Below are 41,093 nucleotides of genomic sequence, written 5' to 3' on the forward strand. Positions count from 1 at the left end.
TTACAGTTTTTGCCTTCGGCGACGGAGGTCTTTTGTCATACACAAAATCAAATGATAAATTGTAAAATTAAACATTTTTACTTAATAGTGTAGATTGATTTTTACTTCTATTTTTTCATAGTTTACTTTACACTATCGCTGTAACTTCTTTCATCTTCTACTACAATATACAAAGAAGTAATATTATATAGGTCCCATTTTATTCAAGTTAAGAGAATATTTTTTATTACTTGCTAATTCAATCATATATAGTAAAAATCCCATTTTTTAATGCATAATTATCCTTTTGTGTATTTTTATTTAAATATGCCACTATATTGACACAATTGCATATTATAATAAACATATAAAGTTAATAAAACCTTTTTTTCATAATTATTTCCCTTAAATATAAATAGTAAAGAGTAACATTCATATTCCCCTATGAATGTTACTCTTTATTCATTATAAATATCTTTATAACTGAAATCACTCATTCCTTTATCTTTCTAGATTCACTCTATTATTAGTTCTTTATTATTAATAATTTAGCCTCCTAGTTTAAAATAATTGAAAATAAAAAAGCCCATGAAAAATATTATTTCTTAGCAATAACTATTGTGCTATTTCCAACTCTAAAGTTCATTTTCACAGTTTTGAAACCAGCTTTAGATAACATCATAATTTGATTGTCAATTGTGCAAGGTGTATCATAATGATAAAATTCCCCATCAGGGACACCTTGCTCTTTTCGTATTCTCTTATTTTCCCTATAATAAAAATTTTCCTCTTCCTGGCTCTCAACCATATAGTCACATTCAATATAGCATCCATGAGTTTTTAATGAGTTAAAAATCTTTGAGTATAGTTTAATCTTATCTTCATGAGAAAAATGATGCATGGTTTGAAATGATATTGCTGCATCGTATTTACAAGTGCCGAAATCATAATCAAAATAATTTGCATTTATTAATGACAAATTCTTATCAGGATGCTTGTGTTTTAATTTATCCAACATTGCTTGAGTTAGATCAATGCCAGTAACATGGATAAATGGCATACTTTTAAATATTTCATCAAGTTCCAAGCCAGTGCCACATCCTAAATCTAATATTTCATCAGCATCTTTTGGCAGCAATTCTGCCATTTTAACATATCCCTCTTTGCATCCTTCTACTTTGTTAAGCATGTGTTCATCATATCCATCTACACGAGTAGTAAAAAAATCACTCATTTGTTCTATTCCCATTTTTCTCTCTCCTTTAAATGATATTATGCCTTAAATTTTTAACCTTAAGATTAATATAGTATAAATATAGCACATTAACATTTAATTCCAAACCTTAACTTCTATTCTGAATTAATTTTTCTCCTTTAATCATTTGCATTGGAATACTTGAGTTTATTAAAATAAAGCTTTCAATTTTATAACTACCCTATTATATATTTCAAAAAACACGACATCTTTAGTTATAAGCAGTATTGCTAGATACAACAAACCACAAATTATTATATCTAACCCACAAGAAACAACCATGCTAGATATAAAATGATTGATTACAAACGTTATTGGAATAAATAATAACGAATAATAAAAATACTTTATATTTTCAAAAGAAAATATATGTATATCTAATTTTATTTGTCTTTTAACAACTCTATACTCTAGCAATATGACTATTATATTTGAAATCATAGTTGCAATAATTGAATTTGTTGCTGTGAACATATTAACACCCACAAGTAGTGCATTTAATGCTACATTGCACACTCCACCTATGAAGAATATCTTAATATCTTCTTTTTCTTTTTTGTTCAGATATATTATTTGATTAGAAATAATTCCTTGAACACCAATGGTTAACATATATATTGAAAATCCCATCATCAAAGGAAACCATGGAACATAAGTCGAACCGACTCTTCCAAATATCCACATAGCTTGCTTTGATACGCAGAATAATCCTATAGAAGCAGGAAATAAAAATAGAAAATATATTTTAACCACTCTATTTAGTAATGAAAGATAATTTTCTTTTGAGTTATTCCCAAGATTATTTGAAAGTCTTGGCATTGTAACTTGAATTATTGTAAGCATTAAAGCATTTATTATATATATTGTTTTTTGCGCTATGGCATAAGCTGAAAGATCCTCATTAGAACCGAATTTGCCTATTACCAGCCTATCAAACATAGTATATAAAAGTCCTGTGTTAGAAAGTATTACAACTGCAAACATGGGCTTTATATATTGCTTAAGACTAAGATTCGAAAAATCAAACTTTATTCTTTTCTTTATGTAATAATAACTTAATAAGTTATTTACAAGATTCGCTGCTCCACTTAAATATAAATAAAATAGAAAATTATCTTCTCCTTTTACAGCCCATATTATTATTATTGAAGTTACTATCCTAACTATCATAGTTTTAATAGCAATAAAATCATAATTTTCTAAAGCTTCATTAATCCACTCTACATAAAAGAGGTTAAACACTATATTAAATCCTATAATCACACATGTATAAAAAGCTGGATTATTTCTATAAAATCTCAATAAAAAAATCATATATACAACTGATACTATAATTGTCGTGAATGTAGTTATAACAAATAAGCTGGTGAAGGTCTGCCTAAGCTTCTTCTCATCATCTCTAACCTTACTTATTTCTCTTAATCCATATTGATAAACCCCAAAACTTGCAAAAGCTAAAAATATTGTGTTAAATGTTTCGCCTTTTGCAATGTAAGAATAAGTTGATATAAATGCATTAGTTACAACTGGTGTTACTATTATTGGTAAGATAATGTTAAACAAGTTAAGTATTGCCTTGAAAACAGCATTTTTTGAAATAGATTTAGACATTATCTGCCTCCTATAACCTTAATAAATAATATTTGTAATCTTTTGTTATTATACGCCGATTATAGCATATATTATAATTGCTACATTACTTAAATTAACCTATTTCATTAATTTTATCTGTTATTAATGTTTTTGATATATACATTGTACTTATTAAGTTCTTAAAACGGTTATAATTAGATGTACCCTCATCAAATTTCTGCTGTGCTTTTTCACATTTGCTGATAATTGAAGATACGGGACGCAGTGCCTCTATCAATTCTTCTTTTGTATATTGTCCCATAACATTTTCATCTGTTATTAATGACTTGGAAATATATAATGCTTTTATCCTATTCTTAAGGAGTGTGTGCGAAGATGTACCTTCCGTAAATTTTAGCTGCGATTTTTCACATTTAGTAATAGTTGAAGATACAACTCGCAGTGCTTCTGCCAATTCTTCTCTTGTATATTTGTCCATAGCATTTCACCTCAAATTCATATAATTTATCTTCCGGTTAATTATATCATATCTTACAAATATTATATTATTCGATTTTCAAAGAACATATTTTTTATCCACTAGGTATACATTTCATTGCACTGTATCATACTAATAGTCTTTTAGTCAGTATATTTTTATGACATTTCCTTGATTAATATTTATTGAATTAATATTTAAGCAACTGGTACGAAATTTGTGAACTGTTTGATTTATGTTATAAATAGAATAACAACAAAAATTAGTTAGGTACCTTGAAATATTTCTTGACTTGCTCACAAAATCAGTTTATATTATAAATATAGTTAGGTACCTTATTATATTCAAAGGAGGATTCAAATGAACAATAACATTATTGATGAAAAGAATGAAAAAAATGAAATGGATGAAGAAATAATTATCTCATCTGATGAATTATTAATTGCACTAAACAAATTTATAAATATGTACCAAAGAAGTTCGTATAAAACACGAGCTCATTATACACCTTATCGTGGTCAGGTTCGACTTTTAAATATTATAGCTCAAAACGATGGATTTAACCAAAAAGAACTCACTAAAATATTGGATGTAAGATCAGCAACATTGTCAGAGCTACTAGATAAATTGGAACGTTCCAATCTTATTAAAAGAACAAAAGATGAAGTGGATAAACGTAAAATGCGTGTATTTTTAACTCCTGATGGTTTAGAGTTTTTAAAAAAATATGAGAATCAGAATGATTCTACAGAACAAGTATTTGAAAACCTATCAAAAGAAGAAAAATACTCATTTTATAATACAATCAAAAAACTTTGTACTCATTTTGAAGCACAGGCGATTCTTGAAGATTATGATTTAAGTGAACCATTACCGCCTCATATGAGAGAACACATTCCACCTCATGAAAGAGATGGGCATCATCCAAAGCCTCCATTGCACCACCATAAATAATTTAATCAGAGAAGGTGACCCTATTATGAGAACTATGTCAAATGTTTTGAATGGATTTAAAATATTTTTTTTAAATAAGAACTGTGAATTTTTGATTGAAATACTATCAAAAATAAGAGCAACCTTGGAAAATGATTCTTTTTTATCCATTTCCCTATTTGCTGCCATTGCAACTTCATTTATTAACACTCCAAGTTGGGGATACTTGGATTTCAAGGTGATTATTTGCCTGTTTGAATTAATGATTGTTGTGAAGGCTTTTGAGGAATATTCCTTAATTAATCATATATCATTATTGATTTTAAATAAGTGTAAAAATGAAAGAATTTTACTTCAGGTTTTGTGTTTGTTTGCTTTCATCTCATCCATGTTTTTAACTAATGATGTAGCGCTGATTGCAATTACTCCAATCTTAATTAACATTTCAAGAAAATGCAACTATAATATTATTTTACCTACTATTCTTATAACTATTTCCTCAAACCTTGGAAGCTGCGCAACACCAATTGGTAATCCTCAAAACCTATATATTTTTTCTCATTATCAATTAAATGTTGAAAACTTTTTTTCTTATTCATTGCCAATTTGTATTGTAAGTTTATTTTTACTGCTTTGCATCACTTTCTTTACTAATCCTAAAAAAATTACATTTATTATGAATGATACCTCAATACTTGAAAAAAAGAAAATAATCATATATTCAGCATTATTTATTTTACTGCTACTTAATGTTCTTGGTGCTATATCTTATTTCATAACATTACCTATTTTAATATTAGTGACACTTGCTTTAAATAAAAGCCTATTCAGAAAACTTGACTACGGATTACTAATTACTTTTGTTTGTTTTTTCATTTCAGTAGGCAATATATCTAACATTGCTATAATACGTAATTTTCTAACATTTTTAACCAATACATCAACAGATATTTATTTGTCTGCATTGCTATTAAGCCAAATAATAAGTAATGTACCAGGCAGTATTTTACTTGCTCCTTTTGCATCCAATTGGAAGGCATTATTTTATGGAGTAACTATTGGCGGACTTGGAACTCCTATTGCTTCACTGGCAAGTATTATTTCTTACAAGATTTTTATCCTTGAATATCCTTCTAAAAAGAAAGAATATCTATTGAAGTTTATTTTATTAAACTTTTTTTGTCTATCAATTATAGGATTGATTTTTTATATCTATATTCAATTAAATTAGTTTGAGCATAACTACAATATGCTTTAAAATAAACTGTAATATCTAGTCTATTGCGACCATGTTTTGATGCAGGTACAACAGACACACATGTTAAAATAGGCCATATGATAGATATAAATTACTCTATGTGGCCTTTTACTCACCACTATTTTGTGGTCAGTACTTCATTGTTATATAATATTTCAATCCTATTTCATATACTTCTCCACCAATACGTAGCACCTTTCTTTTGTTGAATTTGCCAAAGATCCCTGAAATAAAACTTTCTCCATAGTGCCACCAGCCATCTCTTCGGCATCTTTTTTAGCTTTAGCATCTCTATCTTTTATCCACTGAAGCTCCTCATTTTGCAACTTTTTCATATCACTTGCAGGTAACTGTGATTTTAGAACGCCATATATTTCATTTAGTGCATCATCCCATTGTTTATGTTCTTTACACGCTTCTTGGTACATATCATTAGTTGTTGCATTAGCATCATTAGACCCTTTGAATCCTAGTTCAATATTATCTAGTTTAGCTTTATATTCCTGTTTTTTACTCTCTTGATTAGTATTATTACTTTTATCATTAGAATTCACTTTATTGTTATCACTAGACTTCTCATTATCATTTGAAGTGGTTTTCTCCTTAGAATTCACTTCATTATTTGCTGCAGTTGTTGTCTCCATTTGTTGTTTATTTACGCTTTCTTTAGTAGTATTGTCACAACCAACTAACCCAAATACTATAGCTAAAAGAAAGATTATTATAGATTTTTTCAATTTTAATTCCTCCAAATATAAGTAATTACTAAAACTTTTTCTTTGCTAAATTGTTAATAAGATATCCATTTCCAAAACCAATATCTAGTACTCTATCTTCCTTAGAACAATTTAAATTCTCCATGACAATTATCGTAATATAAATATGCCTCACTACATTTTTTTATATTTATACATAATCGTCGAACCATCATTTTCATTAAATTCTGGCGGGTATGTTCTATATTCATAACCAAGCTTATGATAAAATTTATGGGAACTTTTAGAAGATGGAATTTCAATTAAATTGCTTTCAAAACACCATTCATCTAACTCAAGATAATGCACAAGTTCTCTGCCAACGCCTTTTCCTATATAATCTGGATTAACGAATATAGCCGTAAAATAACTTTGTTTTTCTTGACTATAATCCCTGCTTACTCCTCCGCAAGCAATAATCTTGTCATCATACAAAACTTCATAATAATGCCTTGTTTCAATAATGTTTTTAAGCCAATTAGTTGTAAAGGAATCTAAATATCTTTTAAATTCACTCTCGTTATAATCGATGTAATTAACTTCGTTCATACACCTATGTATGATTTCTAACATAATGTCAATATTTCTTATATCAGCTCTTTTATATGATAATCTGCTTAATTCCATACTTAATCTCCTCAAAAAAACTCACCACAATAATTTGTTATTAAAACCGATAATAGCATCTAAAATCAATATCATATTATTTAATTACTATATTAATAATCTATTATTTTGAATCTATGTCACAATAATTAATTGAAATTTACTATTCACTCTAAAACATCCTTATAGATTTTATCTACTATTTCATTTAAGCTTAATTCTTTCTGCAGACATACTTCAGGAATAATATCTAATAAATCTTTTCCATTCCACCATTCTTTCATTTCTTTTTCTCCAAACTCATTTTGCTCAATTACTATTTTAAAGCTCATCTTTAAACTGAATTTATATTCAAAAATTTATATTTGTTGTAACTTCTTCCACTTTCGTATTTTTGTTCTGAATGTTTTGAATGGCGCAACAGTATTAATGTGAATCCACTTCCATATTGGCCAGTTAGAAGGAGTTGATGAAGACCACTTTCTTCCTCCTTGCTCAAATAACTCGTCATCTGTATAACTATGGATTAATTCAACAATTTGCTGCTCAGCTCTTGTAAACATAGTGCATAACTCTTTGAGAGTATAACCTTTATATTTTTCGTAAAAACTTTCATATAAGCCACCAAGATTATTCCACTTATAGTCTGGAGTTGGGGTGATAACAACATGTCCTTGCTGTTCTTGCTTTTCCCAATCAAGAATAAGATCCATCCACCCTAACTGATAAGCAATCATTTGAGCGGGGGTTCTGTCAACTCCACCAATTAATCTATCTTTATCTTTTTCATCAATTTCATTAAATTCTTCAACAAATTGTTTTGCACGATTTGAAATTTCTGAAATCAATTCTTCTCTATCTTGATATTCCGCCACTTTTACACCCTTCTTTCAAATTACTATTTATGCTATTCAATCTTATAGGCTGACATCTTCACACATTAAATTCATCTTCTTTTTCTATATATTCACCTGTAATCTCTATCGTATTACCATCTGGATCTTCAACTTGGAAATAATAATATGGCATTACATTATTAACAAATTTAATCTTAGTCACTAAATTGCTAATATTTAGATTTATTATTCTTTCGCGCTCTTTTTCTAAATCTTCAACCCAAAAATTTAATACAAACTTATTAGTGTTTTTTGAATCTGCTATAGCAACAAGATTATCAAATTTTTCAACATATTCTCCCTTATGTATTGTTAATTCCGGATTTTGATTATCAAAATATCCGTTCATTATGGATATATTATGCCCCTCAAATTCAAACTGGGCAAAACGCTCCATATTCATTGAAGTAACTTTCATCTCTAATAATTTTTCATAAAACTCTATAGACTTAATAAAATCTTTAACTATTAAATAAATTGAACCTAAATGCATTTTTCTCCTCCATAACAAGTTAATTATTTTTCTGAACCTTATACGTCCCCTTCGTAAATTTAAAATCTATTCCTAGTCACTTTCCTACTGCAAATCAATTATAGCATATATTGTAAATGCATCACTATCCATTTCTACAGACCTATAATCTAATTTATTTTTTAAATCTATCCAAAAAAAATCACAAATTCAATCTCTTGAATAATGTGATTTTCATCTTTATTCTTTATTTTATTAAACCTAAGATTTTGCTTTTTTAATAAGACTCTAATCCAAATTAATAAAAGTCAATCCTATTATACAACACACAATCCCTATTATCTGATACATTCCAATGTGTTCCTTGTAAAATAAAATACCTACAATAATTAATAATATAGATATTGAAATACTTGCTACTAATGAACCTCTGCTTATATCCCAACCTGCTCGGTACATATAAATATATCCTACTTCCACTCCTACAATTGCTAATCCAAGAACGTAACTGGTCCAATTAACTTTATGTATATCCATTAAAATTCTGCTCGGCTTAGATGTTAAACAATACATTGCTATAGCAATAACCGTGCTTGCTAAATAAGTAATTGCTAGTGATAAGAATGAGTTTGCATCTTTTGGTATATTCTTAGTTGTAATATGATAAACAATGTTCGATACAATAACTATAATAATTGGTACAATATAATTTAATGACATAAATTATTTCCTCCATTATAGTGTTTAATAGCTATTAAATTATTTTCTTTTTGCATATAAATCCTCCTTAAAAAAGAAAGCGCTTAAACATCACGCTTTCAAAGGCCTGCGGCGTGAAATTTAAACGCTTATTATTTTCTTTATCCGGCGACAAAGAAATTAACATTCTATATCTGTTTTTATGTTATTATAACACTTTCATAAATAATTTTAAAGTCTCCCTAGCAAATTCATAAGAATATCAATATTCATTAAACTGTATTCAAATACTCATCTTGAGTCAATATCTCTACATTTTTTTAGCAAGATATAAGTCCACTGTATCATTAATAATTACTTCATTTCCTAACTCTTCGATTACTGTTCTAATAGAATTAAACAGTTGTGATTTCAATGATTTTTCTAAAGCTAAATGGTCTGAATAAGTATTTAGCAATTCTATATATTGAACTCCAGTCATTTTCCTGGAATTATGATATAGCTTAAACTCTATATTCTTAAAACCATATTCCTCTATCTTATCTACTATCCTTGAATATTTAGATTTATTATCTTCACTATTAATTACCTTATCGATCCACTCTGGTAAAAGCTTCTTATAAATAGATTGAATCTTTTGATGTACTGGACTATCCTTATCATTTGCAGATGGCCTATTCCAGAATAAAGCAATGGTGCCTTCATTCTTTATTATCCTATATGCCTTTTTATATCCAATTTCATCTGGTATCCAATGGAACGCAGTAGCAGAATATAACATATCAAATTTATTAGCATCACAATCGTAATCTTCAAAGGCAGACTTAACAACCTCCAGATTACTATAATCCTTAAATTTTTCTCTGGTATATGAAGAAAGATTTTCGCCTAATTCAACTGCAGTCACCTTACATTTCATTTTTAAGAAAGGCTCTGTAGCTTGACCTGTTCCGCACCCAACTTCTATGATTGATTTATCACTAGTGATTTCTGAATATTTCATTATATCTTTAAATATTTCTGTTCCGTAATTTGGACGCCTCTTTTCATAATTTAAAACTGCGTCATCAAATAAGTATTTCATATCCACGTTATCATCCCATCTCCCTTGCCATCAATGAATATTTCAAGTACATAAAAATTCTTATTGCCTTGTCCAGTTTTCATAGGTATTCAATATATGCTGAAATAGGTGATGTACCAGCAATATTAAATATATTTGAGCGATAAGTCATTTAATTCAGCTATAACTTTTTCATTATTCAGCCTTGCTGCTATAGGTGAAAATACATCTAACGTTTCTTTTGCCTTTTCCTTCCAACGCGTTTTATCTATAAACTCAATTGTTCTCATATTATGAATCCTATCAGCTATCATAACCATTACTACATCTTCATCACTCATGGATTCATTTATATTACTTCTCTTTAAATACACTATAATTTCTACAATTCTTTTTGAAAATTCACTTATGACTTTATTAATATGAGTACTTGACTTTTCTAAAATAATATCATGCAGTAAACCTGCTATGACAGCCTCTTCGCTCGCTCCCATTTCTGATAGAATAATAGCTACATTAGCCGAATGAGTTACATAGTCATCACCCGAGTATCTTTTTTCCCCCTCATGCTCTACACATGCAAATTCATATGCTTTCTCTATTCTTTCTTGGTTATATTCAAGCATATTTTCTTTTATTGTCGTCCTTAATACCTCAAATAACTCTTCTTTAGTTGCATGAATATTTGTGCTTCTCATAAATACATGTCTCATATTATAATTACCTCCTAAACAATCAATTTGGAAACGAAACGCTCTTAAAAGTGCGGGAGAAAATCCAAATTTATTTTTAAATGCCTTAGTAAAACCGCTATGGGATTGATAGCCATATTCAAGCGCTACATCAATTATTTTCTTTCCATTGATAATTTCATCTGAAGCCTTAATTAATCTGCGCTCTTTAACATATTCCATAATTGATAATCCCATTTGCTTTTTAAATATTCTTGAGAAATAATACAGTGAATATCCAGCTTTATTTGCAATATCTTCGGCAGTTATAGACTCACTAATATTATTTTCAATATATTTAAGGCAGTTAAATACGATGGTCTTGTATTCCAAATCTTTCACCTTCTTTATTCCGCTTGGTAATTATAATATATATTTTTTTCAATTCAATTTCTTTTCCATTCTTGCTATTAAAAGCAATACGAATTGAATATTTCTCTTTCACATTACACATAATATTTATGTAATAATTTTTTAATGTGTTTGATTTTAATCCTCTTGTAAGTTCCTCCTGCAGGAACTTATTTTTTTAGTATCAAGAATCACCTAAATAATGGTAACTATTCAAATTAATTATAGCATAAATTGTAAATGCAAAGTTTTAATTTCCAATAAAGAGTTATTACTCACCACAATTTTGTGGTCAGTGATTTATTTCCAGGGAAATCTGCATAGTATATAACATTTTATAATTACAAAAAAAAATCGCAAATTCAATCCCTTGAATAATGCGACATAATTATGTAATATAAAATACTTTACAACCACCAGTTTAATAAAAGTCTAATAAAACCATAAAGAGTATAAGGAACTATTATTAGAAATACTGTAAGAAGATATTAAATTGATTATTTATGTGTTTTAATACATCTTCCCACATATTCCCAGTTATTGCTTTATAACATACATCTTTAAAACTATTGTAGTTAAGACTTAAATATTTCCCTTACTTTTTGTGTCCATTTATATAATAATACTTACTATCTTGCTTCTGAGAATTTATATAGCAATAGTCTATGTGACGTACTTTTTCTATTTTAAAGTTACAAAACAAACTTAAAATATCATCAAGATCAGCATAAAAATGGGCTACTCCTTTTTCTGGGCCATCTTCTTCATTTATATTGGATGAAACTATTTCATTCTTTTAATTGTTTCATCCAATGAAATACATTCTGCATATCTTCTATTCCACATAAATTCATTATGATATTTATAACTATTTTCTGCTGACATAAATTTATTATCAACTGTTGTATTTGCATATGCTGGCACTATAATATTAAATCCATGTTCAAATCCACATTTTATGGTAGCATCAATACAATAATCTGTTTGAAGTCCTACAATGATTACATCTTTTTCACCTTTGTTTGTTAAGTATTCCAACAAGCCTGTCCCTTTAAAAGAACTATTAACATTCTTATCAAATATTTTTTCTTCATTAATTGGTTGAAATTCTTCATATATTTCAAAACCATCAGTTCCTTTTGTTAATTCACTTCCTGCTCCATCATCATGACGTACATATATTACTTCAATGTTATTTTCCCTAGCCTTATTTATTAATTCTTTAACATTAGATACAAACGTATCAAATTTATATAATTTTTCATTTGTTATTAACTTTTGTGTATCAACTACTAATAAAACCATTTTAATCATCCTTTCAAATTACTATTTATAATACTTAATATTAAATTAAAATTCACCTCATATCCACTGTGTAAACACAGTTTTGTCATTTTGATTATCACCTCTTCGTTCAGTTGCATAATTAAACTTACTAAAACAACCAATACAATTTGTCTTTTGATATTTTAAATCCGAGTTTCTTTTGCAAAGCTATTGATTTTTTATTTTCTATTTCAACTTGTGTAAATGGCACTAAACCATCTTCAAGTGTTTTGTTTATCATATAACTTTCAAGTATTGTTCCATACCCTAAACGTCTATATTCAGGAAAAATTTCTAATAGTCCTATGCTTCCTTCCAAATGATTTCCTATAAATCCTATCAGTACATGATTCTTATATCCTCCAAATAAACTTCCATTCTTTAAAAGCATTTCAATTTCATTATTAGATAATTTATTATAATGTTTTAATATAACTTCTATTTGATTCGGTTCTAACTGCCTTATTTCTAATTCTTCTTTTGTATGAATTTTAGTTTTATCCATATACGCAGCTTGAACACATTCAAGTTTTTCAGTTAACCCAAATCTATTTGATATATAATCAATCATATATTTTTGATGCGCAACAATTAGGCTACATTTCAATATGCTATTTATTAGCTCTTGTCCTTTTTCAAAATTATCTACAGATATCATATACGCATTACTTTGTTCTTCTTTCATTAATACTCCATCTATTTCAGCATACAATATTTCTGCAGTATCTCTACGTATTGGCTCAATCATTCCCATATGTAACAATGGATCTTTTATTAAATATTCAAGTGCTCTAGACTTCATCTTTTTCACCCTTTAACCTTTTTGCTATTTCTTCCATGTGAGTATTGTCAGTACCACAACAGCCTCCTAAAATTTTAGGAATAAAATAATTATATAAATCCATCATATCATTAGCAAGACTAACACTATCAGAAATTTTCAAGTCAATTGCATTATCTAATTCCTCTGGTGATAAAGGTGAAGAGTTTGCTTGTATTCCATGAAATCTTTCTTTAACTAATCTTGTTTTATTGAAAGAATATGATAGAGACTTTTTTAAAATGATTGGATGAACACAGTTTACCATATAGCAAATTGGTTTTTGTATAGTAGCATTATCTATACTCAAAATTGCATCATTAATAGTAGTTCCATCTATTAGTTTCCCATCATCCCTAATCATAAAACTAATTATATATGGCAATTCTGCTGTTTCCATAGCCTTTGCCATACCAATAGCCTCAGATAGCTCAGGCATGATACCTGCAAACAAAAAATCTACTCCTGCTTCTTTAAATAACTTTACCTGCCATAAATGAAACTCCTGCGCTTCATCTACTGATACAATATCAGTTCCCTTGTACGCATCCCCCTTGCATCCCATTAAGCCACCTACAAACATATTTACCTTTGCATTACTTTTTATTTTTTGCAGAAACCTAACATTATCTTCTATTATTCTTTCAGTAAATTCAGATTGTAGGACACGATCCTTATTAGCTCTTCTTGTAGGAGTTGTTGCGATAAATGGTAACTTATATTTTTCAGCAATTTTTAGATATTCTTGAAAAATGCTATGCAAGGCTTGTCTTGAATCAGCATTATAAATTAAACCAGCCATCGCAACATTATCATCAAACATAATATTAAATTCTCTTTTTAATCTCTCTCCTAATGCACCTTCCATTATAATAGTTGAAGACTTATTAAAGCAAGTTTCAAAGTTCATATATACTCCTTTTTATATCTGAGTTGCAAATTAGAAATTGCGAATATCATAACTTTTATAAATACATAGACATTCCTCAGGTTGCGTAAAACATGATTTATAGTTAGGTTAAAATTGAATCCACTTAGGCTTCTTTAATATCCCATCCTTTAGACTCATGAGATTGCTGACGGTTTCCATAATGGTGCATCCTTAAATGTGGTTTCTTTTATATTGGGAAGTACATCATAGATAGAACAACCCATTTGTTTTTCAAAATATTCTTTCATTTCAAAAGTCTCATTCCAGCGTTCAACAGTAAATGGGAATGTCCCATATCTCCTTGTTGTATTAACAAAACGCTTTTCTAGCATACAAAAACCTTGAGCATCAGCCAGTGAATCGCAAACAATCAACAATTTATCATAATCATCATAAGTTATGTTTTTTAAATAGTGTCTAACAAATTTGCTTTCTTCATCACTCATATCATTTCTACCTATTTCTTTATCAAAATCAGGAACTGGAAATGAATGAGTTAAACAAATTCGCCCCACTTCGTCCCAACCTCTTTCCATAGCAAAATTATATCCATCACTACTATGTCTCCTTGCACTTACCCCATATTTTCTACCTATATCATGAAGAATTCCTAACACATATGCTTTTTGGGGATTAAGATTACTACATCTTTCTGCAATCATTTGAGCCGCTAGTCCTACATTTATAGAATGTTCTGTCCATGGTCCCGGATTTAATTGTCCCGCTATCTTTAATTCCTCTTCTGCTATTTCTTTATTTGGAAACATTTCATTTTCCTCCAACACATAAAAATATTAATAAATCACTATGTTTTAATAACTCATTATATATACTATTCCTGCATTTTCTTCTGCTGATTTCTTAAATAATTTTGCTATATCATCAATCAGTTTTATATCATAATCATTGAATTCATCTACAAAAATCCCAAAGTTATTTTTTTCATAATAACATTTACTACTTGCTCAACATTTAAACTATTCGTATTGATTTTTTCACCATTAATGTCCCTTTCAAATGCTCGTAAACATCTATCACTCTGCTGCTTGGCCCATGAATTTTCACATTCACCTCTGCTGATTAATCTATGCTTTATATTTTCTTTGTCAGCATTAAGAATAAAATGATAAACCTCAACGTCATTTTCAATTAATTGCCCTATTATTTGATTATAGTAATTTATATCAGTAATAGTCATAGGAATAATTAAAACTCCATTATAATTATCATGCATATATTGTACTTTTCCCACTTCCGAAAGCTCCATTTATCCATATTATCATTTTCTACCTCACAAAATTTAAACTGCTCTACAAATTACAATTTATAATGCTCAACCTTAAACTGGAATTTGTTATTTATGTATATAACCGTTGAATTGCTTCTTTAAACTTTGTTTTTCATACAAATCATTTTCTTTTCTGGAGCACCAATATCATTTGCGATTACATCACATTTGGTCATTAACAGGAAATAGATTTTTTTCTTTTCTTCACTCAAACATTCATAGTTCGCTTGTCCTTTAGCAATTACTACATCAGCCTTTTCATATACTTCTTTGAACTCAAGACTTGTCCGATTTAAAACAGTCCCAAGAGAACCATCCCCATTATCTATAACCTCTGCATATTCATCTATTCCTACTGCATATGCGTCTTCAGCTATAGAATCATTTACAACTGGTTTACCTCGTACTCCAAAGAATATTTTGACATTAGGATTCAGTTCTTTTATTTTTTTTAAAAGAATCTTGTCCATGCAGATTTCTCCACAATTATCGCCTAAGTATAATAATATCTTAGAATTTAATATATCTTCCGTTAGCGCCTTAGAATCATCTATTGTTAATTCTAACTGTTCCATTTTTTCGAAATAATCAAAAATATCCTCTAATAATGTATTGTGAATAGGATTGAAATCTATGATATTACCAACAATGGCATATCTTACTGCTAATTGAAACGAATTTTCAGCTTGCTCAATCTTCCTCTCAAATTCGGGTAACAGTTTCAAAAACAATTTATTATAGTAATTTCTAGTTTCTTTATATGGGTCTGGATTATTAGTATGCTTTTTTATCATGCTAAAAATTTCTCCAATAATTTCTGGTATAGTTATCTCAAAATCCATTTTACTGAGGTAAGTAAAAGCTTCCCTTAATAACTCTTCCTTATTGTCAACACCTGTAATATTGGCCACTTGAATAACTTGATTTACAACACATGGCAAGCATTTATCATGTATTTTCATAATTACACCTCTTTACGTTTAAATGATTTGTAGTGAATATTACTCCCATTTCCTTTAATTTCTTTTTTATCTTTTTGAACTTACCATAATTCCCAATACCAATAAGCGATTCATTAAATAAAATCTTATATTGCTTAGTTATTCCATCAAGGGCTGACGATCCTACACAATAATTGCCATCTACACCTACCAGCTCAAGTTCACTTGCATTTATCTCTTGTAAGTATTCCAATAATCGTTTATTAGAAAAACAACTTGCTTTTCTTTTTTCAAACACGTTATTAGATATGACAGAAAGCCCATCAACTAGCCTTTTGGGCTTTCTTCTAATTTCCCAAAAGAATCTATTTACAATATAAATCACTGATTCATTAGGATATTCCGAAATCCTTTCATTTATAGAATCTATCAGTTCTTTAGCATTATATGGATACATTCTTGTATTCCTAGAATCCCCTACATAGTCTTCCTGCATATCTATAACTAATAAACATTTCATTAAAGCACCTCATCAAATTACTATTTATTATCCTTAATCTTAAAATTAGAATTTATCTGTCAGAATAATCATCTTCATATGGGTTTAATATTGCATATACATAGGTGTCCCAATATATAGGTTGTCCATTCGTATCTTTATGAAAAGAAACGTTTTTTCTAAAATGCGCTTCACGCTTCATTCCAATCCTTTCCATCAATCTCCATGAATGTGTGTTTTGAGGAGCGCATTCTGCATAAATTCGATGAACACCTTGATTAAACATATATTCTATAACTGCTTTGCTAGCTTCACTTCCATAGCCATTATGCTGATAGTTCTCATTCAATACATATCCAAGTTCTCTTGTATTAAAACTCCTCTTTCCTAGATAAATATTCCCAATAACCTTACGTTCTTTTTTTAACTCTATTGCATAAAATTCATCGCTTTGTGCTCTAAATTCAACCTCTTCTTTTGCTTTCTGACAAGTGAAATCTGGATATGCCTCAAATTCAGCATTAACTCGCTGCAGCATATATTCACATAAATCATTTTCGTCCCTCAACTCAAAATCACGGATAATCAAATTATTTGTCTCAATTTTCATTTCCATATTCTCCTTTAGCAGTGGAACCTGCTTTTTATATTAATATTTACAACGCTCGACTTTAAATTAAAATTTGTTATTCTCCTAATGCTTTTTTTAAATCTTTAATATATATTTCCTGTTGCTTTTTCAAATAAAATTTAACAAATAAATTCATAATAGGATTCTTTACTTGAACTTCTTCTGCAAACTCTATTCTTGTCCCAGTTTCATTTTGAGAAAATACACCTTTCCAATGTCCACTCATATTTTTATTTTTCATATCAAATTCATACTGCTTATAAGGCTTTTTTAATGTTATAGTAAAATCTGTTTTGAATCCATTCTTAGCATATTCAGAAAAATTATTATCAGAAGATACAATTATTTGTGATAAATCACTTCTCCATGAACAGTTATTATTGACAGTTACTACATCCCATACCTTTTCTACACTACTTTCAAATGTTGCTATAACAGTTGATCTTTTCATTTTTGAATTTCCTTTCAATTTTACTCTTTACCTTTATGCCAATTATAAAAGTCTTTTAGATTTGCTTTACGTTCCTGTGGCAACTCTGTTTTCTTAATACCTTGAATCGCACCTTCTAGTGCTAGCAATCTATGAATACATGCTGAAGCATCAATCTCTTGTATTTTGAGCCACGCCTGTTCTGCACCAATATCTTTTAATTCATCGTAAGTAAATATACCTACATTATTTAACTGTCTTTCAACTTCTTTTCCGATGTTAGGTAGTTTTGATAATTCTCCCATAATGAAACTTCCTTTCAAATTACTGCTTATAATTTTCCCCTTAAATTTAACAACACAAACAAACTACATTAAATTCTCATATAACTTAATAATCTATGATTTCATACGCTTCATACTCTTTATCAAAATGATATCCAAGTTTTTCGGCTAAAACCACAGAGACCTTGTTTTGTGCATCCCAACTTGGATATAAATCTTTGTTCAAGCACTCTAAAATTAGTTTGGCACCACATGCTAATGCCAAACCTTTTCTTCGATAATCCTTCCTAGTATCAATTTCTATTTCTATTCCTTCATTGTACACAGTATATGAAGATGCTCCAGCAACAACAATTCCATCTTTCATTACTACAGCTCCGATGCCTCGTTTACTATAATCCTCGTAATCATTAAACTGTGAGCATAAATCTTTCGACCATGAATTACTCATAACCTGATTAAAAATATGCTTATCTATCATCTGAATACTAAATGGTTTCTTTATATCTTCTACAATTTTTCTTAGCTTCTCAATATCGAATACATCACGTTCTTTCTTAATTGCATAACGATACACTTTTGTTGCTCTTTCTTTATATGTTTGCTCAATCAGCTTACTCCACTCATTATTTTGTGGAATCATAATTATAAAATTTGATTTATAATCATCAGGCTTATTCAATACGAGTTCTTTTTTAGCCTCACCTGCAAAAAAACAAAAGTCTCCTATTACTATTTGAGCTGATTTAGGATTACTAATACTATCTGCATATGCTCTTCCCATACAGCCTTGCATGCATGACCAAATTAATGTTTCCTGCCAACCTTCAAATAATTTTTCTAAACATTCTGTATCACGAATTTCATAAACACTCATATTGATTCTCTCCATTTCATCTTATATAAATGATTTATATTTCATTATCTCAAAAAATTACTATTTATAATCTTATCAAGTTTAATATAGCTTTATCTTAGTGTAACTTTTTCCTCAATCACCGTCTCTCTCGAATGCACTTTAAAAAAACCTCCAGAGATTACAGCATATACAATTGAAATAACAATATAGAACCAAATATCTGCAATTATAAAATTGTATAAAAAGTTAAAGCAGAAGTGTATCCAAATCGCATAGAATAAATTGTTACTTTTCTTTAATACTACATTCATAATTATTACTAATGAAGTCATTACTACTAAATTAGAAATGATATAAATAATTAAACTCATCCCTGTAAAATCACTATCTACAAACCAAAGTACCGCATGCCAGAATGCCCAAATAGCTCCTAAAATAAATGAACCTTTTACAAATCCAAAACGTTCCTCTAATTCTAAGCGGAGATATCCTCTCCAGCCAGACTCTTCTCCCGTTGGTCCGGATAAAATTGACAGTAAAAATGATAATGGCAGGGAATACATGCCAAGACTAAAGAAAGAATTAAAACTTTTTTGTTCAATAATTGATAAAATGAATACAGATAACAAAGTCCCGCCAATAACTGAACATGCACTTAAAATCAACAAATTTATCTTTATCTTGCCACCAAATGCTTCTCGATAGAATTCTTTTACCTTCATGTCCGTTCTCAATTTTTTAAACATTAGTAATAGTGCAAATGTTGGTGACCATGCACACAAATTTGCCAACCATCGCATTGTTAGCCCAGATGCATGAAATACCATTGAAGCGGTTCCGCAGATTCCAAGCACCATTATCCAAAATAGCAGGTATGCAAAAATTACATACTTCCACATTATATCTAACCCCTCATTTGTTTTTTTCATCGATTTTCCCCCTATATATTTAAAATCATTAATAAATTACTATTTACAATACTAAAACTTAATATGGAACTTACAGTATAATTACGTATTAAATTACTTTGATATAGTAATTTTTTCTGGAGTTTCACCTATAGGGCAAACACGAGCGCATTCTTCACACTTAGGTGTATAACTTCCTTGTATTCCAAACTCCTCATCTATTTTATTTTGATATTGGCTACATTCAACACCTAACAATGTATCATCCTTAATTACCTTTGCTGGACATGAAGTTTTACAAATTCCACAATGATAGCAAACCTCCTTACATTCTGGCAACTTATCTGATATTTCTCCATCTGAAACTATTACTCTTAAATGCGTCCAAGCTCCCCATTCTTTATGAAGGAACAGAAAGTTATCTCCCATTTTTCCGAGTCCAGTTTTATTAGCTAAGTCTTTAAATCTTATTCCACTTCTCCCTGGATAAGGTATAATGACACTATTATGCCCATTATCTTTTATTACTGATGTGATCTTTTCACATTGTGCTTTTAAGTGTAAATCTGCTGCGCAAGTAACGTTATTTCGTTCGGCTTCAAATGGAAACCATGCCCACTCTATGGAATGTTTAATATGGTGCGCTAATACAATAACTGATATGCATTCTGGCAGTAAATCCCGTAATGCTTGTCTTTCACTTTCAGAACACATGGAAATAGAAAAAGAATCTATTTCACAGCAACTTGGAAGTTTTTCTTTAAGATAACTTAGTTTTATCACTTGCCCCAATCCCCTCTGCCTAAATTACTATTATAGATCAATTATAGCATATTTTGTAAACACACATTGCAAAATTTCTAAAGGATTCTCTAATATAATGCGTACCTATAACATCATTAAATTTACAACTTATTATATTTTCTTAACCCTAAATATAATAGTATGGTTATCAATATTTTAAATAAAAAAATATCACAAATCTATTCTTTGTTATGAATAGTGTGATATTCTAATCTAATATTAAATTTTTAGATATAATAATAACATCTATAAGCAACTCTAGAAATTGGAATTTGTCTACATGCATTTTATATTTATTAAAGAAATTAACTATTTTTCCACTTTTCATATATTGGTGTTTTTACGGAATATAAGACATGTCAAAACTCCAACAATACCAAGAATAAAAAATAAAAATGCCGCACCTGATCCTTTTCCAGTTCCGAATACTGTTGCTAAGAACCCTCCTAGTGGTTGCAATAACATAAATGGTCCAAATACTTTGTCAACTAATATTCCACCAGAAAAATACCCAATTGGAATTGTAAAAAATTGCAACGTATTCCTTACAGAATAAACTCTCCCCTGTATATCTATTGGGATATAATTCCTTAATAGTACATCCATATTGGTACTCATAATAGGAATGGCAATCCAGCCCAAAACTGCTCCAACACACCATACTGGAACTGTTTTCCCAAGGCCAGAAAAAAGTTTTCAGTACTCATTGAAAGCAATAAAGCATTACAAATCACGCGGACACGACTTTTAGGAACTGGTAATATAGATGCACAATACTGCCTACAAGCATAGCAGTTCCTGTGACAGTATGCCAAGTGCAACCTGGACATCTCCAGCTCTTGATAAAATCATAGCTGGAAAAGTTGCATTGAATACAGACGCAGTAAAATTGATTGCAGCTAAAAACAAGATCAAATCTAAAATTCCACGGTTATGCTTTAAAAAGTGCAATCCACTTTTTACTGACCATAACATGGATTCTTTCTTTATATTTTTATTTTCCATTTTTGGTATTTTCACAAAACATAACAACGAAATAAAAGCAACTCCAAATGTTAATAAATCAAATGTAATAATCACCTGCATATTAGTTATGGTCAACAATGCTGTTGCAATAACTGGTGTCATTATATTTATTAAAGAATTGGAAAACGAACGCATTCCACTTACCTTCTGGTAATGCTTTTTTGATGTAATAATACTAATTGTTACATCTGCAGCTGGTTGCTGAATTGTATTCATTAATCCATTCAATGCATTTAGGCAGTAAATATTCCATATTTCCAACTTATTTGTTTCCAATAAGATTAATACTGTAAATGAAGAGGATGGAATTGCTTATATACTAAATGAATACATAGAGTAAATATGATATTTTGAGCAGCCCTGCACCATAAAAGTGAAGTTATGTTTTCAGAAATGAATTTCATGGCTTCCTTATTTTATATAAATTAATTGTAGAAATATAGTAAGTAAACTCAAATAAAATATTATTTAATATGCATAAGATTAACTATCGAAGTAAGTATAATTAACAAATAAGTACAAAGCTGTGGTTATATTCTGAACTAAAATAGTATAGCTATGGGCACTTCAAATAATCAGCAGCCTATTATGTTAAATATATTAAATAATAGTATGAAAGGAAAAGTGTAATGCATTTAATTATATATTCATTATACACGGTGATCTTTGTGAATATTTTTAGCAAATTGAATAAATTGACTAACTTAACTGAAAATGAAAAGACATTAGTTACCTATATGCAGGATAATCCTAAGGTTTTTGTAAAAATGAGTGCTCTTGAAATTAGTGAAGCTTGTTTTATTTCAACTTCAACTATTTATAGGCTGTGCCAGAAATTAGATTTATCAGGATTATCAGAATTAAAGGTACAGGTATCTACGTCTATTAATGAGTATTTAAAAGAAAATAATTCAATAGATTATAATTATCCCTTTAATCAAAATGAAACGCAAAACCAAATTGTCTCCAATATGAAGGAATTATATGAACAAACACTGGTTTCTTCATATAATTTAATAAATCTTGAACAATTAAGATTGGTTTCTAATATTTTAAAGGAATCACAACATATTGATTTTTATACCTATGCTGGAAATATTTATTTAATATTTATTTAAAGAAACCTAAAAGACCCACAATAATCTAAATGATATGCTCACTTTATAGTAGACAGTTAAAATAATAAAACTGTTTCTATGACTAGTCATATCAAGATAGATTTTCGTGGGGTTCACCATATCAGTAATAAATAAAATCTTTATACATCATACCCAAATTCAATATTTACAAAATACATTCTATACCCTAAAGACTTGTATAAATTTATAGCTGGCTTATTGTCTCCATCAGTACATAGAGTTGCCATGGTTTTACCATTCTTCTTAAGGTAATTTAAAGCTTCTGTGATAAAAGCTTTTGCCACGCCTTTTCTTCTCCACTCAGGTAAGACAAATATATTTTCAGTAGCACTTCTTTCTTCTGTTATTAAATAAATCATGACACCGCCTAAAAATTCATCCTCCTCTGAGAAAGCACCAAAGGTAGCCCATTCTGGTGAATACCTCATCCAGCTTACTGTATCAAAGTTCCATGCAGCTCCTTCATTACATTTTGCATCAGTTTCAACATAGCGCTTTACATCGAACTCAGTTTCCATCTTCCAATTCACAATTCTAAACTCAGAACTGGAATCACATGGCTTAATTTCCTCCGTTAAGTCACGTTTCATCACTAATGAATTTCTATATGCAATGAAGCCTTTTGAAATAAAAAGGTCCATTTCCTTATTATTATCAGCAGAAATATATTTTATCACTCGTATCTTTTTTCCTGGATAATCTTTTTTTATTTCCTTTGCTCTAGCCAATATAACATCCATTAGCGAAGTGCGTAAATTCTTATAAGCTTCATATAATGGATTTATCCTTATATTCACACATAATCTATAAATATAATCCTGATTTTGAGAATTCTCCTCTATAGGAGTCCAGGATATATGAGGTTCTAAATCAGCCACACCTAAAATTTCATTTTCTGAATTTACTGCACAAAAAATATTAGCTGGCTTAAAATCCCCCTTATAACGATATGACAGTTCTGCAACTTTATCAAAGCTTCCAATTTTATCAGCATCATCACTGCAATAATTTCTTATTGTATAATCCTTCATGTTATTGCCTTTTCCTCCTTGCCATTAAATTATCTTCACCATAGATTTTTATATAAATATTACATTATTTATTTCCACATACCTTACATACCTTTATTGTTCCATCTTCAGAGAGTTTGTCCCAAAGTAGCTTTACACCAGTTCTTTTGCAAACAGGACATATTCCTCTCCAATTAGGGATTTTTTTTATATTATTACCTCTTTTAGTTTTTGCCATTGTGCCACCTCCTTCTAGACATAATTATTCTTTTCTTTTTATAGGAATCCATACTTCACATATGTACTTATCATATGCGTCCCCATCCCAATAATATTTTTCCAAGCAAGGACCTTCTACTTGCTCAAAACCTGATGAAGGAAACCATTCTGAATATATACGTTTCCATACATTTTGAATATAGATATTATCATCTATTGAACTTTTACCTTCAAAGACAGCCCAGGTACATGGTTGTATGTCCAAAATTTTATACTCTTTAGGTACACCTGTTTCTGGAACTTCCCATCCCATCATATACCTTCTACTTCCATCTTCTTTGAAATCATAATGAATTCCGTGGAGCATATGTCTTTCATTATATCCTAGAAATTTTGTAATCTTACGGTGGGTTCCATCCTCCCAAATTTTATCGCAAAATTCTGGTATTTCTTTGAACAAAACATTATCTACCGTAGATGTTAAAAAATCTACTCCAAAAACCTTAAATGAATCCTTTTCAACTATTCTATAATTCAATTCACACTCACCTTTAATTGATATTTCAAATGATAGCTTTGGAAATGCTTTAAGTCTTACATCACCCTTCTTTATTTTTGAAGGCGTTACTCCATGCATTCTTTGAAAAGCTTTTGTAAAAGCATCTATACTTTCATAGCCATATTTTATAGCTACATCGGTTACCCTTACATCTTTAGACGTTAATTCTTCTGCAGCAAGAGTTAGTCTTCTATTTCGGATATATTCCCCTAAAGTAAATCCAGTTAATGCATGGAACATTCTTTGAAAATGGTATCGTGATACAAAGGCTACCTTTGCTATTTCATCTATCTCTATTTGAGAATCTAAACTGTCTTCAATATAATCAAGTGTTTTGTTAAGACTTTTAATTATTTCCAAATTTCTAACCTCCAAGTAAGTATATATAAAAATATAATTTTATTCTCGACTTTTTGTGCTTTAGTATGTCCATTCTGAAATGGCGCTAAAATTATATTAATTATAACATTTTTTGTAAATGAATTATATGTACTAACAATAGTGGGCTTTTACTTGAATAATTTTGTAGTTGAATAAGTGTATTGAATAAAAATATTTAAAGGAGAGAACCTAATCCAACTCTATGTGAACTTAGTTCTCTCCTCTTACTTATGAATAAATATAAGTTAAATCTAATTAAATATTATTTTGACATTTTTTCATATTCAATTGCCCATTTCTCTAAAGCTTCCAACACCGGTAAAAATTTTACGCCCAAATCTCAAAGTACCTTGGCTCAAAAAAACACAATAACCATGGTCCACTTTCCACGTACTATCTTTTGCGCGCTAGCTACAGGACAATTTTCTATATTATCATCTTCATAATTTCTTTCCATATTCCACTCCATTACAATAATTATTATACATTGTATTATTCCAATGTAAAGCAAATTCAGTTGGAGGTAATTATATGAAAGTTATAATATTCGGTACATCAGGAGGTATCGGCAAATTTGCCGTACAACATGCTCTTGAAAAAGGTTATGAAGTAAAAGCATTCCTTCGTAATCCATCAAAATTGACAATAAAACATAAAACTCTAACAATTGTACAAGGTGAAATTAATAATTATAATTATATAAAAAATGCTATGTTCGATTGTAATGCTGTTATTTGGTGCGTTGGTATCCCTATGAAAAAATATGAACATATGGTCATAAGAACCTTTTAAAATCTATGAATGAATGTGGTATTAATCGTCTCATTGATTGGGCTACTCCTAGTGTTCGTTTTAAAAATGATAAAAAGTCCTTTATCACTGTTGTTCCTAGATTCTTAGGAGGAATCTTATATCCACTGGCTAAAAAAGAAATTATTTATATCGCTGATATAATTACCGAATCTAATCTAAACTGGACGATTGTTCGCTTCATGGCTCCAAAAGACACACCATTTACTGGCAACGTTAAAGTAGGATTCGGTGACACAAAGCAGTATTACTGGAGTAGATACCAAAGGAGCTGGCTATATTGGTCCAATGATCGGAATTATGTTTTCTCTTCTTGGTCCTAAAAAATTGTTTAGTATGACTGCACAAGGTCAATATGATGCTGTTAAAAAATATGAATCTTGGGTTAAACAATTCCTTTCATTGGAAAAGTTAATTAGGGAAGAAAAACAGCATGGTGATACTTTTAGTGAGCTTTCAAGAAAACCATAATTATATCAAATATCTTTATAAAAAACCAGAGCACACTTATGAAATGTAGTGAGCTCTGATTTTGGCATATCTATCATTACATCTTTATCCACAGAAATTTTCTACTTATCCTCCAAAAACAACCAATAAACAAATTTTAATTTTAGATCACATAACTTTTTCCGTGTTTGTAGTAATTAGGCTATTATTTCTTTCATAAATCTCCTCAACAAATTATGGTTTCTTTTGTTACTTCTAAAGTTGTACTCATCTACAAATTATAATTTATCTTTTAGTTAATTATAGCATATTTTGTAATATTACATTCTTCAATTTAAAGAGAACGATTTTTATCAATTACTATACAAAATCTGCATTCTGCCCTTCTTTATTAATAAAGGTGAGTAAGATAAATCTCTTACTCACCTTTATTATTTTGAACACATTCTCATATACTGCTTAATGTAAATCCAAATAAAAAAAATTCTAATGTATTGCTTTTTTCGCATACTTTTTACCAGTTCCCTCAACACTTGTAATTGTAATTAATGCATCTTCATCAAAATCATGCACAATTTTTTTCAGTTTTGCTATCTCAAGTCTTGATAGAACTACATATATAACTTCTGTCTCCGCACCACTGTAGGCACCTTTTCCATTTAATAAAGTAATCCCTCTGCCAAGTCTATCCATTATCGCTTTAGAAATATCTTTATTTTTATCAGAAACTATAATTACTGACTTAGATTCTTCAAGCCCTTCAACAGTTATATCTATAGCCTTAAATGCAATGAAATAAGCAATTAATGAGTACATTGCTCTATCCCATCCAAATAAAAAACCTGAAGTTCCTAGTATGAACAAATTTATAAACATAACTATTTCTCCAATAGAAAATGCGCTTCTTTTTTCTAAGAGAATAGCAACAATTTCAGTTCCATCTAAGGAACCGCCGTTTCTTATAATTAAACCTACTCCAACTCCTAAAATAATGCCACCAAATATAGTCGCTAGAAGTGTATCCTGCGTTATACCTGGAATTGGATGAAGCAAAGTTACACCAATTGAAAAACATATTACTGAAAATATCGTTGAAACAGCAAATGTTTTACCTATTTGTTTATAACCTAAAATAACAAAAGGCAAATTTAATACAAACGTAAATATTCCTAACTCAATACTAGTTAGGTGACTTGCCATTATTGATATTCCAGTTATTCCGCCGTCAATTATATTGTTGGGTATTAAAAATATTTCAAGGCCAATAGCTGCTAAGGCCGAACCTAATAGCATAAATAATACTCTACTAAAATTAATTAAAACACCGTTTCTTTTTTTCGTCATATAATTCCTCCCTTATTTGAATAATTTATTTTATACGTGATTTATAAGTACTATCTAAATTATAACATAGTTTTAAATACTATTTTTATAATATTCAATTGTTTACATTTTATTAACTTTTTCATATCATTTATATTTACATAACTTAAAGCTAACATTCTTTATTATCTCACGTAAATATCCAATTTTATTCTCTTGTATCATAATTATAATACTAATATCTTCAAAGCTTTAATCATCATCTGAGGATGTTGATAGTAAATATTTAAATAAAATTAATATATGTAAATATATATGCATAACGGAGTCTAAGACAAACTCATCATCTATAAAATCCAATCTTTTATTAATGTTTAATTTAAAGGAATTAATATCATACATCACATGCAAATAGAATGCTCCTAGCGCAAAGTATTCTACATATGGTAAATGAACAAACATATCTAATACAGTTAACCCTGACAGAATAATAATTAAAGTTAATAGTATATTCTCTAAGAAACTCAAATCTTTTAATTTTAACCCTATTATACAAAAACTTGACACAATTAATGCAGTTGCAATCAAACATTTATATACCGATACAGTAGTAAATAGACTTAGTATCGGTGTTATTGTTATTCCTTGACCAAAAGCATATATATAAAATGCATATTTTTTTACTATTCCGAAGCTAAATGCAGATACAAAGGTCAACACTAGCAAAATTGCACCACATCCAAAATAAAATTCCATCTCCGTTAACAATGGCATTATATAGTTTCCAATGTACGCTCCTATGGTTGTTAACACCAACGATACCATTAAATAACTAACATATTTTTTATAGTACATTGCTGTTTCTCTTTTTATCCTCAATTGTCTATATAGATCTTCTTCTAACATACTAACCCTCTCTCATAATTATACAGTCATATATTGATATTATTAACTAAATATTGATTCTATCACTATATCTAATAATAAATTCGGCATTATTAAAATTTATATCTCTATGTTTAAGCTGAACCTCCATTTCTTTTGAATGACAGGCGCTCTTCTCTTTTTTCTATCACTTATTTAATTCTCATAAAACTTTCCATAATATCATTTACAACCTTATTATAGAAAAAAATGGTTTGAATATCTCTGCCATTCCTTCACATACTAAACTCGTGATCTAATGATTGCCGTTATTTTGCACCCTGGACTTTTCATTACTAGCTCCTCTAAAATGGGGGAGCTTTTATATTTGATTATTATTTATTAAAAAATTTTAACTACAGTACTCTTATTTCCAAAAACGTACAGCTAAAATTCATATTCAAAATAGCCCTTAACAAAGTTGCCATAGGGTTATTATCGTCTTTTTCCCTGATATAATCTAAATCCGCATCATAAAAATACAAGTATGCTATACTTTTTTTCTCTTCGGATGTTCCAATAATACCAAAGGATTTTTTTAATCACAACTAATTTCCTAGCTTTCAAATGAATATTGGTGAATATCCTTAAAGTCACCATCCAAACAATAATATACAGCTTGTTCTTTTTGTGAATAAACCATAGAAATTGCAGTTTTCCATTCGCCGTCCTTTTGTATTACTGATTCAAGTATTCTAAAAGCACCTTTCACCTCTAAACATTCTTCTTTTGATAACATTTCTTCAGCAATTTTATATCTTTCAGTGCCAGTTCCAGCTAATATTCCTGTTTCTTTAAAATCACACAATGAGAAATTAGTCATTATAAAATAATGCGTTTCTTTAGCAGGGCTATGTATTGTTCCTCGCCCTGGCTCTGCCACCCATACATTCCCATGCTTATCACTGATCATATTATGTATACTATAATCAGGTACATTCACTATTTCCATTCCTTTAAGATAACTGTCTATAAGCTCTGAATTTATCTCTCCATTAAGCACATCCTTAACAAGTTTTGCTGTACTTGTGACTTTTTTACTTGGTCTTTTGTATAACCCCTTTCCATTTGAATCTACCATCAAATGATTGATAAACATACCATCCTTATTAATGCCAAACGATGGAACTTTTCCTCGTCCACCATCAACCAGGACAACAAATTTATTTGAATCCTTTGTATCTATTTGATAATTCATTCCATTGTTATCAAAATTCATTGCTATTAATATATCTTCTCTTCTATGAATAAAACTTGTACACATATTATTCCTCCTTAAAATAACTAAATAATCTTACTTTAATTTAACTATAAATTGATTTGCTAGTAAATTTAATATTTTATCTACTATATCTCTAAAATAATTCCTATTTAGTCATAATCTAAATCTTAAACTATGACCTTTTCACCAACTAACAACTTTTTAGTTTAATTATGGTAATTATATCATTAAATACGTGCTATATTAAAGAATATTGTTGAAGTGAATAAATCTTTTTAAATAAACATAACCTAATTTTAACTTATATAGTATGGAGGTTAAAATTTAGATGAGACTATTAAAGAGATTAACTATTACCATAAGTATAATAATAATTACTATATTATTTAATACTATTTATATTAATCCAGTTACTGCTGTAGGAACGCCTCCTAGAGTTGGTGTTTTATTATTCGATTTTAACTCTCCATATATTTCGCTTGTTAAACAAAACTTAGAAAATATTGAAAAAGAAAACCCCGATAAAGTTAGATTCTCTTTTTTTGATGCAAAGGATAATCAAGCAATACAAAATGCTGATATAGGAACATTGATCCAAAATAATATTGATCTTCTATTGGTAAATTTAGTGGATACTAATGAAAATACTGTATCAGATATTATAAATAGAGTAACAGAAAGAAATATTCCACTAATTCTTTTTAATATAGAGGTGCCAATAAAGCCTTTAGATGTTTCCAAAAGAGTTTTTGTTGTAGCAACCGAATCTGAAAACGGAGGAATTCTACAAGGGAATATTCTTCTAAATCTTTGGAATACCAATAAAAATTCTATAGATAAAAATAACGATAACAAACTTCAATATATAATGCTGAAGGGTAAAATTAATAATGAATCAGCAATTAAAAGGACAACGTACGCTATTTCTACTCTTAATAATAATGGTGTACAAACACAAGAGCTTGCCTCAAGGATTTGCAATTGGGAGCGAGATTGCGCAAAAATCTCAATTAATTCATTATTTTTAAAATTTGGTGGGAATATAGAAGCAATAATTTCAAATAATGATGCTATGGCAATTGGTGCTATTGAAGCATTGCAAGAATACGGTTATAACCAAGGAGATCCAACAAAAACAATACCGGTAGTTGGTGTAGATGCTATCCCCGAAGCTATAGACTTAATTAATAAAGGTTTTATGGCAGGAACTGTGACTCAAAATCCTGATGAATTAGCTAATGCACTATATTCAATTGGACTAAATTTAGTTTATAATAGGCCCCCTTTAGAAGATACAAATTATAAATTATCTGGAGAAGGTATAATAAAACTCCCTTACTATATATATACAAAAAAATAATCTTCTGAATCCCATCAAATTGAGTCACGCTATTTTTTAACTAAAAATTCAGCGTGATCTCCAATCGCATGACTTACTGGCAAGCTTATGACTATGTTGTTCTCTTCCATATAGCTGTATCCACCCTTTTCAGGAATTATGATTTTCCCATTTTCTACGCGAAAATCTGAATCTTTTAATATACTCAAAAGTTCGCCATCATTCATTTCCACAAGGGCATTTTTTTGAGCTTCAGCCACTTCCTCTTCACTAGACACTACTTTAACAGTTGTTGTGTCTTTTAACTTCTTTAATATATTCATTACGTCAGCATAATCTACAAGTCTCATACCTCTAGCATTTTCTACATTTATGTTTGTAGTATAAAATAACGAAAGAGGATGTGCCGTTCCTTTCACATTACCATATCCACTATAAGCCACTGAAAAATATTTGTTATTTTTGAGTTTTACATCATAATTTATATCCAATGTTAAATTCTTTAACTTTGGATCATCCTGTAAATATCCACTCAATATATCTAAAGCCTCTTCCTCTAAAAGCTTATTTATAGCTTTTAGTTTAGTTTCATCAGATAAACCACTTATTTGTGGATATGTAATTCTGACTTTATTTTTATTATAAGTTTTACCGCAAATTTTATATTCACTAAAATTTACATAATTCTTTTCAATCCCATCTCCACTACTTTCATCCAGTGTTTTGCTAATACTCTCAGATTTATCATAAATTAAGGCTGCTTTTTCTTTAGAATTTAATTCTATATTATTAGAGTGTACTATAGTATACCTGCTAGAATCAGTGGGTATATCTTTTGCAAATAAAGAGCTCAATAACACTAGGGTTAAAATAATTAACAATTTATTTTTCATACTTCCATCTCCTTGAAATCAAGTTTTCCCTAAGTCAATTATAAAAATTCGTAATATACAAATCTATGGGTATTTATTATTATATAACCCTATAATTTTTTTAATCCTCCATTGATTTTATCGGTAGTTATGATAAAATTATCTTAAGAGGTGAAATGCTATGTTAGGTGATAAAGTAAAATTACTTAGGAAAAAAATGAAAATCACACAACAAAAACTAGCTGAAACAATTGGTGTAAGCCAATCTACCATTGGTATGATAGAAGGAAATAAACAAGGAGCTAGTAATGATACTTTAGTAAAACTTGCGGTTACTCTTAATACTACTGTTGATTATTTACTGTCCGATGATATAGAAGAACAAGATATTGATGCTGAAAATGTTGATTTTGATGATGATGATATTAGAAGAATTGAAAGAGCTCGAAAGAAAATGGATCCTAAAAATAAAGAAAAAATGATGAATATTTTAAGGTCTGCCTTTGATGAATACTTCGACGATTAGATATTCTCTAATAAAACAAATTGTTAATGATATTTATGTTAAACTAAATATTACTCGGTTCCCTATAAATATAACCGAAATAATCAGTTCTTTTGATAATATTAGAATAGTTTCTTATCATCAATTAATGCTTAAGAAGAATTTAACTAAGGAAGAAACTTTTGAATTTTTATCTTCAGAAGAAGGATGTACTGATTATTATAAGCAAAAAAATAAATATATAATCTATTATAATGACATAGATTATAAATCTGAAGAACGAGTTAGATGGACTTTAACCCATGAGTTGGGTCATATTTTATGTGGACATTACTGCCAAAAAACAAAAATATTTTGTGAGGACTTAACAGAGGCCGACTATAAATTTAAAGAAGCTGAAGCAAACTATTTTACGGGACTATTACTATCTAATCCCGTAATACTAAATAAACTAAACATAAAATCTTCTTATGATATTGAAGTTTATTGCGCTCTATCCTCTGAGGCGGCCCGCTACAGATACGACAATTATAAAAAATGGTGCAAAAATAAATTTATAACTAGCTCCGATAGATATATTGTAAGAAACTTCGAAACCTACCTAAAAGAACAAGCCCAAGAATATAAAGAGTTCATCAGATTTATGAACTCTTTTTAAATAAGTACAAGCGATAAGCTAATATAGATAAATACCATGTAACTTAGACTTATGTGTAACTTGCCGAAATAAGTAACATATTGTGTTTCGGTTTCTAGGAATTTTAATGGATGATTCTACGACTAGAAGTTGCACCCACAATGCTTGCCTCAACGACACGCGTTGAACAAGCATTGTGGAACAACTTCTAGTCAAGAATCATTACCAGCAAAATTCCAATGAAACACTGCAAACAATATGTTACTTATTTCTAGTAAAGTGATACACTGAAAGTAAACAAGTATGGATAGTCACTACAATTACAAGTCAAATATATAATTGGGATATCTATAGGAGGGCGTAATAAAGTCATTTTTATACATCAAGATATTGAAAATTAAACGTCCGGTCTACTGATTCATAAGGGCTTATCCGATGTGAAATTTGGGTTAATCACATCTTCCTATATAGATACCAATGTTTATGCGATAAACTAATCAAAATTATATATAACAAATATTATAATTAGACTTTAAATCTATAAATCTCCAGAAATAGAAGGTACTCTTTTACGCAGTGTTGCATTTAAAAAATAGCTATAGGCATTTCTTCAGTAAAAGTTGTTCCAGTTCTGCTTGTCATTAGCTTGCCTAAGGAGCAAGCAGGACTGGTGCAACTTTTACTGGTAGAAATCCATAGCTATTTTTTATAGCAACCGAGTAACAGAGTACCTTCTATTTCGGCTGGTTATATCATAACTCTAATCTTATAAATAAATATCTGAAAATTCCACATTTGTAACTTCTATGAGACGATTATTCATGAAGTTCTCTACATTAACTGTTTTTTCTTCCTCAACTATTGTTTCATCTGGAAAAATTACAATAAAGGTGCTGCCTTTGCCAACCTTACTTTTAACTGATATACTGCCACCTAAAGCCTGCACAAACATTTTTACAAGAGATAATCCAATTCCAGTTCCTTCTGCCTGTCTTGATAAAGAGCTATCTACCTGTCCAAATCTCTCGAATATTACATCCACTTTATCTTGCGGTATACCTATTCCGTTGTCCTTTACTTCAATGCATGTATTACCTTTTACAGTATGTAAACATACTGTAATAGATTTACCAGTTGGTGTAAATTTAATTGCATTTGAAATAAGGTTTAGAATTATTCTCTCATATTTTTCATCATCCATTGCTATTATTTTCTTTTTAAAAGAAGATACAAGGCTCACCCTGACTCCTTTTTGAGCAGCATAGTCATAAACTGATTCAACTATAGCTTTCGTTATAAATACTATGTCAATATTTTTCTTATTTACTTTAATGCGTCCTGCATTAGCACGAGTAATATCCAGAAGATTATTTACCAATCTCAATTGTCTAAAAGTATTTTGTCTTATTGTTCCTAGATATCCTTTAACCTTATCTGATAATTCGTTTCCATAGATATAATTCAAAGCCTGAACAGCTGTACTTATAACATTTATAGGAGTCCTGAATTCATGAGATATAAGTGATAAAAATTCATCCTTCATTGCAAGGGCTTTTTCAAGAGCTTCAATCTTTTCACGCTTAGCCTTTAACAATTGTTTTTGTGCTGATTCAAGCTTTTGCTGGCTTTCTATAAGGTCCGTTATAATAAGATTATTTACAATTCCATATGAAAATTTTCCACATGAATCAAACACTGGGACTGCATTAATCATAACATATTCTTTTTTCCCATTAGCCTCGAAATATATAACTTTACCTTTTATGATCTTACCTTGCATTGCACAATTAACAGGTAATTCCTCAAAAGATAATTTGCTTCCATCCATATTAAAAAAACTCTTTACTTCATAATAATTTCCCATATTAAATGCTATGTCATTTAATAAATGCGATGCAGAATTATTCTTAATAATAAATTTACCATCCTTGTCAAAAACCAATATGGACTCCTGCATGCTATTAAGGATAGCTTCTAACTGTTCTTTTTGCTCCTTTACTCGATTTCTCTGCTTTATAAATCCGGTTACATTATGCATGCACACAACAACATTATTGATTCTACCATATTCATCAAATATAGGACTGGAGCTTATTCTACAATGAATACTTTTATCCGGTCTCTGAAATGTTATTAATGAATTATTTACTTTTCCCCCTCGAAAAGATATAGCCGTTGGCAAATCTTGTTCTAAAATTTCATTTCCAACTGAATCAAAGCACTTTGTTGTATTAAGAATATCTTTATATCTGTTAAACTCCTCACAATTATATATGATATTTTTCGCCGCATCATTTTTTAGAAAAACGTTTTTATTTCTGTCATATACAACTACAGCTTCAGACATATTTTCTATAATTGATTGAAGCAATTCTTTTTGTTGTCCTATAATTTTATTTTGATTTACTAATTCAGTTATATTATGAGCATAGGTCATTATGCATTCTATATTTCCATCACTATCATAAATAGGTGAAGATCTAAATTCAAATACTAATTCTTTTTTTAAACTTTTAATAATTATTTTTTCTCTTTCAATAATCTCACCCTTAATTGAACGACATGCTGGTAGTTCTTCTTTAGTAAGAATACGTCCATCTTCACTATAATGATCACCTATGGCATAAAAATCATCTATGTTTTCTAATTTATGCCCAAAAGGAATATCTTTATATGCTTCCTTATTCATCAATAATAACTTTCCAAGCTTGTCAAAAATGAATATATGATTTGATGTATTCTGAATGATATTTTCAAGTAGTTCTTTTTGACTTTTAATTTGTTTTTCTTTTTCAACTAAATCAGTTATGTCATGGTAGCACATAACCACAAACTTAATATTGCCATCCTTGTCATATACAGGTCTCCCACTTGCACTTATATGTTTAATAGTATCTCTATTACGAAGGGTCATAAAATCATTAGTAACTACTTCCCCTCTAAATAATTTTGAAATTGTTATATTTTCAGCTTTAATTTCATTACCATTAGGATCATAATATTTATAGTCATCAAAGACATCACCAAGTCTATTCATTTCTCCATTTGGATAGAGATCTTTAGCAGCTTTATTTGTCATGTAGTAATTCCCATGGGCATCATAAATAAAAATAGCATGGTCAATGCTCTCAAAAATTGCTTCAAGTTGTTTATTTCTTTGTTCTATTTCTTCAGATTGCTTTATTACATGTTCTTTAATTCCCACATTTTCTACCATTACAACAATATAATCAACCCTATTATTAACTACAATAGGCATAAGAGTATGATCATAAAATTTATTAATATCTTTATATAGAGATGGACTCAATTCTTTAAAATATAGCGGCCTATTATTAGCTACAACATCATTAAATGCTTTTTTAATATCGCTATCATCAAAGTTGGTCACAACCTCGCTTAAAGATTTCCCATAAAACTTTTCTTTGGAGTTATATTTATTTGAAAAATTATTTAGATATGATTGATTTGCATTAATTAGAATTAAGTCAGATGCTGTAAATACACCTATTCCTGTTTTATTTTCAGAAATTAGTCTTTCTAGGAATTGATTATTTTCTTGAAATCTAGAATTTTGTTTCTCCGTTAATATATAGATTTGCTGTTCACTACTTCTTAAAACTTCAACATTTATAAATCTGACCTCAAGGGATTTTGTAAATAAAAAATAACTTGTTCCATTATCAAGGTCTTTAAAATTAATGTCTGGACCTAATCTTAATTTTTTCAAGATTTCAGTTATATTTTTATTTATTATATCTTCCTTCAAATATTTTGTCATATAAAAAAAAGATTCACTTGCATTAACAACCGTATCATTTCTTACAATCATTAAAGCTTGATCACTTTGATTATTATCAATAGTTTCGATACTTCTAGCCTTATCTATAAAGTCAATACTTTGCATATTTAACCCTCCTATGCTTAAGTAACTTCTTTAGTATTAAAATATTCACTAAATTTATTTTACTACACTTCTCCACAATTTTCCACTTTTAACATGTAACATTATTCCACACATTTCTACCTAATTGCATTTTTTCATAACAAAATTAGTTAGATTATGTATATTCTTGACGGAAGAATTTATTAAGAGTTTTAAACAGTTAAAAATATGCCTATAATTTCACTGACCACAATATTGTGGTCAGTAACTTATGGTAAAGATTCTGAATATATTTTATCAATTTTCACATAATTAAATTTGAACGCTGAAATTGAGATAACCTAAAACTTTCTTAAATACACTATTATATTGTAAATTGAAAGGTGATTACATATGAAAAGATTTATTCTCGCATCTATATTTTTTACATTTTTTATATTACCATCCATGGCTGAAACTAAGATTCTTAGACGTGGATTCTATAGAATAATAAAACGACCCCTAAATTCATTTAATTTAGAGGTTTAAAAAACTCAAGAAAATATAGTAGAAATCATGTTTAATTAACTAAATAAGATTGCAAAATAAATTTTAATTAAGAACACTTAATTCATCAAAAGATTCTAAAACATAACTTATGTTATCTGTAGTAGTAACAATTAGCTTATCAGTACAATCATTAACTTCCGCAATAGATCCCTTTAATAGAGATAAACAATCTTCTGCCAAAATAGGCACATCGTTCACAACTAATAAATCCATATTGTTACATCTTTCATGTATCCATTTATCTAATGCACATTCGCATTCTGATAAATAATTATTATTTGAGTTCATTGAATTTCTCCTCTCATTTTCCCATCAAATATATTCTATTTAAATTTAATTAAATAATTAATATATTAGTTATTTAATTAGCGTTTAAATTTTTTTCTTCTTTGAATATCATATTCATATTTTATTTTATAAATACTGGAAAAGCAAGAGGTTAATACTAAAATTTAAATATAAGCTTAATTTTAATTTATTCTGACAATCATTTTACTTACAAAATATAGAAAATAAAATGCAATACTCATCATATTTTTCCAACACACAAAAAAGATAGTCATCATGACTATCTTTTACAATTACCTCGCAACGTCCTACTCTGCCACACAGTCACCCGTGCAGTACCATCGGCGCTATAGACCTTAACTTTCCTGTTCGGAATGGGAAGGAGTGTTACCTCTATGCCATCATCACGAGATGCTAGTTCATTCCAAATCTCTGATTTGGTCTAATGAACTGTACACCAACGAACGAATGTGAGTTAGTGTTTCCTTTAAAAAGAAACTTTAATTCATACTATTCATTTGGTTTTCAGTATTCACATACTTGAAAGAACCTTGTTCTTTCAAAATTGCACATAGTTTCTTTAATGTATTACAACTTGATTATTTATTGGTCAAGCCCTCGACCTATTAGTATCAGTCAGCTAAATATGTTACCATACTTACACCTCTGACCTATCAACCTTGTAGTCTTCAAGGGGTCTTACTAGCTTACGCTATGGGAAATCTAATCTTGAGGTGGGCTTCACACTTAGATGCTTTCAGCGTTTATCCCTTCCCGACTTAGCTACCCAGCTATGCTTCTGGCGAAACAACTGGTACACCATAGGTCAGTCCATCCCGGTCCTCTCGTACTAAGGACAGCTCCTCTCAAATTTCCTACGCCCGCGACGGATAGGGACCGAACTGTCTCACGACGTTCTGAACCCAGCTCGCGTGCCGCTTTAATGGGCGAACAGCCCAACCCTTGGGACCTACTTCAGCCCCAGGATGCGACGAGCCGACATCGAGGTGCCAAACCTCCCCGTCGATGTGAACTCTTGGGGGAGATCAGCCTGTTATCCCCGAGGTAGCTTTTATCCGTTGAGCGATGGCCCTCCCACGAGGTACCACCGGATCACTAAGCCCGACTTTCGTCCCTGCTCCACTTGTAGGTGTCGCAGTCAGGCTCCCTTCTGCCTTTGCACTCTTCGAACGATTTCCGACCGTTCTGAGGGAACCTTTGGGCGCCTCCGTTACATTTTAGGAGGCGACCGCCCCAGTCAAACTGCCCACCTAACAATGTCCTGTCACCAGTTTCATGGCATCCAGTTAGAACTTCAATACTATCAGGGTGGTATCCCAACAACGACTCCACTAAGGCTGACGCCCTAGTTTCCCAGTCTCCCACCTATCCTGTACAGACAATACCGAAATTCAATGCTAAGCTACAGTAAAGCTCTACGGGGTCTTTCCGTCCAATCGCGGGTAGCGAGCATCTTCACTCGCACTACAACTTCGCCGGATTTGCAGTTGAGACAGTGCACAAGTCATTACGCCATTCGTGCGGGTCAGAACTTACCTGACAAGGAATTTCGCTACCTTAGGACCGTTATAGTTACGGCCGCCGTTTACTGGGGCTTAAGTTCACACCTTCGCGTTACCACTAAGTGTTCCCCTTAACCTTCCAGCACCGGGCAGGCGTCAGCCCCTATACATCAGCTTTCGCTTTAGCAGAGACCTGTGTTTTTGTTAAACAGTTGCTTGTGCCTATTCTCTGCGGCCTGATTTCTCAGGCACCCCTTCTCCCGAAGTTACGGGGTCAATTTGCCTAGTTCCTTAACTGCAATTCTTCCGTCGGCCTTAGGATTCTCTCCTCATCTACCTGTGTCGGTTTGCGGTACGGGCACTACTTCTCTCTCTAGATGCTTTTCTTGGAAGCATGAAATCAGATACTTCGGTTCCGTAGAACCTTCCCCATCACGCCTCAGAATTGCCAGAGCGGATTTGCCTACTCTGACTCCCTTAACGCTTAGACCAGCATCCAATAGCTGGCACATCCTATCCTTCTCCGTCACACCATCGATAATAACGATTATAGTGGTATTGGAATATCAACCAATTGTCCATCGACTACGCCTTTCGGCCTCGCCTTAGGTCCCGACTAACCCTGAGAAGACAAACTTTACTCAGGAAACCTTAGATATTCGGCCTGTAGGATTCTCGCCTACATCTCGCTACTAATGCCAACATTCTCACTCGTAATCAGTCCACCGCTCCTTACGGTACGACTTCAGCCCGATTACGACGCTCCTCTACCGCTCACACATAAGTGTGAACCCGTAGCTTCGGTGGTAAGTTTGAGCCCCGGACATTTTCGGCGCAGGATCTCTTGACTAGTGAGCTATTACGCACTCTTTTAATGAGTGGCTGCTTCTAAGCCAACATCCTAGTTGTCTTAGAAATCCCACATCCTTTTCCACTTAACTTACACTTTGGGACCTTAGCTGACGATCTGGGCTGTTTCCCTTTTGACCATGGAACTTATCTTTCACAGTCTGACTGCCGGACTGATAGTATATGGCATTCGGAGTTTGATAAGGTTCGGTAAGCGCTATGCCCCCTAGCCTATTCAGTGCTCTACCTCCACTACTCACATTTTCCGACGCTAGCCCTAAAGCTATTTCGAGGAGAACCAGCTATATCCGAGTTCGATTGGAATTTCTCCGCTATCCACAGCTCATCCCATGCTTTTTCAACAGCAACGTGGTTCGGTCCTCCACGAGGTTTTACCCTCGCTTCAACCTGGCCATGGATAGGTCACCCGGTTTCGGGTCTACAGCATGCAACTAGTCGCCCTATTAAGACTCGGTTTCCCTTCGGCTCCGTACCTTAAGTACTTAACCTTGCTACATACCGTAACTCGTTGGCTCGTTCTACAAAAAGCACATCATCACACACATAAGGTGCTTTGATCGGTTGTAGGCACATGGTTTCAGGTTCTATTTCACTCCCCTCCCGGGGTTCTTTTCACCTTTCCCTCACGGTACTGCTTCACTATCGGTCATCAGGTAGTATTTAGCCTTGGGAGGTGGTCCTCCCTGCTTCCCACAAGGTTTCACGTGTCTCGTGGTACTCTGGTGCAGAACTGATTATCATAGTTTTCACTTACGGGACTATTACCCCCTA

General features: G+C 30.5%; 45 protein-coding genes and 2 rRNA genes. 10 read left to right on the forward strand and 37 right to left on the reverse strand.

Annotation, left to right across the window (positions count from 1 at the left end):
- Positions 1-577: 577 nt before the first annotated feature.
- The 3 genes from D2A34_RS18505 to D2A34_RS18515 form a co-directional block, all read right to left on the reverse strand.
- A complete protein-coding gene (locus D2A34_RS18505; RefSeq protein ID WP_119367538.1) occupies positions 578-1,228 on the reverse strand; it encodes a class I SAM-dependent methyltransferase in 651 nt (216 codons plus the stop codon).
- 156 nt (positions 1,229-1,384) lie between these two features.
- Positions 1,385-2,845: an oligosaccharide flippase family protein gene (locus tag D2A34_RS18510; RefSeq protein WP_079440703.1), complete on the reverse strand. Its 1,461-nt coding sequence runs from the start codon at positions 2,843-2,845 to the stop codon at positions 1,385-1,387.
- A gap of 94 nt (positions 2,846-2,939) precedes the next feature.
- Entirely contained in the window at positions 2,940-3,305 is a 366-nt protein-coding gene (locus D2A34_RS18515; RefSeq protein WP_079440702.1) for a hypothetical protein, read from the reverse strand.
- A gap of 360 nt (positions 3,306-3,665) precedes the next feature.
- Here D2A34_RS18515 and D2A34_RS18520 point away from each other — a divergent pair, with 360 nt between their 5' ends.
- Positions 3,666-4,259 (forward strand): MarR family winged helix-turn-helix transcriptional regulator, encoded by a 594-nt coding sequence (locus D2A34_RS18520; RefSeq protein WP_079440701.1) that lies wholly within the window; start codon positions 3,666-3,668, stop codon positions 4,257-4,259.
- A gap of 25 nt (positions 4,260-4,284) precedes the next feature.
- On the forward strand, positions 4,285-5,469 hold the full coding sequence (locus tag D2A34_RS18525; RefSeq protein ID WP_079440700.1) for an SLC13 family permease: 1,185 nt from the start codon (positions 4,285-4,287) through the stop codon (positions 5,467-5,469).
- Between the two features lie 188 nt (positions 5,470-5,657).
- Here D2A34_RS18525 and D2A34_RS18530 read toward each other — a convergent pair whose 3' ends face one another.
- The 23 genes from D2A34_RS18530 to D2A34_RS27310 form a co-directional block, all read right to left on the reverse strand.
- Positions 5,658-6,233: a lysozyme inhibitor LprI family protein gene (locus D2A34_RS18530; RefSeq protein WP_243128363.1), complete on the reverse strand. Its 576-nt coding sequence runs from the start codon at positions 6,231-6,233 to the stop codon at positions 5,658-5,660.
- A gap of 153 nt (positions 6,234-6,386) precedes the next feature.
- On the reverse strand, positions 6,387-6,878 hold the full coding sequence (locus D2A34_RS18535; RefSeq protein WP_119367539.1) for a GNAT family N-acetyltransferase: 492 nt from the start codon (positions 6,876-6,878) through the stop codon (positions 6,387-6,389).
- A gap of 146 nt (positions 6,879-7,024) precedes the next feature.
- Positions 7,025-7,189, reverse strand: a complete 165-nt coding sequence (locus D2A34_RS18540; RefSeq protein ID WP_182629417.1) for a P-loop NTPase family protein — start codon at positions 7,187-7,189, stop codon at positions 7,025-7,027.
- A 27-nt stretch (positions 7,190-7,216) separates the two neighbouring features.
- Complete coding sequence (locus D2A34_RS18545) at positions 7,217-7,732, reverse strand: ClbS/DfsB family four-helix bundle protein (protein WP_079440698.1); 516 nt, start codon at positions 7,730-7,732, stop codon at positions 7,217-7,219.
- Between the two features lie 58 nt (positions 7,733-7,790).
- On the reverse strand, positions 7,791-8,246 hold the full coding sequence (locus tag D2A34_RS18550) for a VOC family protein (RefSeq protein ID WP_079440697.1): 456 nt from the start codon (positions 8,244-8,246) through the stop codon (positions 7,791-7,793).
- Between the two features lie 267 nt (positions 8,247-8,513).
- Positions 8,514-8,945: an EamA family transporter gene (locus D2A34_RS18555; protein ID WP_079440696.1), complete on the reverse strand. Its 432-nt coding sequence runs from the start codon at positions 8,943-8,945 to the stop codon at positions 8,514-8,516.
- Between the two features lie 289 nt (positions 8,946-9,234).
- Positions 9,235-10,008 carry a class I SAM-dependent methyltransferase gene (locus tag D2A34_RS18560; RefSeq protein ID WP_147357748.1) on the reverse strand — a complete coding sequence of 258 codons (774 nt, stop codon included), beginning with the start codon at positions 10,006-10,008 and terminating at the stop codon, positions 9,235-9,237.
- A gap of 125 nt (positions 10,009-10,133) precedes the next feature.
- On the reverse strand, positions 10,134-11,060 hold the full coding sequence (locus tag D2A34_RS18565) for a helix-turn-helix domain-containing protein (protein WP_182629418.1): 927 nt from the start codon (positions 11,058-11,060) through the stop codon (positions 10,134-10,136).
- A gap of 792 nt (positions 11,061-11,852) precedes the next feature.
- On the reverse strand, positions 11,853-12,374 hold the full coding sequence (locus tag D2A34_RS18570; RefSeq protein ID WP_119367542.1) for a cysteine hydrolase family protein: 522 nt from the start codon (positions 12,372-12,374) through the stop codon (positions 11,853-11,855).
- A gap of 130 nt (positions 12,375-12,504) precedes the next feature.
- Entirely contained in the window at positions 12,505-13,197 is a 693-nt protein-coding gene (locus D2A34_RS18575) for a GNAT family N-acetyltransferase (protein ID WP_119367543.1), read from the reverse strand.
- Positions 13,187-14,125 (reverse strand): homocysteine S-methyltransferase family protein, encoded by a 939-nt coding sequence (locus D2A34_RS18580; RefSeq protein WP_119367544.1) that lies wholly within the window; start codon positions 14,123-14,125, stop codon positions 13,187-13,189. The genes D2A34_RS18575 and D2A34_RS18580 overlap by 11 nt, the downstream gene beginning before the upstream one ends.
- Positions 14,126-14,280: 155 nt before the next feature.
- Entirely contained in the window at positions 14,281-14,913 is a 633-nt protein-coding gene (locus D2A34_RS18585; protein WP_119367545.1) for an HD domain-containing protein, read from the reverse strand.
- 149 nt (positions 14,914-15,062) lie between these two features.
- A complete protein-coding gene (locus tag D2A34_RS18590; RefSeq protein ID WP_119367546.1) occupies positions 15,063-15,398 on the reverse strand; it encodes a hypothetical protein in 336 nt (111 codons plus the stop codon).
- A 134-nt stretch (positions 15,399-15,532) separates the two neighbouring features.
- Positions 15,533-16,396 carry a damage-control phosphatase ARMT1 family protein gene (locus D2A34_RS18595; protein WP_119367547.1) on the reverse strand — a complete coding sequence of 288 codons (864 nt, stop codon included), beginning with the start codon at positions 16,394-16,396 and terminating at the stop codon, positions 15,533-15,535.
- On the reverse strand, positions 16,383-16,895 hold the full coding sequence (locus D2A34_RS18600; protein ID WP_119367548.1) for an isochorismatase family protein: 513 nt from the start codon (positions 16,893-16,895) through the stop codon (positions 16,383-16,385). Before D2A34_RS18600 ends, D2A34_RS18595 begins: the two co-directional genes overlap by 14 nt.
- Before the next feature lie 52 nt (positions 16,896-16,947).
- Positions 16,948-17,484: a GNAT family N-acetyltransferase gene (locus D2A34_RS18605; protein ID WP_119367549.1), complete on the reverse strand. Its 537-nt coding sequence runs from the start codon at positions 17,482-17,484 to the stop codon at positions 16,948-16,950.
- A 76-nt stretch (positions 17,485-17,560) separates the two neighbouring features.
- Complete coding sequence (locus D2A34_RS18610) at positions 17,561-17,956, reverse strand: polyketide cyclase (RefSeq protein ID WP_119367580.1); 396 nt, start codon at positions 17,954-17,956, stop codon at positions 17,561-17,563.
- Positions 17,957-17,976: 20 nt separating this feature from the next.
- Positions 17,977-18,240, reverse strand: a complete 264-nt coding sequence (locus D2A34_RS18615) for a TfoX/Sxy family protein (RefSeq protein ID WP_119367550.1) — start codon at positions 18,238-18,240, stop codon at positions 17,977-17,979.
- A gap of 85 nt (positions 18,241-18,325) precedes the next feature.
- Complete coding sequence (locus D2A34_RS18620; protein WP_119367551.1) at positions 18,326-19,096, reverse strand: GNAT family N-acetyltransferase; 771 nt, start codon at positions 19,094-19,096, stop codon at positions 18,326-18,328.
- A gap of 92 nt (positions 19,097-19,188) precedes the next feature.
- Complete coding sequence (locus D2A34_RS18625) at positions 19,189-20,007, reverse strand: CPBP family intramembrane glutamic endopeptidase (RefSeq protein WP_119367552.1); 819 nt, start codon at positions 20,005-20,007, stop codon at positions 19,189-19,191.
- A gap of 93 nt (positions 20,008-20,100) precedes the next feature.
- On the reverse strand, positions 20,101-20,769 hold the full coding sequence (locus tag D2A34_RS18630) for a 4Fe-4S dicluster domain-containing protein (protein WP_119367553.1): 669 nt from the start codon (positions 20,767-20,769) through the stop codon (positions 20,101-20,103).
- Positions 20,770-21,114: 345 nt separating this feature from the next.
- Entirely contained in the window at positions 21,115-21,408 is a 294-nt protein-coding gene (locus tag D2A34_RS27305) for a hypothetical protein (RefSeq protein WP_243128364.1), read from the reverse strand.
- 162 nt (positions 21,409-21,570) lie between these two features.
- Positions 21,571-22,092, reverse strand: coding sequence for an MFS transporter (locus tag D2A34_RS27310; protein WP_341467263.1), 522 nt, complete (start codon positions 22,090-22,092; stop codon positions 21,571-21,573).
- A gap of 410 nt (positions 22,093-22,502) precedes the next feature.
- On the opposite strand from D2A34_RS27310, the gene D2A34_RS18640 reads away from it, so the two are divergent.
- Positions 22,503-22,934, forward strand: coding sequence for a MurR/RpiR family transcriptional regulator (locus tag D2A34_RS18640; protein WP_243128366.1), 432 nt, complete (start codon positions 22,503-22,505; stop codon positions 22,932-22,934).
- A 140-nt stretch (positions 22,935-23,074) separates the two neighbouring features.
- Here D2A34_RS18640 and D2A34_RS18645 read toward each other — a convergent pair whose 3' ends face one another.
- The 3 genes from D2A34_RS18645 to D2A34_RS18650 all read right to left on the reverse strand — a co-directional run bounded on the left by D2A34_RS18645 (position 23,075) and on the right by D2A34_RS18650 (position 25,103).
- Entirely contained in the window at positions 23,075-23,986 is a 912-nt protein-coding gene (locus D2A34_RS18645; RefSeq protein WP_119367554.1) for a GNAT family N-acetyltransferase, read from the reverse strand.
- A gap of 64 nt (positions 23,987-24,050) precedes the next feature.
- Positions 24,051-24,203, reverse strand: a complete 153-nt coding sequence (locus D2A34_RS26865) for a hypothetical protein (protein ID WP_182629419.1) — start codon at positions 24,201-24,203, stop codon at positions 24,051-24,053.
- A 24-nt stretch (positions 24,204-24,227) separates the two neighbouring features.
- On the reverse strand, positions 24,228-25,103 hold the full coding sequence (locus tag D2A34_RS18650) for an AraC family transcriptional regulator (protein ID WP_119367555.1): 876 nt from the start codon (positions 25,101-25,103) through the stop codon (positions 24,228-24,230).
- Between the two features lie 552 nt (positions 25,104-25,655).
- Between D2A34_RS18650 and D2A34_RS18660 the strand changes: the two genes are divergently transcribed.
- From D2A34_RS18660 to D2A34_RS26490, 3 genes are read left to right on the forward strand one after another with little or no spacing between them, the layout of a single operon-like run.
- The gene (locus tag D2A34_RS18660; RefSeq protein WP_119367556.1) at positions 25,656-25,916 is read left to right on the forward strand and encodes an NAD(P)-dependent oxidoreductase; all 261 of its coding nucleotides are present in this window, start codon (positions 25,656-25,658) and stop codon (positions 25,914-25,916) included.
- Positions 25,917-25,921: 5 nt separating this feature from the next.
- On the forward strand, positions 25,922-26,257 hold the full coding sequence (locus D2A34_RS27690) for a Rossmann-fold NAD(P)-binding domain-containing protein (protein ID WP_119367557.1): 336 nt from the start codon (positions 25,922-25,924) through the stop codon (positions 26,255-26,257).
- A complete protein-coding gene (locus D2A34_RS26490; RefSeq protein ID WP_182629424.1) occupies positions 26,166-26,405 on the forward strand; it encodes a hypothetical protein in 240 nt (79 codons plus the stop codon). Before D2A34_RS27690 ends, D2A34_RS26490 begins: the two co-directional genes overlap by 92 nt.
- A gap of 465 nt (positions 26,406-26,870) precedes the next feature.
- Here the strand turns inward: D2A34_RS26490 and D2A34_RS18670 are convergent, their stop codons facing one another.
- The 3 genes from D2A34_RS18670 to D2A34_RS18680 all read right to left on the reverse strand — a co-directional run bounded on the left by D2A34_RS18670 (position 26,871) and on the right by D2A34_RS18680 (position 29,895).
- Positions 26,871-27,728, reverse strand: a complete 858-nt coding sequence (locus D2A34_RS18670; protein WP_079440679.1) for a YitT family protein — start codon at positions 27,726-27,728, stop codon at positions 26,871-26,873.
- Between the two features lie 231 nt (positions 27,729-27,959).
- Positions 27,960-28,613: a Bax inhibitor-1 family protein gene (locus D2A34_RS18675; RefSeq protein WP_079440678.1), complete on the reverse strand. Its 654-nt coding sequence runs from the start codon at positions 28,611-28,613 to the stop codon at positions 27,960-27,962.
- Between the two features lie 574 nt (positions 28,614-29,187).
- Positions 29,188-29,895, reverse strand: coding sequence for a hypothetical protein (locus tag D2A34_RS18680; RefSeq protein ID WP_119367558.1), 708 nt, complete (start codon positions 29,893-29,895; stop codon positions 29,188-29,190).
- Between the two features lie 286 nt (positions 29,896-30,181).
- On the opposite strand from D2A34_RS18680, the gene D2A34_RS18685 reads away from it, so the two are divergent.
- Positions 30,182-31,213 (forward strand): galactose ABC transporter substrate-binding protein, encoded by a 1,032-nt coding sequence (locus D2A34_RS18685; protein ID WP_119367559.1) that lies wholly within the window; start codon positions 30,182-30,184, stop codon positions 31,211-31,213.
- A 29-nt stretch (positions 31,214-31,242) separates the two neighbouring features.
- Here the strand turns inward: D2A34_RS18685 and D2A34_RS18690 are convergent, their stop codons facing one another.
- Positions 31,243-32,085 (reverse strand): PdaC/SigV domain-containing protein, encoded by an 843-nt coding sequence (locus D2A34_RS18690; RefSeq protein ID WP_119367560.1) that lies wholly within the window; start codon positions 32,083-32,085, stop codon positions 31,243-31,245.
- A 160-nt stretch (positions 32,086-32,245) separates the two neighbouring features.
- Between D2A34_RS18690 and D2A34_RS18695 the strand changes: the two genes are divergently transcribed.
- Positions 32,246-32,590 (forward strand): helix-turn-helix domain-containing protein, encoded by a 345-nt coding sequence (locus tag D2A34_RS18695; RefSeq protein ID WP_079442208.1) that lies wholly within the window; start codon positions 32,246-32,248, stop codon positions 32,588-32,590.
- Between the two features lie 127 nt (positions 32,591-32,717).
- Positions 32,718-33,227 (forward strand): ImmA/IrrE family metallo-endopeptidase, encoded by a 510-nt coding sequence (locus D2A34_RS18700; RefSeq protein ID WP_243128367.1) that lies wholly within the window; start codon positions 32,718-32,720, stop codon positions 33,225-33,227.
- A gap of 745 nt (positions 33,228-33,972) precedes the next feature.
- On the opposite strand, the gene D2A34_RS18705 is transcribed toward D2A34_RS18700, so the two are convergent.
- Positions 33,973-37,113 (reverse strand): PAS domain-containing sensor histidine kinase, encoded by a 3,141-nt coding sequence (locus tag D2A34_RS18705; RefSeq protein ID WP_119367562.1) that lies wholly within the window; start codon positions 37,111-37,113, stop codon positions 33,973-33,975.
- A gap of 372 nt (positions 37,114-37,485) precedes the next feature.
- Here D2A34_RS18705 and D2A34_RS27485 point away from each other — a divergent pair, with 372 nt between their 5' ends.
- Entirely contained in the window at positions 37,486-37,620 is a 135-nt protein-coding gene (locus D2A34_RS27485) for a hypothetical protein (RefSeq protein ID WP_278337028.1), read from the forward strand.
- Positions 37,621-37,683: 63 nt separating this feature from the next.
- Here D2A34_RS27485 and D2A34_RS18710 read toward each other — a convergent pair whose 3' ends face one another.
- The 3 genes from D2A34_RS18710 to D2A34_RS18720 all read right to left on the reverse strand — a co-directional run.
- Positions 37,684-37,929: a PIN domain-containing protein gene (locus tag D2A34_RS18710; protein ID WP_079442211.1), complete on the reverse strand. Its 246-nt coding sequence runs from the start codon at positions 37,927-37,929 to the stop codon at positions 37,684-37,686.
- 295 nt (positions 37,930-38,224) lie between these two features.
- Positions 38,225-38,341: ribosomal RNA gene (rrf, locus tag D2A34_RS18715) — 5S ribosomal RNA — on the reverse strand.
- Positions 38,342-38,535: 194 nt separating this feature from the next.
- Positions 38,536-41,093: ribosomal RNA gene (locus tag D2A34_RS18720) — 23S ribosomal RNA — on the reverse strand; the annotation flags it as partial.

This window comes from Clostridium chromiireducens, from assembly GCF_003575225.1.
GTDB classification, from domain to species: Bacteria; Bacillota; Clostridia; order Clostridiales; family Clostridiaceae; genus Clostridium; species Clostridium chromiireducens.

What these genes read in the sequence shown, in the direction of transcription:
- D2A34_RS18505 (WP_119367538.1), bottom strand. Translation starts at nt 1,228, where the DNA reads ATGGGAATAGAACAAATGAGTGATTTTTTTACTACTCGTGTAGATGGA.
- D2A34_RS18510 (WP_079440703.1), bottom strand. Translation starts at nt 2,845, where the DNA reads ATGTCTAAATCTATTTCAAAAAATGCTGTTTTCAAGGCAATACTTAAC.
- D2A34_RS18515 (WP_079440702.1), bottom strand. Translation starts at nt 3,305, where the DNA reads ATGGACAAATATACAAGAGAAGAATTGGCAGAAGCACTGCGAGTTGTA.
- D2A34_RS18520 (WP_079440701.1), top strand. Translation starts at nt 3,666, where the DNA reads ATGAACAATAACATTATTGATGAAAAGAATGAAAAAAATGAAATGGAT.
- D2A34_RS18525 (WP_079440700.1), top strand. Translation starts at nt 4,285, where the DNA reads ATGAGAACTATGTCAAATGTTTTGAATGGATTTAAAATATTTTTTTTA.
- D2A34_RS18535 (WP_119367539.1), bottom strand. Translation starts at nt 6,878, where the DNA reads ATGGAATTAAGCAGATTATCATATAAAAGAGCTGATATAAGAAATATT.
- D2A34_RS18540 (WP_182629417.1), bottom strand. Translation starts at nt 7,189, where the DNA reads ATGAGCTTTAAAATAGTAATTGAGCAAAATGAGTTTGGAGAAAAAGAA.
- D2A34_RS18550 (WP_079440697.1), bottom strand. Translation starts at nt 8,246, where the DNA reads ATGCATTTAGGTTCAATTTATTTAATAGTTAAAGATTTTATTAAGTCT.
- D2A34_RS18555 (WP_079440696.1), bottom strand. Translation starts at nt 8,945, where the DNA reads ATGTCATTAAATTATATTGTACCAATTATTATAGTTATTGTATCGAAC.
- D2A34_RS18560 (WP_147357748.1), bottom strand. Translation starts at nt 10,008, where the DNA reads ATGAAATACTTATTTGATGACGCAGTTTTAAATTATGAAAAGAGGCGT.
- D2A34_RS18570 (WP_119367542.1), bottom strand. Translation starts at nt 12,374, where the DNA reads ATGGTTTTATTAGTAGTTGATACACAAAAGTTAATAACAAATGAAAAA.
- D2A34_RS18575 (WP_119367543.1), bottom strand. Translation starts at nt 13,197, where the DNA reads ATGAAGTCTAGAGCACTTGAATATTTAATAAAAGATCCATTGTTACAT.
- D2A34_RS18580 (WP_119367544.1), bottom strand. Translation starts at nt 14,125, where the DNA reads ATGAACTTTGAAACTTGCTTTAATAAGTCTTCAACTATTATAATGGAA.
- D2A34_RS18585 (WP_119367545.1), bottom strand. Translation starts at nt 14,913, where the DNA reads ATGTTTCCAAATAAAGAAATAGCAGAAGAGGAATTAAAGATAGCGGGA.
- D2A34_RS18595 (WP_119367547.1), bottom strand. Translation starts at nt 16,396, where the DNA reads ATGAAAATACATGATAAATGCTTGCCATGTGTTGTAAATCAAGTTATT.
- D2A34_RS18600 (WP_119367548.1), bottom strand. Translation starts at nt 16,895, where the DNA reads ATGAAATGTTTATTAGTTATAGATATGCAGGAAGACTATGTAGGGGAT.
- D2A34_RS18605 (WP_119367549.1), bottom strand. Translation starts at nt 17,484, where the DNA reads ATGAAAATTGAGACAAATAATTTGATTATCCGTGATTTTGAGTTGAGG.
- D2A34_RS18610 (WP_119367580.1), bottom strand. Translation starts at nt 17,956, where the DNA reads ATGAAAAGATCAACTGTTATAGCAACATTTGAAAGTAGTGTAGAAAAG.
- D2A34_RS18615 (WP_119367550.1), bottom strand. Translation starts at nt 18,240, where the DNA reads ATGGGAGAATTATCAAAACTACCTAACATCGGAAAAGAAGTTGAAAGA.
- D2A34_RS18620 (WP_119367551.1), bottom strand. Translation starts at nt 19,096, where the DNA reads ATGAGTGTTTATGAAATTCGTGATACAGAATGTTTAGAAAAATTATTT.
- D2A34_RS18625 (WP_119367552.1), bottom strand. Translation starts at nt 20,007, where the DNA reads ATGAAAAAAACAAATGAGGGGTTAGATATAATGTGGAAGTATGTAATT.
- D2A34_RS27305 (WP_243128364.1), bottom strand. Translation starts at nt 21,408, where the DNA reads ATGAGTACCAATATGGATGTACTATTAAGGAATTATATCCCAATAGAT.
- D2A34_RS18645 (WP_119367554.1), bottom strand. Translation starts at nt 23,986, where the DNA reads ATGAAGGATTATACAATAAGAAATTATTGCAGTGATGATGCTGATAAA.
- D2A34_RS26865 (WP_182629419.1), bottom strand. Translation starts at nt 24,203, where the DNA reads ATGGCAAAAACTAAAAGAGGTAATAATATAAAAAAAATCCCTAATTGG.
- D2A34_RS18660 (WP_119367556.1), top strand. Translation starts at nt 25,656, where the DNA reads ATGAAAGTTATAATATTCGGTACATCAGGAGGTATCGGCAAATTTGCC.
- D2A34_RS27690 (WP_119367557.1), top strand. Translation starts at nt 25,922, where the DNA reads ATGAATGAATGTGGTATTAATCGTCTCATTGATTGGGCTACTCCTAGT.
- D2A34_RS18670 (WP_079440679.1), bottom strand. Translation starts at nt 27,728, where the DNA reads ATGACGAAAAAAAGAAACGGTGTTTTAATTAATTTTAGTAGAGTATTA.
- D2A34_RS18675 (WP_079440678.1), bottom strand. Translation starts at nt 28,613, where the DNA reads ATGTTAGAAGAAGATCTATATAGACAATTGAGGATAAAAAGAGAAACA.
- D2A34_RS18680 (WP_119367558.1), bottom strand. Translation starts at nt 29,895, where the DNA reads ATGTGTACAAGTTTTATTCATAGAAGAGAAGATATATTAATAGCAATG.
- D2A34_RS18685 (WP_119367559.1), top strand. Translation starts at nt 30,182, where the DNA reads ATGAGACTATTAAAGAGATTAACTATTACCATAAGTATAATAATAATT.
- D2A34_RS18690 (WP_119367560.1), bottom strand. Translation starts at nt 32,085, where the DNA reads ATGAAAAATAAATTGTTAATTATTTTAACCCTAGTGTTATTGAGCTCT.
- D2A34_RS18695 (WP_079442208.1), top strand. Translation starts at nt 32,246, where the DNA reads ATGTTAGGTGATAAAGTAAAATTACTTAGGAAAAAAATGAAAATCACA.
- D2A34_RS18700 (WP_243128367.1), top strand. Translation starts at nt 32,718, where the DNA reads ATGCTTAAGAAGAATTTAACTAAGGAAGAAACTTTTGAATTTTTATCT.
- D2A34_RS18705 (WP_119367562.1), bottom strand. Translation starts at nt 37,113, where the DNA reads ATGCAAAGTATTGACTTTATAGATAAGGCTAGAAGTATCGAAACTATT.
- D2A34_RS27485 (WP_278337028.1), top strand. Translation starts at nt 37,486, where the DNA reads ATGAAAAGATTTATTCTCGCATCTATATTTTTTACATTTTTTATATTA.
- D2A34_RS18710 (WP_079442211.1), bottom strand. Translation starts at nt 37,929, where the DNA reads ATGAACTCAAATAATAATTATTTATCAGAATGCGAATGTGCATTAGAT.